Origin of the sequence: Micromonospora sp. NPDC051227 (genome assembly GCF_044455385.1) — a bacterium.
Lineage (GTDB): Bacteria > Actinomycetota > Actinomycetes > Mycobacteriales > Micromonosporaceae > Micromonospora.
Window position 1 is genome coordinate 56,546 of the sequence record NZ_JBITET010000018.1, and the last position, 49,669, is coordinate 106,214.

Annotated in this window: 55 protein-coding genes, 2 pseudogenes and 1 riboswitch (1 of these 58 only partly in view); of the genes and pseudogenes, 35 read left to right on the top strand and 22 right to left on the bottom strand. The window is 71.2% G+C overall.

Annotation, left to right across the window (positions count from 1 at the left end):
* The 8 genes from lepA to ACIA47_RS29855 all read left to right on the top strand — a co-directional run.
* A protein-coding gene (gene lepA / locus ACIA47_RS29820; RefSeq protein WP_112620143.1) for a translation elongation factor 4 crosses the window boundary here: on the top strand, nucleotides 1–620 show its final stretch. It extends 1,258 nt beyond the left edge of the window; 620 of the gene's 1,878 nt are visible here — the last part of the coding sequence; its start codon lies beyond the left edge, outside the window; its stop codon occupies nucleotides 618–620.
* A gap of 488 nt (nucleotides 621–1,108) precedes the next feature.
* Nucleotides 1,109–1,393: a GlsB/YeaQ/YmgE family stress response membrane protein gene (locus tag ACIA47_RS29825; protein ID WP_203122724.1), complete on the top strand. Its 285-nt coding sequence runs from the start codon at nucleotides 1,109–1,111 to the stop codon at nucleotides 1,391–1,393.
* Between the two features lie 395 nt (nucleotides 1,394–1,788).
* Nucleotides 1,789–2,073: a GlsB/YeaQ/YmgE family stress response membrane protein gene (locus tag ACIA47_RS29830; protein ID WP_203122726.1), complete on the top strand. Its 285-nt coding sequence runs from the start codon at nucleotides 1,789–1,791 to the stop codon at nucleotides 2,071–2,073.
* Nucleotides 2,074–2,321: 248 nt separating this feature from the next.
* The gene (locus ACIA47_RS29835) at nucleotides 2,322–3,605 is read left to right on the top strand and encodes a sugar ABC transporter substrate-binding protein (protein ID WP_203122728.1); all 1,284 of its coding nucleotides are present in this window, start codon (nucleotides 2,322–2,324) and stop codon (nucleotides 3,603–3,605) included.
* Nucleotides 3,602–4,588, top strand: coding sequence for a carbohydrate ABC transporter permease (locus ACIA47_RS29840; protein WP_203122730.1), 987 nt, complete (start codon nucleotides 3,602–3,604; stop codon nucleotides 4,586–4,588). Before ACIA47_RS29835 ends, ACIA47_RS29840 begins: the two co-directional genes overlap by 4 nt.
* Nucleotides 4,585–5,415 carry a carbohydrate ABC transporter permease gene (locus ACIA47_RS29845; RefSeq protein WP_396711620.1) on the top strand — a complete coding sequence of 277 codons (831 nt, stop codon included), beginning with the start codon at nucleotides 4,585–4,587 and terminating at the stop codon, nucleotides 5,413–5,415. Before ACIA47_RS29840 ends, ACIA47_RS29845 begins: the two co-directional genes overlap by 4 nt.
* An 84-nt stretch (nucleotides 5,416–5,499) precedes the next feature.
* Nucleotides 5,500–6,141 (top strand): MOSC domain-containing protein, encoded by a 642-nt coding sequence (locus tag ACIA47_RS29850; RefSeq protein ID WP_396711621.1) that lies wholly within the window; start codon nucleotides 5,500–5,502, stop codon nucleotides 6,139–6,141.
* Between the two features lie 150 nt (nucleotides 6,142–6,291).
* Entirely contained in the window at nucleotides 6,292–7,485 is a 1,194-nt protein-coding gene (locus ACIA47_RS29855; RefSeq protein WP_396711622.1) for a low temperature requirement protein A, read from the top strand.
* Between the two features lie 26 nt (nucleotides 7,486–7,511).
* On the opposite strand, the gene ACIA47_RS29860 is transcribed toward ACIA47_RS29855, so the two are convergent.
* The 3 genes from ACIA47_RS29860 to ACIA47_RS29870 all read right to left on the bottom strand — a co-directional run bounded on the left by ACIA47_RS29860 (nucleotide 7,512) and on the right by ACIA47_RS29870 (nucleotide 10,869).
* Nucleotides 7,512–8,699, bottom strand: a complete 1,188-nt coding sequence (locus ACIA47_RS29860) for a low temperature requirement protein A (RefSeq protein WP_396711623.1) — start codon at nucleotides 8,697–8,699, stop codon at nucleotides 7,512–7,514.
* A 185-nt stretch (nucleotides 8,700–8,884) separates the two neighbouring features.
* On the bottom strand, nucleotides 8,885–9,787 hold the full coding sequence (locus ACIA47_RS29865) for a phytanoyl-CoA dioxygenase family protein (protein WP_091409805.1): 903 nt from the start codon (nucleotides 9,785–9,787) through the stop codon (nucleotides 8,885–8,887).
* 221 nt (nucleotides 9,788–10,008) lie between these two features.
* Nucleotides 10,009–10,869, bottom strand: a complete 861-nt coding sequence (locus ACIA47_RS29870; RefSeq protein WP_203122735.1) for a hypothetical protein — start codon at nucleotides 10,867–10,869, stop codon at nucleotides 10,009–10,011.
* Between the two features lie 233 nt (nucleotides 10,870–11,102).
* Here ACIA47_RS29870 and ACIA47_RS29875 point away from each other — a divergent pair.
* Nucleotides 11,103–11,222: pseudogene (locus ACIA47_RS29875) on the top strand (SDR family oxidoreductase); the annotation flags it as partial.
* Nucleotides 11,223–11,264: 42 nt separating this feature from the next.
* Here ACIA47_RS29875 and ACIA47_RS29880 read toward each other — a convergent pair.
* Complete coding sequence (locus tag ACIA47_RS29880; protein ID WP_396711624.1) at nucleotides 11,265–12,053, bottom strand: enoyl-CoA hydratase-related protein; 789 nt, start codon at nucleotides 12,051–12,053, stop codon at nucleotides 11,265–11,267.
* 19 nt (nucleotides 12,054–12,072) lie between these two features.
* Here ACIA47_RS29880 and hemW point away from each other — a divergent pair, with 19 nt between their 5' ends.
* Entirely contained in the window at nucleotides 12,073–13,296 is a 1,224-nt protein-coding gene (hemW, locus tag ACIA47_RS29885) for a radical SAM family heme chaperone HemW (RefSeq protein WP_396711644.1), read from the top strand.
* 65 nt (nucleotides 13,297–13,361) lie between these two features.
* Here hemW and ACIA47_RS29890 read toward each other — a convergent pair whose 3' ends face one another.
* A complete protein-coding gene (locus ACIA47_RS29890; protein WP_112642144.1) occupies nucleotides 13,362–13,988 on the bottom strand; it encodes a DUF4870 domain-containing protein in 627 nt (208 codons plus the stop codon).
* 225 nt (nucleotides 13,989–14,213) lie between these two features.
* On the opposite strand from ACIA47_RS29890, the gene hrcA reads away from it, so the two are divergent.
* The 3 genes from hrcA (at nucleotide 14,214) to ACIA47_RS29905 (ending at nucleotide 17,193) form a co-directional block, all read left to right on the top strand.
* A complete protein-coding gene (gene hrcA / locus ACIA47_RS29895) occupies nucleotides 14,214–15,236 on the top strand; it encodes a heat-inducible transcriptional repressor HrcA (RefSeq protein ID WP_203124700.1) in 1,023 nt (340 codons plus the stop codon).
* 75 nt (nucleotides 15,237–15,311) lie between these two features.
* On the top strand, nucleotides 15,312–16,457 hold the full coding sequence (dnaJ, locus tag ACIA47_RS29900) for a molecular chaperone DnaJ (RefSeq protein ID WP_203124704.1): 1,146 nt from the start codon (nucleotides 15,312–15,314) through the stop codon (nucleotides 16,455–16,457).
* A gap of 1 nt (nucleotide 16,458) precedes the next feature.
* Nucleotides 16,459–17,193 carry a 16S rRNA (uracil(1498)-N(3))-methyltransferase gene (locus ACIA47_RS29905; RefSeq protein ID WP_396711626.1) on the top strand — a complete coding sequence of 245 codons (735 nt, stop codon included), beginning with the start codon at nucleotides 16,459–16,461 and terminating at the stop codon, nucleotides 17,191–17,193.
* Between the two features lie 19 nt (nucleotides 17,194–17,212).
* On the opposite strand, the gene ppk2 is transcribed toward ACIA47_RS29905, so the two are convergent.
* Nucleotides 17,213–18,124 (bottom strand): polyphosphate kinase 2, encoded by a 912-nt coding sequence (ppk2, locus tag ACIA47_RS29910; RefSeq protein WP_203124696.1) that lies wholly within the window; start codon nucleotides 18,122–18,124, stop codon nucleotides 17,213–17,215.
* Between the two features lie 72 nt (nucleotides 18,125–18,196).
* A complete protein-coding gene (locus ACIA47_RS29915) occupies nucleotides 18,197–18,958 on the bottom strand; it encodes an SDR family NAD(P)-dependent oxidoreductase (protein ID WP_396711627.1) in 762 nt (253 codons plus the stop codon).
* A gap of 98 nt (nucleotides 18,959–19,056) precedes the next feature.
* On the opposite strand from ACIA47_RS29915, the gene ACIA47_RS29920 reads away from it, so the two are divergent.
* The 7 genes from ACIA47_RS29920 to era all read left to right on the top strand — a co-directional run bounded on the left by ACIA47_RS29920 (nucleotide 19,057) and on the right by era (nucleotide 25,326).
* The gene (locus ACIA47_RS29920) at nucleotides 19,057–19,416 is read left to right on the top strand and encodes a histidine triad nucleotide-binding protein (protein WP_088988083.1); all 360 of its coding nucleotides are present in this window, start codon (nucleotides 19,057–19,059) and stop codon (nucleotides 19,414–19,416) included.
* A gap of 156 nt (nucleotides 19,417–19,572) precedes the next feature.
* Nucleotides 19,573–20,967, top strand: a complete 1,395-nt coding sequence (locus ACIA47_RS29925; protein WP_396711628.1) for a serine hydrolase domain-containing protein — start codon at nucleotides 19,573–19,575, stop codon at nucleotides 20,965–20,967.
* A 130-nt stretch (nucleotides 20,968–21,097) separates the two neighbouring features.
* Complete coding sequence (locus ACIA47_RS29930) at nucleotides 21,098–22,156, top strand: PhoH family protein (protein WP_203124692.1); 1,059 nt, start codon at nucleotides 21,098–21,100, stop codon at nucleotides 22,154–22,156.
* 15 nt (nucleotides 22,157–22,171) lie between these two features.
* Nucleotides 22,172–22,645, top strand: a complete 474-nt coding sequence (ybeY, locus tag ACIA47_RS29935; RefSeq protein WP_030491788.1) for an rRNA maturation RNase YbeY — start codon at nucleotides 22,172–22,174, stop codon at nucleotides 22,643–22,645.
* A complete protein-coding gene (locus tag ACIA47_RS29940; RefSeq protein ID WP_396711645.1) occupies nucleotides 22,621–24,045 on the top strand; it encodes a hemolysin family protein in 1,425 nt (474 codons plus the stop codon). Before ybeY ends, ACIA47_RS29940 begins: the two co-directional genes overlap by 25 nt.
* Nucleotides 24,038–24,424, top strand: coding sequence for a cytidine deaminase (locus ACIA47_RS29945; RefSeq protein WP_396711629.1), 387 nt, complete (start codon nucleotides 24,038–24,040; stop codon nucleotides 24,422–24,424). The genes ACIA47_RS29940 and ACIA47_RS29945 overlap by 8 nt, the downstream gene beginning before the upstream one ends.
* A 5-nt stretch (nucleotides 24,425–24,429) precedes the next feature.
* On the top strand, nucleotides 24,430–25,326 hold the full coding sequence (gene era / locus ACIA47_RS29950; protein ID WP_091409997.1) for a GTPase Era: 897 nt from the start codon (nucleotides 24,430–24,432) through the stop codon (nucleotides 25,324–25,326).
* A gap of 56 nt (nucleotides 25,327–25,382) precedes the next feature.
* On the opposite strand, the gene ACIA47_RS29955 is transcribed toward era, so the two are convergent.
* Nucleotides 25,383–26,192 carry a DUF4097 family beta strand repeat-containing protein gene (locus ACIA47_RS29955; RefSeq protein ID WP_203124690.1) on the bottom strand — a complete coding sequence of 270 codons (810 nt, stop codon included), beginning with the start codon at nucleotides 26,190–26,192 and terminating at the stop codon, nucleotides 25,383–25,385.
* Nucleotides 26,193–26,294: 102 nt separating this feature from the next.
* On the opposite strand from ACIA47_RS29955, the gene recO reads away from it, so the two are divergent.
* The 5 genes from recO (at nucleotide 26,295) to ACIA47_RS29980 (ending at nucleotide 29,534) form a co-directional block, all read left to right on the top strand.
* A complete protein-coding gene (gene recO, locus ACIA47_RS29960) occupies nucleotides 26,295–27,161 on the top strand; it encodes a DNA repair protein RecO (protein ID WP_396711630.1) in 867 nt (288 codons plus the stop codon).
* Between the two features lie 4 nt (nucleotides 27,162–27,165).
* A complete protein-coding gene (locus ACIA47_RS29965) occupies nucleotides 27,166–27,978 on the top strand; it encodes an isoprenyl transferase (protein WP_091409745.1) in 813 nt (270 codons plus the stop codon).
* A 71-nt stretch (nucleotides 27,979–28,049) separates the two neighbouring features.
* Nucleotides 28,050–28,235, top strand: coding sequence for a hypothetical protein (locus ACIA47_RS29970; RefSeq protein ID WP_030336441.1), 186 nt, complete (start codon nucleotides 28,050–28,052; stop codon nucleotides 28,233–28,235).
* 346 nt (nucleotides 28,236–28,581) lie between these two features.
* Nucleotides 28,582–28,782 carry a thioredoxin reductase gene (locus ACIA47_RS29975; protein ID WP_225855276.1) on the top strand — a complete coding sequence of 67 codons (201 nt, stop codon included), beginning with the start codon at nucleotides 28,582–28,584 and terminating at the stop codon, nucleotides 28,780–28,782.
* Nucleotides 28,779–29,534, top strand: coding sequence for a pirin family protein (locus ACIA47_RS29980; protein ID WP_396711631.1), 756 nt, complete (start codon nucleotides 28,779–28,781; stop codon nucleotides 29,532–29,534). Before ACIA47_RS29975 ends, ACIA47_RS29980 begins: the two co-directional genes overlap by 4 nt.
* Nucleotides 29,535–29,640: 106 nt before the next feature.
* On the opposite strand, the gene gndA is transcribed toward ACIA47_RS29980, so the two are convergent.
* Nucleotides 29,641–31,083, bottom strand: a complete 1,443-nt coding sequence (gene gndA / locus ACIA47_RS29985; RefSeq protein ID WP_396711632.1) for an NADP-dependent phosphogluconate dehydrogenase — start codon at nucleotides 31,081–31,083, stop codon at nucleotides 29,641–29,643.
* Between the two features lie 189 nt (nucleotides 31,084–31,272).
* Nucleotides 31,273–31,569, bottom strand: coding sequence for an MTH1187 family thiamine-binding protein (locus tag ACIA47_RS29990; RefSeq protein WP_396711633.1), 297 nt, complete (start codon nucleotides 31,567–31,569; stop codon nucleotides 31,273–31,275).
* Nucleotides 31,570–31,859: 290 nt separating this feature from the next.
* Between ACIA47_RS29990 and ACIA47_RS29995 the strand changes: the two genes are divergently transcribed.
* Nucleotides 31,860–32,282: a hypothetical protein gene (locus tag ACIA47_RS29995; RefSeq protein WP_396711634.1), complete on the top strand. Its 423-nt coding sequence runs from the start codon at nucleotides 31,860–31,862 to the stop codon at nucleotides 32,280–32,282.
* A 291-nt stretch (nucleotides 32,283–32,573) separates the two neighbouring features.
* Here ACIA47_RS29995 and ACIA47_RS30000 read toward each other — a convergent pair whose 3' ends face one another.
* The 3 genes from ACIA47_RS30000 to ACIA47_RS30010 form a co-directional block, all read right to left on the bottom strand.
* A complete protein-coding gene (locus tag ACIA47_RS30000) occupies nucleotides 32,574–33,374 on the bottom strand; it encodes an energy-coupling factor transporter transmembrane component T family protein (protein ID WP_396711635.1) in 801 nt (266 codons plus the stop codon).
* Nucleotides 33,371–34,801, bottom strand: a complete 1,431-nt coding sequence (locus ACIA47_RS30005) for an ABC transporter ATP-binding protein (RefSeq protein ID WP_396711636.1) — start codon at nucleotides 34,799–34,801, stop codon at nucleotides 33,371–33,373. Before ACIA47_RS30005 ends, ACIA47_RS30000 begins: the two co-directional genes overlap by 4 nt.
* 120 nt (nucleotides 34,802–34,921) lie before the next feature.
* Nucleotides 34,922–35,515: an ECF transporter S component gene (locus ACIA47_RS30010; protein ID WP_355580284.1), complete on the bottom strand. Its 594-nt coding sequence runs from the start codon at nucleotides 35,513–35,515 to the stop codon at nucleotides 34,922–34,924.
* Nucleotides 35,516–35,589: 74 nt separating this feature from the next.
* A riboswitch (TPP riboswitch) is annotated at nucleotides 35,590–35,694 on the bottom strand.
* 107 nt (nucleotides 35,695–35,801) lie between these two features.
* Here ACIA47_RS30010 and ACIA47_RS30015 point away from each other — a divergent pair.
* The 5 genes from ACIA47_RS30015 (at nucleotide 35,802) to ACIA47_RS30035 (ending at nucleotide 40,959) form a co-directional block, all read left to right on the top strand.
* On the top strand, nucleotides 35,802–36,632 hold the full coding sequence (locus ACIA47_RS30015) for an alpha/beta fold hydrolase (protein WP_203124357.1): 831 nt from the start codon (nucleotides 35,802–35,804) through the stop codon (nucleotides 36,630–36,632).
* Nucleotides 36,633–36,661: 29 nt separating this feature from the next.
* Complete coding sequence (locus ACIA47_RS30020) at nucleotides 36,662–37,468, top strand: aminoglycoside N(3)-acetyltransferase (RefSeq protein WP_396711637.1); 807 nt, start codon at nucleotides 36,662–36,664, stop codon at nucleotides 37,466–37,468.
* Nucleotides 37,465–38,214, top strand: coding sequence for a sugar isomerase domain-containing protein (locus ACIA47_RS30025; protein ID WP_112584644.1), 750 nt, complete (start codon nucleotides 37,465–37,467; stop codon nucleotides 38,212–38,214). The genes ACIA47_RS30020 and ACIA47_RS30025 overlap by 4 nt, the downstream gene beginning before the upstream one ends.
* Before the next feature lie 139 nt (nucleotides 38,215–38,353).
* Nucleotides 38,354–38,857, top strand: coding sequence for a DUF6328 family protein (locus tag ACIA47_RS30030; RefSeq protein ID WP_203124341.1), 504 nt, complete (start codon nucleotides 38,354–38,356; stop codon nucleotides 38,855–38,857).
* A gap of 104 nt (nucleotides 38,858–38,961) precedes the next feature.
* Nucleotides 38,962–40,959, top strand: coding sequence for an acyl-CoA dehydrogenase family protein (locus ACIA47_RS30035; RefSeq protein WP_396711638.1), 1,998 nt, complete (start codon nucleotides 38,962–38,964; stop codon nucleotides 40,957–40,959).
* A gap of 44 nt (nucleotides 40,960–41,003) precedes the next feature.
* Here ACIA47_RS30035 and ACIA47_RS30040 read toward each other — a convergent pair whose 3' ends face one another.
* The 8 genes from ACIA47_RS30040 to ACIA47_RS30075 all read right to left on the bottom strand — a co-directional run bounded on the left by ACIA47_RS30040 (nucleotide 41,004) and on the right by ACIA47_RS30075 (nucleotide 45,777).
* Nucleotides 41,004–41,171 (bottom strand): hypothetical protein, encoded by a 168-nt coding sequence (locus ACIA47_RS30040; protein ID WP_167493739.1) that lies wholly within the window; start codon nucleotides 41,169–41,171, stop codon nucleotides 41,004–41,006.
* Nucleotides 41,172–41,466: 295 nt separating this feature from the next.
* Nucleotides 41,467–42,075, bottom strand: coding sequence for a hypothetical protein (locus tag ACIA47_RS30045; protein ID WP_396711639.1), 609 nt, complete (start codon nucleotides 42,073–42,075; stop codon nucleotides 41,467–41,469).
* A gap of 79 nt (nucleotides 42,076–42,154) precedes the next feature.
* Nucleotides 42,155–42,553: a Fur family transcriptional regulator gene (locus ACIA47_RS30050; RefSeq protein ID WP_091409697.1), complete on the bottom strand. Its 399-nt coding sequence runs from the start codon at nucleotides 42,551–42,553 to the stop codon at nucleotides 42,155–42,157.
* A complete protein-coding gene (locus ACIA47_RS30055) occupies nucleotides 42,550–42,849 on the bottom strand; it encodes a metalloregulator ArsR/SmtB family transcription factor (RefSeq protein ID WP_030338189.1) in 300 nt (99 codons plus the stop codon). Before ACIA47_RS30055 ends, ACIA47_RS30050 begins: the two co-directional genes overlap by 4 nt.
* Nucleotides 42,850–42,892: 43 nt before the next feature.
* A complete protein-coding gene (locus tag ACIA47_RS30060) occupies nucleotides 42,893–43,759 on the bottom strand; it encodes a metal ABC transporter permease (protein ID WP_396711640.1) in 867 nt (288 codons plus the stop codon).
* Between the two features lie 3 nt (nucleotides 43,760–43,762).
* On the bottom strand, nucleotides 43,763–44,524 hold the full coding sequence (locus ACIA47_RS30065; protein ID WP_091409689.1) for a metal ABC transporter ATP-binding protein: 762 nt from the start codon (nucleotides 44,522–44,524) through the stop codon (nucleotides 43,763–43,765).
* The gene (locus ACIA47_RS30070; RefSeq protein ID WP_396711641.1) at nucleotides 44,521–45,465 is read right to left on the bottom strand and encodes a metal ABC transporter substrate-binding protein; all 945 of its coding nucleotides are present in this window, start codon (nucleotides 45,463–45,465) and stop codon (nucleotides 44,521–44,523) included. The genes ACIA47_RS30065 and ACIA47_RS30070 overlap by 4 nt, the downstream gene beginning before the upstream one ends.
* Before the next feature lie 54 nt (nucleotides 45,466–45,519).
* Entirely contained in the window at nucleotides 45,520–45,777 is a 258-nt protein-coding gene (locus ACIA47_RS30075) for a hypothetical protein (RefSeq protein ID WP_203124316.1), read from the bottom strand.
* A gap of 29 nt (nucleotides 45,778–45,806) precedes the next feature.
* Between ACIA47_RS30075 and ACIA47_RS30080 the strand changes: the two genes are divergently transcribed.
* The 4 genes from ACIA47_RS30080 (at nucleotide 45,807) to dusB (ending at nucleotide 49,383) form a co-directional block, all read left to right on the top strand.
* Nucleotides 45,807–46,148 carry an antibiotic biosynthesis monooxygenase gene (locus ACIA47_RS30080; protein ID WP_112589142.1) on the top strand — a complete coding sequence of 114 codons (342 nt, stop codon included), beginning with the start codon at nucleotides 45,807–45,809 and terminating at the stop codon, nucleotides 46,146–46,148.
* A 24-nt stretch (nucleotides 46,149–46,172) separates the two neighbouring features.
* Entirely contained in the window at nucleotides 46,173–46,652 is a 480-nt protein-coding gene (locus ACIA47_RS30085) for a hypothetical protein (RefSeq protein ID WP_124823385.1), read from the top strand.
* A gap of 114 nt (nucleotides 46,653–46,766) precedes the next feature.
* Nucleotides 46,767–48,146, top strand: a complete 1,380-nt coding sequence (locus ACIA47_RS30090; RefSeq protein ID WP_203124314.1) for a glycine--tRNA ligase — start codon at nucleotides 46,767–46,769, stop codon at nucleotides 48,144–48,146.
* A gap of 64 nt (nucleotides 48,147–48,210) precedes the next feature.
* Nucleotides 48,211–49,383, top strand: a complete 1,173-nt coding sequence (gene dusB / locus ACIA47_RS30095) for a tRNA dihydrouridine synthase DusB (RefSeq protein ID WP_203124312.1) — start codon at nucleotides 48,211–48,213, stop codon at nucleotides 49,381–49,383.
* 199 nt (nucleotides 49,384–49,582) lie between these two features.
* Here dusB and ACIA47_RS30100 read toward each other — a convergent pair.
* A pseudogene (locus ACIA47_RS30100) lies at nucleotides 49,583–49,669 on the bottom strand (phytochelatin synthase); the annotation flags it as partial.

Below are 49,669 nucleotides of genomic sequence, written 5' to 3' on the forward strand. Positions count from 1 at the left end.
AGCCGGTGGTCCGGGCCACCGTGCTGACGCCCAACGACTACGTGGGCGCCGTCATGGAGCTCTGCCAGGGCCGGCGCGGCACCCTGCTCGGCATGGACTACCTCTCCGCCGACCGGGTGGAGCTGCGCTACACGCTGCCCCTCGCGGAGATCATCTACGACTTTTTCGACCAGTTGAAGAGCCGTACCAAGGGCTACGCCTCACTCGACTACGAGCCCTCCGGCGAGCAGGCGTCCGATCTGGTGAAGGTCGACATCCTGCTGCACGGCGAGCCGGTGGACGCGTTCAGCGCCATCGTGCACAAGGACAAGGCGTACAACTACGGCGTCACCATCGCCGCCAAGCTGCGCACCCTGATCCCGCGCCAGCAGTTCGAGGTGCCGATCCAGGCGGCCATCGGCAGCCGGGTCATCGCCCGGGAGACCATCCGGGCGATCCGCAAGGACGTGCTCGCCAAGTGCTACGGCGGCGACATCAGCCGTAAGCGCAAGCTGCTGGAGAAGCAGAAGGAAGGCAAGAAGCGGATGAAGATGGTCGGCCGGGTCGAGGTGCCGCAGGAGGCCTTCATCGCCGCCCTCTCCTCCGACTCCGGCGACGGCAAGGCCGCCGGCAAGAAGTAGTTCAGCCGCCGTACGCGCCCGGGTGCCACCCGCACCCGGGCGCGTCGCGTTTCCGGACGCCTCGCGTGCCTCGCTCGTCCGGGTGCCTCGCTCGTCCGGGTGCCTCCGGTCACCAGCGTGCCCGATCGTCTTGTGCGGCGAAGATGGGCGCGGGCTCGTCTGGCGTGGGATCGGCCCGCTCTGCCTCGCGCACCCTGCCCCCGCCGGATCTGTCGGGCCGCCGAATTGCCGGCTGAGCTCGTCCTCGCGGCGAGTGTCACCGCCGGGTACCGAAAATTTTTTGTCGCTGTTGTGGGACCGGCGGATCGACGAAGTGGGCTCCTACCTGTGTGGACGTACTCACGCGTCAACCGACGCACCTCCGAAACATTGATGGCTGACGTTGCCGATGGTGGTGAGTCGGTTTGGGCTTTCGGTGGGTCGGGCACTTAGCCGTCACGACAGGAAGCACACAACTCGTGTCAGACATTCTTTGAAGGAGGGTGGCCGTGGAGTTCACCGTGTGGGGCATCATCACTGCGATCGTTGTCGGTCTCATCGTCGGCGCGCTCGGCCGTCTGGTCGTCCCGGGCCGGCAGAACATGCCGATCTGGCTGCACATGCTGATCGGTGTCGGCGCGGCCCTGCTGGGCACCGTCCTGGCGCGGGCCATCGGCATCGCGACCGAGACGAGCGGTATCGACTGGGGCGAGCTGCTGGTGCAGGTCGTGGTGGCCGCGATCGCTGTCGCGCTGGTGGCCGGTGTGGGTGGCCGCCGCCGGGTGACCCGGTAACACCACAGCACCAACCCTTACTCCTGCGACACCTCCGATGGGCGCCCGGCCGACAGGTCGGGCGCCCATCGGCGTTCTGCCTGCCGCGAAGGCCGTCGCCGCCTCCTGCTCGACGTCTCCGGCGGGCTGGATCGCGGTGATCGACTCGGTTTTGGTGATGTCGCGGTGTCCCGGTGGGTCCAATGCCGCGGATTCAATGACCTCGTGTTGATCATGCTCGGCGGCCCGATGGGCCGGCGAGCTGGTGGGACCCCGCGGCGGAACGTGTCCCTGTCGGCCAAGTCGTGATCGTTTGGTGAGTGAGGTCGGTTTGGATTTTCGGTGGGTAGGGCAATTAACGGTCACGACAGGAAGCACACGCACCGTGTGTCAGACATTCTTGAAGGAGGGTGGCCGTGGAGCTCACCGTGTGGGGCATCATCACTGCGATCGTTGTTGGTCTCATCGTCGGCGCGCTCGGCCGCCTGGTCGTCCCGGGCCGGCAGAACATGCCGATCTGGCTGCACCTGCTGATCGGTGTCGGCGCCGCGCTGCTGGGCACCGTCCTGGCGCGGGCCATCGGCATCGCGACCGAGACGAGCGGGATCGACTGGGGCGAGCTGCTGGTGCAGGTCGTGGTGGCCGCGATCGCTGTCGCGCTGGTGGCCGGCGTGGGTCGCCGCCGCAGCGTCACCCGATAACGACCCGGCATCATCTGGCGCCACAGCACCACTGGTAAGGCAGCACGACACGAAAGAGCGCCCGGCCGAGAGCCGGGCGCTCTTTCGTGAAAGGCCCAACTTTGGCCAGATGTTGGAGTGCCGGTTGTCGGGCCGCTGCGGTACGGTCGCCACGCTTCGGCCAGTCCTGCCCACTGTCGTAAAGGAATTCTCCGTACTAGGGTGCGGCGGAGAAGGTTAGTTCCAGGCGGCGCGAGGGGAGAAGTGGCGTGAACAGGTGGAAGCGGCTGGCCCCGGTCACCGCCATGGTGGCCTCGGCCGCGATGGTGCTGACCGGCTGTGGAGGCTCCGACGATGCGGCTGACGACAGCAAGCTCACGGTCTGGATGATGGGCGAGGGCGGGGACGCGCAGAACTCCTTCCTCGACGGGGTCGAGGCCGAGTTCCGCCAGAAGCACCCCGACACCGACGTGGTCGTGCAGTACATTCCCTGGCTGGAGGCGCCCAAGAAGTTCCAGGCGGCGCTCGCCGGCGGTGCGGGGCCGGACATCACCGAGCTGGGCAACACCGAGACTCAGGGTTGGGCCGCCCAGGAGGCGCTCGCCGACGTGAGTGGTCGGATGGGCGGTTGGGCCGACGGCAAGGATCTGCTGCCCGACCTGGTGCGCAACGCGCAGCTCGACGGCAAGCAGTACGGCGTGCCCTGGTACGCGGGTGTGCGAGCGATCTACTACCGCACCGACTGGTTCGCCGAGGCTGGCGTGCAGCCCCCGAAGACCTGGGACGACCTGGTCACGGTGGCCAAGGCCGTGCAGGCGAAGAAGAAGGACACCTACGGCATCGCCCTGCCCGGCAACTCCGAGCTGCCCTTCTACTCCTTCCTCTGGGGCGCCGGCGGCGAGATCGCCAGCAACCAGGGCGGCACCTGGAAGTCCGGCTACACCACGCCCGAGGCGCAGCGGGCCGTCAAGTTCTGGACCGATCTGGTGACAGTGCACAAGGTCGCCCCGCCGGCGGCAGCGGGTTGGAACGAGATCGACGCGCGTACCCAGTTCGCCACCGGCAAGGCCGCGATGGCCTTCGCCGGTAGCTGGCAGCAGGGCGCCATCAAGAAGGACAACCCCGAGATCGAGAAGGTCTGGGGTACGTTCCCGATCCCCGGCCCGGACGGCAAGGCGGCGCCCGGTTTCGCGGGCGGCTCGGACGTGGCGATCTGGAAGGACAGCGAGCGGCAGGACCTGGCCTGGGACTACCTGACCGTGCTGCTCAACAAGAAGAACGCGCAGAGCTTCGCGAGCAGCCTCGGCTTCTTCCCGGTCTACCAGGACCTGGTCTCCGGTGACGCGTACGCGAACGACAAGGTGATGGCGGCGTTCGCCACCACCATGCAGAACACCAAGCTCACGCCGCTCACCCCGAAGTGGGTGGAGGTCAGCCGGACGAAGACGGTGACCCAGGCGATGAACAGCTCGGTCATGAAGGGCCAGAAGACGGTCGAGAAGGCTACCGCCGATGCGGCCGGTGAGATGGAAGGCATTTTGAACAGCAAGTGAGCTCACAGACAAAAAGCCCGGAGACGGCCGCCGCGCGGGAGAACCCCGCGCGGCGGCGTCGCCGGGTGGACCGCCTGCCCTACCTGCTGCTCCTGCCCGCCCTGCTGATCATCGGGGTGCTGCTGCTCTGGCCGCTCGGCCAGGTGGTGGTGATGTCCTTCTACCGACTGAACAGCGTCCGGCAGCTGCGCGGCGATCGGGAGTGGCCGTGGGTGGGGTTCGGCAACTACGCCGACATCCTCTCCGACCCGTTCTTCCTGACCGTGCTGCGCAACACGGTTCTGTTCGCCGCGGCCAACGTGCTGCTCACCATGGTGCTCGGCACGCTGGTGGGGCTGCTGCTCAACCGGCTCGGTCGCAAGATGGCGACGTTCGTGGCCAGCTGCGTGATGCTCGCCTGGGCCACGCCGGCGCTGACCGGCACCATCGTCTGGAAGTGGATCTTCGACGACACGAGTGGCCTAGTCACGTGGCTGTTCAACGCGTTGCCGGACGGGCTCTCGAACAGCCTGTTCGGACGCAGCGACTGGACTGGTTACGGCTGGTTCAACTCGCCGCTGCTCTTCTTCGCCATCCTCACCCTGGTGGTGGTCTGGCACTCGTTCCCGTTCATCGCGGTGAGCGTGCTGGCCGGTCTCAAGAGCGTGCCGAGTGAGCTGCACGAGGCGGCCCGGGTGGACGGCGCCAGCCCGTGGCGGGTCTTCTGGAAGATCACCTTTCCGTTGCTGCGCCCGGTCTTCGGGATCCTGATCGTGCTCTCCACGATCTGGGACTTCAAGGTCTTCACTCAGCAGTTCGTACTGGCCGGCGGCACCCAGGACCGGCCGACGTTCATGCTCGCCATCTACTCGTACGCCGAAGCCTTCTCTCCGCCGCCCAAGTACGGGCTCGGCGCGGCCATCGCGGTGATCCTCACGCTGATCCTGCTCGTGGTCACCGGCTTCTACGTACGGATGGTGCTCAGGCAGGAGGACGAGTCGTGAAGAAGATCGCCCTCAACGGCGCCGGGCTGCTGGTCGCGCTCTTCGCGGCGTTCCCGGTCTACTGGATGATCTCCACCTCGCTGAAGCCGAGCAAGGAGATCTTCTCGTCCACTCCGCAGCCGGTGCCGGCGCACCCGACACTGGAGCACTACCGGGAGATCCTGACCGGCAACCTGATCCCCGGCGTCAGCTTCCTCGACTTCTTCCTCAACAGCGCGCTGGTAGCCGTCTCCACGGTGGTGCTCAGCGGTCTGGTGGCGTTGCTCGCCGCGACCGCGGTCGCCCGATTCCGCTTCAAGCTGCGGACCAGCTTCCTGATCATGCTGCTGGTGGTGCAGATGATCCCGCTGGAAGCGTTGGTCATCCCGCTGTTCCTGATGATCCAGCGGCTCGGTCTGTACAACACCCTGCCCAGCCTGATCCTCACGTACCTCGGTTTCTCGCTGCCGTTCGCGGTCTGGATGCTGCGCGGCTTCGTCGCCGCGGTGCCGAAGGAACTGGAGGAGGCGGCGGCGATCGATGGGGCCAGCCGGGCCCAGATCTTCCGCCGGGTGCTCTTCCCGCTGGTCGCACCTGGCCTGGTGGCCACCAGCATCTTCTCCTTCATCACGGCGTGGAACGAGCTGATCTTCGCGTTGACGTTCATCAACGACCAGGGCAGCTACACGCTGCCGGTGGCGATGACCTTCTTCTTCGGTCGGGACGACACCAACTGGGGGCCGGTGATGGCCGCGTCCACCCTGTTCACCCTGCCGGTCATCATTTTCTTCCTGCTGGTGCAGCGTCGGATGGTCTCCGGCCTGGTGGCCGGCGCCGTCAAGGGCTGACCCCGCGCCGCGAGGGCCGCCGCCGGTGCTGACGCCCGGCCGGCAGGGCTGGCCGGTGTTGGAACGCCAACTAGGCTGGCGGTCATGACGGGCAGGGTGGCAGCGGTGAATCTCGGCATCGTGACCGAGGCCGGGTGGGCCGGCGACGCGAGCGGTCGCAGCGGCATCGACAAGCGGCCGGTCGACGGCCCGGTTTCGCTGCTCACCGGCGGCCTGGCGGGCGACTTCATCGGCGAGCGGGCCCATCACGGCGGCCCGGACCAGGCGGTCTACGCCTACGCGGAGGAGGACGCCGCCTGGTGGGTGGCCGAACTGGCCCGCGCCATACCGCCCGGCGGCTTCGGCGAGAACCTGACCACCTACGCGGTCGACGTGACGGGTGCGGTGATCGGCGAGCAGTGGCAGGTCGGCTCCGCCCTGCTCCAGGTCACCAAGCCGCGCACCCCCTGCACCACCTTCGCCGGGTTCTGGGGCGTACCGGATCTGATCAAGCGGTTCACCGTCCGGGCATCGCCCGGGGCCTACCTGCGGGTGCTGCGCGAGGGGGAGGTCGGCGCTGGCGACCCGGTCGAGGTGGTGGACCGGCCGGCGCACGGTGTCACCATCGGCGAGGTGTTCCGGGCGACCAGCCTGGAGCCGGAGCTGTTGCCGCGGCTGCTCGACGCCGAGGACCTGCCGGAGCCGATCCGGGAGAAGGCCCGCCGACGCCTCGCCGCCCGGGGCTGACCGGCCGCGACGGCATCCGCCGCGAGGTCGCGGCGAGCTCCGACGGGCTCGGCGGTTCCGGCCCGGAAGAACCCCGATGGCGGGCTCAGCGACGGACTTGCCCGTATTGTCCCCACGGAGGGCGTGCGGCGGGGGACCGGGTGGAGCGCGATGTCGATGACGACGGACGGCGGTGTCGCGGCGGCGTCACCCCCCGATCCGAGCCTGGAGCGTCCGGCGTTCCTGGAGCTCTTCTTCGACCTCGTCTACGTCTTCGCGCTGGTCACCTTGGCGACGGTGCTGGCCGACGACCTGACCTGGACGGGCGTCGCCGGGACGCTGGTGCTACTGCTCGGGTTCACGATGATCTGGGCGCTGACCGTGTGGACGGCGGACAGCGTCGACCTGACCCGCCCGGCCGGGCAGGGGCAGTTCATCTGGGTGGCGGCGGCCAGCCTGCTGTTGGCCGCGCTCGCGGCCGACGCGTACGGCGATCGCCGGCTGCTCTTCGCGACCACGTACGTGGTCATCCACCTCAGTACCGCGGCCTACTACATCCTGGTCGTCTCGCACAGGAGGCCGCCGCGGCGCAGCATCCGGATCCTGATCTGGGAGGCCGTCGCCGGCATCGGCTGGATCGGTGGGGCGCTCGTCGGCGGTTCTGGGCAGTTGGCGATCTGGGTGCTCGCTGCCGTCGTCGAGTATGGCGCGGCGGCGTTGGGCTGGCCGGTACCCGGGATCGGCCGCTCACGATCGCGCGACTGGCGGCTGGTCGGCGCACGGGTGGCCGAGCGTTACCGGCAGTTCGTCATCGTCGCGCTCGGTGTCTCGATCTTCGTCACCGGAACGACCTTCAGCATGAGCGAGTACACGCTGGAGCGAGCCTGGGCGCTACTCGTGGTGTTCACCACCATCGTGTTGATGTGGCGGATCTACATCTACCGCGCCGGTGAGCTGCTGACCGACGCGATCTCCCGGTCTTCCAACCCGGCGCTGCTCACCCAGTCCGCCGCGGTCACCCATTTGATCATGGTGGCCGGAATCGTCGGCGCGGCGGTCACCAGCCGGCTCGTGGTGAGCCGCCCGTTGGGCGAGACCCCGCCCTCGTGGGCTGCGGTGATCCTCGGCGGACCCGCGTTGTACCTGGTCGGCCGGGGCGTCCTCGACTTCACCGTGTTCGGGCGGATCTCGCGGTCCCGGTTGGCCGGGCTGGTGCTGCTGGCGGGCGTGGCACCGGCCACGCCCCTGCTGCCGCCGGTGCTGGTCGCCCTGCTCGCCATGGCGGTGCTGCTCCTGATCGCCGTGGCGAACCTGGTGAGCACCCGGCGACACGCGCGTACGCCGGCACCACCGATGCTGCGGTGACTATCCACGGCGGCGTCGACGGCCCTTCATCGCGATGGCACGACGGCCCCGACCAGGCGTCTGCGCGCGACCAGCCCTTCCCCGACCAGGGTGCCCAGCAGGACCAGGTTCGCCAGCATCAGGGCGGCCAGGGGCGGAAACAGGAGGGTGGCGGGTGCCACCAGGGCACACAACACCGCGATCGCCAGCACCCGGGACCAGAGCGTCCGGCCGGTCACCACGGCATCGAACAGGACGCTGCCGAGCAGGAACAGGACCGGTCCGCCGAGGGTGGCGACCATCAGCTCGACCGGAGCGCGGCCGAACGGCCGGTCGATGACCAGCGAGGTGCTGGTCGAGACCAGCACCACCCCGGCCACCATGACCAGATGGCTGTACGAGGTGGAGGTGCCGGAACGGACCCGTTCCACAGTCGCGACGCTCGGTGGCGCCAGGATCCGCTGGACCCGCTGGAAGTAGAGCTGGAACAGCAGTACCGCACTGACGAACGCGACAGCGCTGGTGGCCACCGCGCCGGCCGTGAATCCGCTGCCGGCCAGCCCCATGCCGGTACTCAGGATCAACTCGCCGAGCGCGACGATGAAGATCGCCCGGTGCCGCTCGGAGAGGTGTACCCCGGTGAAGATCTGGCTGGCAAGCTCGGTACGTCCCAGCCTCGGCGTCGGCCAGCCGACCCGGGCCGAGCCGAGGTCGACCGCCACCGCGAGAGACCAGAGCACCAGTCGGGCGGTTTCGTCCGCGAACACCCCGGCCACCCAGGGCGTCACTGTGACGCCGAACCAGAAGAACACCCGGATGCTCCTGGCCTGGATCGGCCGGTTCACGCGGGTGCCGGGGATCAGGACGGCGTCGCGGACCAGGTGGATGGCGAAGTAGGCCGCGACGAAGAGCCCCCCGTACCGACCGAAGGCGTACGGAGTCGCGATCGCCATCAGCAGGGTGCCGAGCATGACCAGCAGGGTGGTCGCCTGGATGATCGGCAGTCGGGGGTTGAACAGGTCGGTGAGCCACGCGGTCAGCACCCAGACCCACCAGGCGGCCAGCAGCAGGACGGCGGTCTGCGCCGCGCCCCGGACGGTGAGGTTCTCGGCCAGGCTGGCAGCGAGCCGGGAGAACATGAAGATGTAGACGAGATCGAAGAAGAGTTCCAGGAAGGTCGGGTATTCCGGCTCGCCGCGGCGGCGGAGGATCCGGGGGAGCGGAGCGGATGTCACTGCGCTGCCTCCTGTGCCACCCCACGCCCTGGGCGCCGCGCCCCGACTGCGCACCCGCCACGCTACCGACAGCGCGGTCTCCGGTGGTCGGGAACGGGCTGGGCGGGAGCGGTCGGGTCCGCAGACGTGCAACGGCCCCCTGCCGACGCTGAGCGTCGGCAGGGGGCCGTCCTACGAGCAGTAAATCAGCGCAGCCAGGGGATGTTGCGGTCGAGCAGACCGCGTTCCTTGAGCTCCTTGCGCAGCGGGATCTCGTCGTCGACGTACCCGTCCCAGTTGATGCCCCAGTAGTTGGCGGTGTGGGTGCCCTCACCGATCAGCTGGCGCTGCACGGGGGTGCGGTTGCGGTACCACTCGCCGTTGACGTCGGGGTGCAGCTCGTCCAGCGGACGGATCCACCGGTAGGTGTAGCCGACGAAGAGCATCTTGCGGGTGATGGTCGACAGGTTCGTCGACCGCGAGTGCCACTGCCGGCGGTCGAAGATGAAGGCGTCGCCCGGGTTGGCCGTGATCTCCACCGTGCCCTCCGGGTCGGGGTTCTGCACGGTGAGGTCCGCCGGCCGGGGCAGCGAGTTCTTCAGGTGGCTGCCCGGGATGACCTTGGTGGCGCCGCGGCCGGTCTCGGAGAGGTCCGACAGCACGTACGCGACCTTCAGCGAGAACATCGGCCGAGGCAGGTTCGGGTCCATCGTCTCCGGGTCGGAGTTCTGCCGGTACCCGTCCTGGTGCCAACCCCAGTACGGCTTCTCCGGCTCGGCGGCCGGCGGGGTGACGTCCAGGTGGTTGTGGTGGGTGTAGATGTTCCAGCCGGCCAGCCCCCACATGTACGGGAAGGCGATCGGGTGGGTCAGCAGCTCACCGAAGAGCTCGTCGCGCTCCAGGAAGCCCAGCAGGTGCAGGGTGCCGTCCTTCTTGGTGGTGCCCTTGGCCTGCTCCTCCGCATAGACGCGGTCGACCGCCGCCTCCAGCGCCGCCCGGTGGTCCTCCGTCAGGACGTTGCGCAGCAGGAGGAAGCCCTGCTCGTGGAACTCCTTGCGGTCAGTGTCGCTGATCGGTTCGTAACCGGTCCGGTCGCCGTAATCGAACACCGCGTCGTACCCCTCCCCATGAGGTGAAACCTTTTCTGGCACAGGCCGCCGATCGTAACGCGGCGGCCCAGGCATCGGGGAGGGTGTGGCGCGGGATTGGGCCAGGGCGGGACCGGCCGCAGCGGGAGAAACGCAGAGAGTGAGATCTGGGTGATCAATAGTGCGATTCGGTCTGGATTGCCCGATTGTGCGGTGACTGCCGGTTAAGAGATCCGGGTCGGTCAACCCTCGTTGAACACTTCGGCCACCACCTGGCCGGCGGGGTTCTGCCGGGCGTCCACCCGGCCCCACGAGCCGTCGCGGGCGGTCCACTCCAGGTCGCCGAAGCGGACCCGCTTCACCCCGTGGTCCTGGGCGTGCGAGACCAGCCAGTGCGCGTACCGCCAGCCGTCGCGCTGGTCGCCCGGAGTCACCGCCAACCCGGTCGGGTCGGTCGGGTCGGTGCCCTTGAGCCCCCAGTCCAGCACCAGGTTGCGGGTCAGTTGCGCGGCCGCCGCTGCGCCGTGCATCGCCGGGGTGCGCCCCACCGAGCAGCTGACCGCGCCGCTGGCGTCGCCGAGCAGGGCCCGGCTGAGCACCTCGGAGTCGTCGGCCCACTTCTGGTACGCCTCGGGGAACGCCGAGCGCTGCACCCGCTGGGCGGCGTCGGTGACCCGCATCTCCTCCCAGCCGCGCACCTTCTTGAGGGCCGCGTAGAACCGGTTGGCCGCGTAACGCGGGTCGCGGATCTGCGCCGGAGTGCCCCAGCCCTGGCTTGGCCGTTGCTGGAACAGGCCGACCGAGTCGCGGTCGCCGTCGGCGAGGTTGCGCAGCCCGGACTCCTGGTACGCGGTGGCGAGCGCTACCACGACCGCCCGCTCGGGCATTCCACGCTTCGCGCCGATCGCGGCGATGGTCGCCGCGTTGGCCATCTGGTCGGCGTCCAGGGCGACCCGACCGTCGGCCTGCACTGTGCACTTCCGTGCCACCAGCGGCAACGTGAGCTTGTCGCCCACCTGCCGTACGACGAGCCAGATCGCGATCACGGCGACGAGGATGAGCACCACTCCACCCGCCACGGTTGCCCGAGTTCGCACCCACACCCCCAGATCGACAGTCTGACAAGCGTACGTCCCCGCTGGCCCTCTGCGGGTCGTCCGAGTGGTTCGGGCCCAGCCTGGCCGACTCCGACCGGTTCGGGGCGGCTCCGCTGTCGCGTACCGGTTGGCCACGTTCCCGCTCCGGTGGCGATCTCACCTGCCACGTCGTTCTGTCGCCCGCCCCGGTGCAGGGGTGTCGGGAGCGTCACCGGGTGACCGACAACGGGAAGCGATTCCTCAAGCGCTTCGCGCGCCCCGAGGAGGTCGTCGAGCTGGTGGTCTTCCTCGCGTCCGACCGGGCGTCGTACATCACCGGGGCGAACTACCCGGTCGACGGCGGCGCGACCGCCTGGTGACCCGACCTTGGGGCGCCGCCGCTCCCGGTGGCGCCCCGACCGTCAGGCGTCGAGAGCGGGCACCCAGCGCGCCGGTCGTTTTTCCCGGAACGCAGTGACCCCCTCGCGCCCCTCGTCGGAGAGGAAGTAGCCGGTCGAGACGGCGGAGAGTCGCGCCAGGTCGGCGCGCAACTCGGCGGTACCCGGTCGACGCAGCAACTCCTTCGCGCCGGCCAGCGCCCCGGGCGCGCCGCGCACCAGCGAGTCGCAGTAGCCCCGTACTGCGTCGTCCAACCCGTCCGCCGGGACCGAGGCCGTCACCAGGCCGATCTCGGCGGCCCGGCGACCGTCGAAGGTGTCGCCGGTCAGGTACAGCTCGGCGGCGGCGCGGGGGTGCAGCCGGGGCAGCACGGTCGCCGAGATCACCGCCGGGATCACCCCGATGCGTACCTCGGTGAACGCGAACGTCGCCTCGTCGGCGCAGAGCGCAAGGTCGGCGGCGGCGATCAGGCCCAGCCCACCGGCCCGCGCCGGCCCGCCGACCCGGGCCAGCACCGGCTTCGGGCACTCCCAGAGCGCCGCGAGCACGTCACCCAGCATCCCGGCCGGCACCGTCCCGCTGGCGTACGCCGCGGCGGTCTCCTTCAGGTCCGCGCCGGAGCAGAAGACCGGGCCGGTGTGGTCGAGCACGATCACTCGGACCGCCTCGTCGGCGACCGCGTCCGCCAGCCCGGCCAGCAGTTGGGTCATGAGGCCGGTGGAGAGCGCGTTGCGGTTGTGCGGGCTGTCCAGGGTGAGGGTGGTCACCCCACGGGCCGTGGCGACCCGCACGAGGACGTCGGGAGAGGTCATGCCGGGCACACTAGTGGCCATGCCCGGCGTCCTTCCAGATGGTGAGACCGTCCCCGTCGACGGATCGTTGCCCGCCACCGCCACCGCGGCGGTCGGCGCGCGCGGCTTCGGCGTGTACGTGCACGTGCCGTTCTGCGCCAGCCGCTGCGGATACTGCGACTTCAACACCTACACCGCTGCCGAACTGGGTGGCGGCGCCAGCCGCGAGGGGTACGCCGACACCGTCCTGGCCGAGCTGACGCTCGCCGCCCGGGTGCTCGGCGACACCCCGCCGCCCCGGGTCGACACCGTCTTCGTCGGCGGAGGCACACCCACCCTGCTCTCCGCCGACGACCTGGCCCGCATCCTCGACGGCATCGACCGCACCTGGGGGCTGGCCGCCGACGCCGAGGTGACCACCGAGGCCAACCCCGAGTCGGTCACCCCGGAATCGTTGAAGCTGCTGCGGGCCGCCGGCTACACCCGGATCTCGCTGGGCATGCAGTCCGCCTCCCCGGGGGTGCTGGCGATCCTGGACCGCAAACACAGCGCCGGCCGGGCCACCGCCGCCGCCCTGGAGGCGCGCGACGCCGGGTTCGAGCACGTCAACCTGGACCTGATCTACGGCACCCCGGGGGAGCGGGCCGAGGACTTCGCCGCCTCGCTGGAGCAGGTCGTCGCCGCCGGGGTGGACCACGTCAGCGCATACGCCCTGATCGTCGAGGACGGCACCCGGCTCGCCGCCCGGATGCGGCGCGGCGAACTGGCGTACCCCAGTGACGATGTGGCCGCGGACCGCTACCTGGCCGCGGAGGCCGCGCTCGACGCGGCCGGACTCTCCTGGTACGAGGTCTCCAACTGGGCCCGCACCGAGGAGGCCCGCTGCCGGCACAACCTGCTCTACTGGACCGGCGCGGACTGGTGGGGGCTGGGGCCGGGGGCGCACAGCCACGTCGGTGGGGTGCGCTGGTGGAACGTGAAGCACCCCTCGGCGTACGCCCAGCGGTTGGCCGCCGGCGCGTCTCCCGGCCTGGCCCGGGAGGTGCTCACTGTCGACGAGGCGCACATGGAGGACGTGATGCTCCGGCTGCGGCTGGCCAGCGGCCTCCCGCTGGCGGTGCTCGACTCCACCGGCCGGGCCGGCGCCGAGCGGGCGCTGGCCGGCGGCCTGCTGGCCGGCGACGAGTACGCCGCCGGCCGGGCGGTGCTCACCCTGCGCGGGCGGCTGCTCGCCGACGCGGTCGTCCGCGACCTGCTGCCCTGAGTGGCCCACCGTCCCGCACCGGGACAGCGGTGTTCCGAACCGGCCGGGGGAGCGGCCGGCCCGGTTCACTTGATGAAGTTGGCCGTCATCGGGTAGCGGTACGGGGTGCCCTCGTTGGCCTTCATGCCGGCGATGATCCCGAACAGGATCTGGATCACCACGACGGCGATGCTGGGCAGGAAGAGCAGGCACCAGCTCACGAAGAGCAGCACGAACGCGATGATCGACCAGAGGATCTGGAAGTTCAGGGCGGCGAGGGCGTGCGCCCGGACGGTCGGCGACTGCTGGCCGCGGGCCAGGTAGGCGATCAGCGGGGCGACGAAGCCCAGCGGACCAAAACTGACCAGCGCGCCGAGCGCGCCGCCGAAGTGCGCGACCAGCGCCCAGGTCTTGTCCTCGTTGTTGGCGTAGCCGCCGCCGGGGCCGCCGTAGGCCCCACCAGCCGGGTACCCGCCGGGCGGGGGATAGCCCCCGGGCGGGGGGTAACCGCCTGCCGGAGGGTAGCCGCCTGACGGCGGTTGGTCACCGGTGGGCGGCGGATAGCCACCGGGCGGGGGATAGCCGGCCGGCCCGGGCGCCCCGGACAGTGGTGCGGTGGGCGGCTCGGCCGACGGGGACGGGCCCGGGGAGGTGGGCTCCGGCGGGTAGTTGCCGGGGTCGCCCGACCCGGGAGGGCGAGGAGGTTCAGTCATGGATGTCACGGTAGGGGCCTGTGGCAACGCCGCACCAGAGCGACACCGCCTGGCAGTGCGGGCCGATCGGCCCAACGCCGGTGGCGTGGGCCGCACCGACGGGTGGCCGTTGATCATCGCGTCGGCCGGCCCGCCGACGTAGACTGGCACTCGTTACAGTCGAGTGCCAGACGGCCCGGCCGGCCCAGAGCGCCGGCGGCCGACGTGCGACAGGAGGTGCGGAGGATGGGTCTCGACGACCGGAAACTCGCAGTGCTCCGCGCCATCGTCGAAGACTACGTCTCCACCCAGGAGCCGGTCGGCAGCAAGGCGCTGGTCGAGCGGCACCAGCTCGGGGTCTCCCCGGCCACGGTCCGCAACGACATGGCCGTGCTGGAGGAGGAGGGCTACATCCGGCAGCCGCACACCAGTGCCGGCCGGGTGCCCACCGACCGCGGCTACCGCCTCTTCGTCGACCGGTTGTCCCGCGTCAAGCCGCTCAGCCCGGCCGAGCGCCGGGCCATCGAGCGCTTCCTGGTCGGCGCGGTCGACCTCGACGACGTGGTGCACCGCACGGTGCGGTTGCTCGCCCAGCTGACCCGGCAGGTCGCCGTAGTGCAGTACCCGAGCCTGGCCCGCTCCTCGGTGCGTCACCTGGAGCTGGTGCCGATCTCCACCACCCGGCTGATGCTCGTCATGATCGCGGACACCGGGCGGGTGGAGCAGCGACTCGTGGAGTTGCCCGGGCCGGTGCCCGCCGCCGACGTCACCGACCTGCGCCGACTGATCAACGAGAAGCTCGCCAACGCCCGGCTGTCCGAGACGCCACCGCTGGTGCAGGCCTTGGTCGAGGAAGCGCCCACCGGGCTGCGCCCGACCATGACGACGCTCGCCACCGTGCTGCTGGAGACCCTGGTCGAGCGGCACGAGGAGCGGATCGCGCTCGCCGGCACCGCGAACCTCACCCGGGGCGGCCTGCTCGACTTCCAGGGCTCCCTGCGGCCGATCCTCGAGGCTCTGGAGGAGGAGGTCGTGCTGCTCAAGCTCATCGGTGAGACCGAGCCGAGCACGACCCGGGTGCTGATCGGCGACGAGAACGAGTTCGACAACCTGCGCGCCGCCTCGGTGGTCAGCACCGGGTACGGCCCGGGCACCACCATCGTGGGCGGCCTGGGGGTGCTGGGGCCCACCCGGATGGACTACCCCGGCAACATCGCCACGGTGCGCGCCGTGGCACGCTACGTGGGCGAGTTGCTGGCCCAGAACTGATTGGTCAGGGCCGATGCGGCCGGCTGCGGCCGCCGACCGGCGCAACGCGAGACGAACATGAGGACACGGAACGCAGTGGCCAGGGACTACTACGGCATTCTCGGTGTGAGCCGGGAAGCCTCCGATGACGAGATCAAGCGCGCCTACCGCAAGCTGGCCCGCCAGTTCCACCCGGACGTCAATCCGGACCCGGAGGCTCAGGAGAAGTTCAAGGACATCAACGCCGCGTACGAGGTCCTCTCGGACGATCGGAAGCGGCAGATCGTCGACCTGGGTGGCGACCCGCTCGCCCCGGGTGGCGGCGGTGCCGGGGGCCCGGGTGGCCCCGGAGGCGCCGGCCCGTTCGTCGGCTTCCAGGACATCATGGACGCGTTCTTCGGCGGTGCCGGAGGTGGCGCCCGTGGCCCACGGCCGCGTACCCGCCCGGGCGCCGACGCGATCCTGCGGCTCGAACTCGACCTGCACGAGACGGCCTTCGGCGTGGAGGCCCCGATCACCGTCGACACCGCCGTGCTCTGCACCACCTGCTCCGGCGCCGGCACGGCCGCCGGCACGCACCTGGCGACCTGCGAGGCGTGCGGCGGTCGGGGCGAGGTGCAGTCGGTGCAGCGCACCTTCCTCGGCCAGGTGGTCTCCGCCCGGCCGTGCACCGTGTGCCAGGGCTACGGCACCACCATCCCGCACCCCTGCCCCACCTGCGCAGGCGACGGCCGGGTGCGGACCCGCCGTTCGCTGACCGTCAAGATCCCGGCCGGTGTCGAGGACGGCATGCGGATCCGGCTGGCCCAGCAGGGCGAGGTGGGCCCCGGCGGCGGCACCGCCGGTGACCTCTACGTGGAGATCCACGAGCGCCCGCACGACGTGTACTCCCGCAAGGGCGACGACCTGCACTGCCGAGTCACAGTGCCGATGACGGCGGCGGCGCTGGGCACCCGGCTGACCATCAAGACGCTGGACAGCGAGGAGACCCTCGACGTCAAGGCCGGCACCCAGCCGGCCAGCACGCTGCGACTGCGCGCCCGCGGCGTGCCGCACCTGCGCGGCACCGGCCGTGGCGACCTCTACGTCCACCTCGACGTGCGGACGCCCACCAAGCTCGACCCGGACCAGGAGAAGATGCTGCGCGACTTCGCCAAGACCCGTGGTGAGGAGGTCGCCGAGCTGTCCAAGCAGGGCGGCTTCTTCTCCCGGATGCGCGACGCGTTCAACGGGCACGCCTGAGGTGTCCGCACCGCTGTTCCTGGTCGAGGCGCTGCCCACCGGCGACGCGCTGACCCTGGACGGCCCGGAGGGGCATCACGCCGCCACCGTGCAGCGGCTGCGCGTCGGCGAGGAGCTGCTGCTCGCCGACGGTCGGGGTGGCACGGCCGCCGCCGTGGTCACGGCCGTCGGCCGGGGCAGCCTGGAGGTCACCATCACCTCCCGGGGGTACGCGGACGCGCCGGTCCCCCGTCTGGTGACCGTGCAGGGCATCGCCAAGGGCGACCGGGGTGAGCTCGCCGTGCAGGCGATGACCGAGGTCGGGGTGGACGAGATCGTGCCCTGGGCGGCCTCGCGTTCGGTGACCCAGTGGCGCGGCGACCGGGGCGTACGCGCCCGGGAGAAGTGGGTGGCCACCGCCCGGGAGGCGGCCAAGCAGGCCCGCCGACCGTGGCTGCCGGTGGTGGCCGGTGCGCCGGACGAGTCCACCGCCACGGTGGCCCGTCGGATCGCCGGTGCCGCCGCCGGGTTCGTGCTGCACGAGGAGGCCGAAGAGCGGCTCACCACCGCCGAGCTGCCCTCCACCGGCGAGATCGTGCTGGTGGTCGGCCCAGAGGGTGGCATCGCCCCGGCCGAGCTGGCCGCCTTCGCCGAGGCCGGCGGGCGACCCGTACGCCTCGGACCGGCCGTGCTGCGCACCTCCACCGCCGGGGTGGCGGCCCTCAGCGTGCTCGCCACCCGCCTCGGCCGCTGGTGACCCTCGGCGACGGGCTCGGTCAGGGGCGGGGAAACACCGGCACCACCTCTTCCTCCGGCCCCAGATCCAGCCCGGCCGGCCCGATGATCTGCGGGTCCGGTGTGCCGACCACCTCGGGGTCCTTGCCGGTGTAGTCGAAGCGGTGCAGCACGTGCCGCATCGCCTCGAGCCGCGCCCGCTTCTTGTCGTTGCTCTTCACCACCGTCCACGGCGCGTCGGCCGTGTCGGTCCAGAAGAACATCGCCTCCTTGGCCTCGGTGTACTCGTCCCACCGGTCGAGTGACGCGATGTCCATCGGGGACAGCTTCCACTGCCGGACCGGGTCGACCTGGCGGATCGCGAACCGGGTGCGCTGCTCGTTCTGGGAGACGGAGAACCAGAACTTCACCAGCCGGATGCCGGAGCGCACCAGCATCCGTTCCAGCTCCGGGGCCTGCCGTAGGAACTCCAGGTACTCCTTGCGGCTACAGAAGCCCATCACCCGCTCCACGCCGGCCCGGTTGTACCAGGAACGGTCGAACAGCACGATCTCGCCGGCCGCCGGCAGGTGCGCCAGCCAACGCTGGAAGTACCACTGGGCGGCTTCCCGCTCGTCCGGCTTGGCGAGCGCCACCACCGATGCGCCACGCGGGTTGAGGTGCTCCATGAAGCGTTTGATGGTGCCGCCCTTGCCGGCCGCGTCCCGGCCCTCGAAGAGAATCACCAAACGTTCGCCGGACTCCTTGATCCAGTCCTGGAGTTTCAGCAGCTCGATCTGGAGCAGTCGCTTGTCGCGGTCGTACTCGTCGCGGTCCAGTCGCTCGTCGTACGGGTAGTCCTCGCGCCAGGTGTCGACGGGGGTGCCGTCGGGGCGGAGCAGGACAGGGTCGTCGTCGTGGCCATCGGCCACCCGGTAGTCGGCGGTGAGGTCCAGCAGCGCGGAGTCGGCCATGTCGGTGGGACTTACCCTCCCGCGAACCGCCAACCACCTCCCCGGCCGGGTGATCTGCCGGCGGCGTCGACCTCAGCTGCGCAGGTAGGAGGCGCCGTTGAGGTCGACGATCGTGCCGGAGGCCCACTCGGCGTGCGGCGAGGCCAGCCAGTGCACGGCGGCGGCGATCTCCTCCGGTTGGCCCACCCGGTCGAACGGGCTCTGCGCCCGGATGGCCGCGCCCCGCTCGCCGCGCAGGTGCTCGGTGGTCATGTCGGTCGCCACGAAGCCCGGCGCGACGGTGGCGACAGTGATGCCGTACGGCGCGAGCGCCACGGCGAGGGACTGGCCCAGTGCGTTCAGCCCCGCCTTGCTGGCCCCGTACGCCGGCTGGTGCGGCTCGCCGCGGAACGCGCCCCGGGACGAGACGTTGACGATCCGCCCGCCGCGTTCGCGCATGTGCTGGGCGGCGCACCAGGTGACGTTGCCGGCGCCGGTCAGGTTGGTCTCCAACACCTGCCGCCAGCGCTGCTGCCACTCCTCGTACGAGGCGCCGAAGATCGGGTGCGGGTCGTCGCGGTCGCCGTACGTCCCGGCGTTGTTGACCAGCACGTCCAACCCATTGAGCAGGTCGGCGGCCCGGTCGACCATGACCCGGACCGCGTCCGGATCGGTGAGGTCGGCGCGGACCACCACGTGCCCGGTGCCCGGCAGTTGCGCGCGTAGTTCCTCGGCCGCGTCGGCGGAGTCGCGGTGGTGGATGGCAACCCGGTCGCCGCTGGCCGCGAACGCCTTCGCCACCGCGCGGCCGATTCCGCGCGAGGCCCCGGTCACGAGTACCGCCCGATCCGTCATGCCGGCCATCCTGCCTCAGCCGCACCTTCCCGGCGAACAGGCCGGTGGCGCATGCTGCGCCGGAGCGCCCCCGGCCCGTTAGTCCTTACACTGCCCCGATGGGATCCGACTGCCTGTTCTGCCGCATCGTCGCCGGGGAGATCCCGGCCACAGTGGTCCGGGAGACCGACACCACGCTCGCCTTCCGCGACATCGACCCGAAGGCGCCGGTGCACGTCCTGGTCATTCCGAAGGAGCACTACGCCGACGTCGCCACGCTCGCCCAGGGTGACCCGGCGCTGGCCGCCGACGTGCTGGCGACGTCCGCCGCCGTGGCCGAGGACGAGGGGCTGCTCGGCGACGGTTTCCGGCTGATGTTCAACACCGGCGCGTACGGCGGGCAGGAGGTCTTCCACGTGCACGCGCACCTGCTCGGTGGTGCGCCGCTCGGCCCGATGCTCGCCCGGGACCTGGCGTGAGCGAGCGCAGCGAGCGAACCAGCTGGCTCAGTAGCGTGGCGCCTCGCGCCGTCGCGCAGCGAAGCGGAGCGACGGCGTGAGCAAGCGCAGCGAGCGAACCAGCTGGCTCAGTAGCGTGGCGCCTCGCGCCGTCGCGCAGCGGAGCGGAGCGACGGCGTGAGCGAGCGCGGTCCCGACGGTCGCGGTGCTGAGCATCTGGACCGGTTGGTGCGGCGGGTGCAGGCCGAGGCCCGGGTGCCCGCGGTGTCGGCGGCGCTGCACCGGGTCGACCGACCGCTCTGGAGCTGCACCGTCGGCGAGACCGGCACCGACAGCCCTCTGGACGCGGGCACCCAGTTCCGGATCGGCTCGATCACCAAGACGTTCACCGCGGTGCTGGTCCTGCAGTGCCGCGACGACGGGCTGCTGGACCTGGACGACCCGGTGGGCCGGCACCTGGACCTCCCGGCGCACGGCGAGCTGACCGTACGCCGGTTGCTGTCGCACACCGGTGGCCTGCAACGCGAGCCGTTCGGCGATGTGTGGGACAGCCTGCGCGCACCGGACGACGACCAACTGGTCGCCGAACTCGACCGGGCCGAGCGGGTGCTGCCGACCGGCCGGCGGTTCCACTACTCCAACCTGGGCGTGGCCGTACTCGGCCAACTCGTCGCCCGGCTCCGGGGCGGCAGCTGGGCGCGGGCGCTCACCGAGCGGATCCTGACGCCGCTGGGGCTGACCGACACCACTGTGACCCCGCGGCCGACGGCGGCCACCGGGTTCCTGGTCGACGCGTACTCGGACGAGGCGCACCCGGAACCGCCGACCGACTTCGGCGCGGTCGGCCCGGCCGCCCAGCTCTGGAGCACCGCGACCGACATGGCCCGCTGGGCGGCGTTCCTGGCCGACCCGGCGGCGCTGGACCCGGCCGGCGCGGTCCTCGCCCCGGCCACCCTGGACGAGATGCGTTGGCCAGTGACCACCACCGACGAGACGCTCTGGGGCGCGGGTTTCGGGCTCGGGCTGATCCTCATCCCGCAGGGGGAGCGGGTGATGCACGTGGGGCACGACGGGGCGATGCCCGGGTTCCTCGCCGGGGCGTACGGCCGCCGCGGCAATGACGGCACGCCCGGCGCGATGGGAGCCGCGGTGCTCGGCTCGTCCGGCACAGCGACCGAACTGTTCGACCTGTCGCACCGGCTGCTCGCCGCGGCGGTCGAGCACGACCCGGCCGAGATCGAGCCCTGGCGACCCGGCGCACCCGCGCCGGCGGCCCTGCGGGGTGCGCTCGGCCGCTGGTGGGGCGAGGGCTCCGAGTACGTCTTCTTCTGGCACGACGGCACCCTGCGAGCGCGCGGGGTCGGTGACCCGACCGGACGTCCGCCGGCGGTCTTCACCCCGCTGCCGGACCAGCCGGACGTGTTCCGGGTGGTCTCCGGTCGGGAGGTCGGTGAGTTGCTGCGGCTGACCCGGGACGAGGCCGGCGCGGTGGTCCGGATGCACTGGGCGACGTACCGGTTCACCCGCCACCAGGAGACCTTCGACCGGTACGACTTCCGGGCCGGGAGTTGATCGCGGCCAGCGGAAATGGGCGCGATGCGCCCCGCGTTGAACCGATACGATGGGTGTAACGTCCGCACGCCAGGCCAGCAGGCCGGCGCCGAGATCGAGAGCAGGTGCGCAGGGCCCTTCGGCCCAACCTATGACCGGCACCCCACCTCCCGGCCCGCCCCGGGTGCAGACCAGGATCACCGTGCCCGACCCGAAGATCATGGTCAATCTGCTCGGCGCAGGCGACGAGATCCTCAGACTCGTCGAACGCTCGGTCAACAGTGACGTGCACGTTCGCGGCAACGAGATCACCATCACCGGTGACCCCGCGGACAACGCCCTCGCCGAGCGGGTCTTCAGCGAGCTCCTCGAACTCATCGAGAAAGGCGAGACCCTGACCAGTGACGCCGTCCGGCGTACCGTCGGCATGCTCGAGCAGGGCAGCGCCGAGCGGCCCGCCGAGGTCCTGACACTCAACATCCTCTCCCGGCGCGGGCGCACCATCCGCCCCAAGACGCTCGGGCAGAAGAAGTACGTCGACGCTATCGACACCCACACCATCGTCTTCGGCATCGGCCCGGCCGGCACCGGAAAGACCTACCTGGCGATGGCGAAGGCCGTCCAGGCGTTGCAGGCCAAGCAGGTCAACCGGATCATCCTCACCCGGCCGGCGGTCGAGGCGGGCGAGCGTCTGGGCTTCCTGCCCGGCACGCTCAACGAGAAGATCGACCCCTACCTGCGCCCGCTCTACGACGCGCTGCACGACATGCTCGACCCGGAGACCATCCCGAAGCTGATGGCCGCCGGCACGATCGAGGTCGCCCCGCTGGCCTACATGCGCGGTCGGACGCTCAACGACGCGTTCATCATCCTGGACGAGGCGCAGAACACGACGCCCGAGCAGATGAAGATGTTCCTCACCCGACTCGGCTTCAACTCCAAGATCGTCGTAACCGGTGACATCACCCAGGTGGACCTTCCCGGCGGGACGAGCAGCGGCCTGCGGGTGGTTCGGGAGATCCTGGAAAACGTCGATGACGTGCACTTCTCCCAGTTGTCCAGCTCTGACGTGGTCCGCCACCAGCTGGTCGGGGAGATCGTCGACGCGTACGCCCGCTGGGACGCCGAGCGGGAGAACCAGCAGGCGCAGGGCGTTCACGCCGTGCCTGGGCGACCCGCCCAGGGCGGCCGGGCCGCCCGCCGCCGCTAAAGCAGAGGAAAGCAATTGTCCATCGAGATCGCCAACGAGTCCGGTGTCGACGTCGACACCGACGCCGTGCTCGCCGTCGCCCGGCACGCCCTCGACGAGATGGGGGTCAACCCCCTCGCCGAGCTGTCCGTGCTGCTGGTCGACATCGACTACATGACCGAGCTGAACCACCGCTGGATGGGTGGCGACGGCCCGACCGACGTGCTCGCCTTCCCCATGGACGAGGGCAGCGTCGACCACGGCCCGGGTGAGTCCGCACCGGCCGGCGGCGAGCCGGCCCTGCTCGGCGACATCGTGCTCTGCCCGGAGGTGGCGGCCAAGCAGGCGGCGACCGCCGGGCACGCGCCGGCCGACGAGCTGCACCTGCTCACCGTGCACGGGGTGCTGCACCTGCTCGGCTACGACCACGCCGAGCCGGAGGAGGAGCGGGAGATGTTCGCACTCCAGGCTCGGCTGCTGGCGAGCTGGCGGTCGACCCGCACCCAGTGATGTCCACTCCTCCGTTACTCGCGGCCGGCGCGACCGCCGGCCTTCCCGACTTTCAGCTGATCGTCTTCGCCGCCGGTCTGGTGGTGCTGGCTGGCCTGATCGCGATGACCGAGGCGGCACTCGCTGCGGTCTCACCGGCCCGAGCCGCCGAGCTGGCCCGCGACGGCGTGCGCGGCGCCCGTACCCTCCAGGTCGTCGCCGGCGACGTCGTCCGGCACCTCAACCTGCTCCTGCTGTTGCGGCTGCTCGCCGAACTGACCGCCACCACACTGGTGGCGCTCGTGGCGGTGGACAGCTTCGGCGCCGGCTGGCGGGCCGCGCTGGTGACCGCCGGCGCGATGACAGTGGTCAGTTTCGTGGTGGTGGGCGTGGCCCCGCGCACCATCGGCCGGCAGCACGCCTACGCCGTGGGTCGTGCGGTGGCGCCGCTGGTCCGCTGGCTGGGCCGGGCGCTCAACCCGCTCGCGTCGCTGCTGATCCTGATCGGCAACGCGGTAACCCCGGGGCGCGGCTTCCGGGAAGGTCCGTTCGCCACCCAGGTGGAGCTGCGGGAGCTGGTCGACCTGGCCGAGCAGCGCGGCGTTGTCGAGCACGGCGAACGCCAGATGATCCACTCCGTCTTCGCGCTCGGCGACACCATCGCCCGTGAGGTGATGGTGCCGCGTACCGAGATGGTGTGGATCGAGGAGGGCAAGACGCTCGCGCAGGCGCTGGCGCTCTTCCTGCGCTCAGGTTTCTCCCGCATCCCGGTGATCGGCGAGAGCGTCGACGACGTGCTGGGGGTGCTCTACCTCAAGGACCTGATCCGGCGCTCCCGTGGCGGGGACCCGAGGGCCGAGCAGTTGCCGGTGGCCGAGCTGATGCGCCCGGCGACCTTCGTCCCGGAGTCCAAGCCGGTCGACGACCTGCTGTCCGAGATGCAGGCGGCCCGCAACCACCTGGTCATCGTGGTCGACGAGTACGGCGGCACCGGCGGTCTGGTCACCATCGAGGACATCCTCGAGGAGATCGTCGGTGAGATCACCGACGAGTATGATGTCGAGCGCCCGCCCGTCGAACGTCTGGCGGACTCCTCGGTGCGGGTGACCGCTCGCCTGCCGGTGGAGAATCTCGGCGAGATGTTCGACACCGACCTGCCCACCGACGAGGTGGAGACGGTCGGCGGTCTGCTCGCCCAGTCGCTGGGGCGGGTGCCGATCCCGGGTGCCGAGGCCGAGGTCGCCGGTCTCCGCCTGGTCGCCGAGGGCACCACCGGCCGGCGCAACCGGATCGACACCGTCCTGGTCAGCCGGGTGGAGCCGGGCGATGAGCAGGACATTGCGGGGCGCGGCGAGCACGCCGGCCCCGGGGACGACACGGACAACTATCGAGACGACGAGAGGCAACCCGCCGATGCCTGACACACCCGCCGCGCCTGTCGCCCGGCCCACCCCCACCGCGTCGGGCGCGCTGAGCGCCGAGGACGGCAAGCTCGTCGTCCTGGCCCGGGGAGCCCGCGCGCGGGTCAGCGCCGTGGAGGGCGCCGCGGTCCGCGACCAGGACGGCCGGACGTACGCGGCGGCCAGTGTCGCGCTGCCGTCGCTGACGCTCACCGCGTTGCAGTTGGCGGTCGCTTCGGCCGTGGCGGCCGGGGCGAGTCGGCTGGAGGCGGCGGTGGTGGTGACCGAGGCGTCGACGCTGGATGGTGCCGGGCACGCGGCGGTACGGGACCTCGCGGCGGACGCACCGGTTCACGTGGCTGCTCCGGACGGCACGGTCCTCGGCACGGTGACCCAGTGAGCCCGGTGCAGGATCCGGAGGCACGTCCGTACCGGGCCGGGTTCGGCTGCTTCGTCGGTCGCCCCAACGCCGGCAAGTCGACGCTGACCAACGCCATCGTCGGCACCAAGATCGCCATCACCTCGAACAAGCCGCAGACCACCCGGCACGTCATCCGGGCGGTGCTGCACCGACCGGAGTCGCAGCTGGTCCTCGTCGACACGCCAGGCCTGCACCGCCCCCGTACGCTGCTCGGCGAGCGTCTCAACGACCTGGTCCGGTCCACCTGGACCGAGGTCGACGTGATCGGCCTGTGCATCCCGGCGGACGAGCCGGTCGGGCGCGGCGACCGGTTCATCACCGGCGAGTTGGCCGAGTTGAAGGCGACAGTGCTGGCGGTGGTCACCAAGACCGACCTGGTGGACAAGCGTCGCCTGGCGGAGCAGCTGCTGGCGGTCAGCAAGATGGGGGAGTTCGCCGAGATCGTGCCGGTGAGCGCGGTGTCCGGGCACCAGGTGGACACCCTCGTCGACGTGATGACCAAGTACCTGCCGCCGTCGCCGCAGCTCTACCCGGACGACATGCTCACCGACGACCCCGAGCAGGTGCTGGTCGCCGAGCTGATCCGGGAGGCCGCCCTGGAGGGGGTCCGCGACGAGCTGCCGCACTCCATCGCCGTGGTGGTGGAGGAGATGATCCCCGAGGGTCAGGTCATGAAAATCTACGCCGACCTGTATGTGGAGCGGCCCAGCCAGAAGGCCATCGTGCTCGGGCACAAGGCGAGTCGGCTCAAGGAGGTCGGCACCAACGCCCGCAAGCAGATCGAGGAGCTGCTCGGCGGGCGGGTCTACCTCGACCTGCACGTGCGGGTCGCGAAGGATTGGCAGCGCGACCCGAGGCAACTGCGCAAGCTGGGCTTCTGACCCACCTCGTCGGCGGTGCCCGAAGCGGACGGCCGGGGAGGCAGCCAGCGTCGAGATCAACGCTCGCTGATCGTGAGGTTGCCGCTGTTGGCCGAACCGTCGAGCACCAGGGACGCCGCCGGGTTGTCGGCGACGGTGACGGTCTCGTCGCCGGAGTCGGCGTTGGACCGGACCCGGTAACTGCCCTGCGGCACCAGCAGCGTGACGTCACCACTGGAGGCGTGGACCCGGGCCGAGGCGGGCTTGTCCAGCTCCACGTTGACATTGCCCGAGCTGGCCTCGGCGTCGACCGTGCCGCCCAGCCGGCGTGCGCTGATGTCTCCCGACGAGGCGCGCAGCCGTACCGCCGCGGCGGCCTCGTTCACCTCGATGTTGCCCGAGCGGGCCTCCACCCCGACCGCGCCCGACGCACCGGAGATCCGCACGTCGCCCGAGCGCACCTGTAGGTCCACGGTGCCGACCCGGCTCAGCTCGACGTTGCCGGAGCTGGTCTCGCCCTGCACCGCCACACCCTCCGGCACCGTCACCTCGTAGGAGATGCTGCACCGCGAGCCACAGTCGGTGTCCAGCACCAGCTCGCTGCCCTTGATCTCGTAGCGGGTGTTGTCCGGTTCACCGCCCTGGTAGCGAACCACTCGCTTGATCCGCACCTCGGACGCCGGGCCGGTGCCGCGGACCACCACGTCGCCCGAGCCCCCGGAGACCCGGACCGTGGTGATCCGGACCGCCTCGGTGTTGTCGTAGTCGAGCCGACGGAACGACAGGTTGTCGCACCCGGCGAGCACGATGAGGGTGGTGGCGAGCCCTAGCGCGACGGGAGCGGCGACGCGACGACGGCGGGGGGTGGTGGTCAGGTGCAGTGCCATGACCAGCACGCTACGACCGAGCACGAGGCGTCCGCATCGGGGTTCATCCGCGCTTGCACCCCGAACCAACCCTGATTTCACACCCCGAGGGAGAATGGCCCGATGGCCGGGTATCGCCGACAGCTCTACCGCGACGACGCGGTGGTGCTGCGTGTGCAGAAGCTCGGCGAGTCCGACCGGATCATCACCCTGCTCACCCGTCGGCACGGCCGGCTGCGCGCGGTGGCTCGAGGGATCCGCCGCACCACCAGCAAGTTCGGTGCCCGGCTGGAGCCGTTCGGCCACGTCGACCTCCAGCTCGCCGGTGACCCGAAGGGCAACCACGGCAATTCTCTGCACACCGTGAGTCAGGTCGAGGGCATCGACCTGTACGGCAAACGGTTCCTGGGCGACTACCCGCGTTACACGGCGGCCAGCGCGATCGCCGAGACCGCCGAGCGGCTGACCCCGGTGGAACGGGAGCCGTCGTTGCGGCTGTTCCAGCTCACCATCGGCGCGCTGAAGGCGCTGTCCCGGGGCGAGCACGCCACCACCCTGGTGCTCGACGCGTACCTGCTGCGCGGGATGTCCCTGGCCGGCTGGGCGCCGGCGCTGGTCGCCTGCGCGGTCTGCGGCACGCCCGGGCGGCACCGGGCGTTCTCGGTGCCGGCCGGCGGCGCGGTCTGTCCGGATTGTCGGCCCCCCGGGGCGGCTCATCCCGCACCGGCCACCATCGATCTGATGTCCGCGCTGACCTCCGGCGACTGGGTGATCGCCGACGCCACCGACGCCGCCGTCCGTCGGGAGTGCAGTGGGCTGGTCGCAGCTCACCTGCAGTGGCACCTGGAGCGCGCGCTACGCTCGCTGCCGCTGGTCGACCGGGGTTCCTCGGCGGCCGGCACGGCTCCGCCGCCGGAGGGTACCGGGGCCGCGGTGCTCCGGCCACGTGGCGACGTCGAGGCCGGGGCGGACAGCACGAACAGGGAGTGACCGAGTGATCCGATCGAAGAAGGCCGGCCGGCGCGAGCCGACGCCGCCGGTGCCGCACCCGTCCGGGGCCCGCCCTCCGGCGCTGCCCACCGAGGCGGTGCCGAAGCACGTGGCGGTGGTGATGGACGGCAACGGCCGCTGGGCCAAGGACCGCGGGCTGCCCCGCACCAAGGGGCACGAGGCGGGGGAGCACAGCCTCTTCGACACCATCGAGGGCGCCATCGAGATGGGCATCCCGTACCTGTCGGCGTACGCGTTCTCCACCGAGAACTGGCGGCGCTCGCCCGACGAGGTCCGGTTCCTGATGGGGTTCAACCGGGACGTGATCCGTCGCCGCCGTGACCAGCTGGTCGACCTGGGCGTACGGGTGGTGTGGTCGGGCCGGCCCGGTCGGCTGTGGAAGAGCGTCATCTCCGAGTTGCAGACCGCCGAGGAGATGTCCCGCGACAACTCGACGCTGACCCTGCAGTTCTGCGTCAACTACGGCGGGCAGGCCGAGATCGGTGACGCCGCCGCCGCGATCGCGCGGGACGTGGCGGCCGGCCGGCTGGATCCGGCGAAGGTCACCGAGAAGACCGTGGCGAAGTACCTCTACCACCCGGAGATCCCGGAGGTGGACCTGTTCCTGCGCCCCTCCGGGGAGGAGCGGATCTCCAACTTCCTGCTCTGGCAGACCGCGTACGCCGAGTTGGTCTTCCTGGACACGCTCTGGCCCGACTTCGACCGCCGCCACCTCTGGTACGCGTGCGAGTTGTACGCCCAGCGGGACCGACGCTTCGGCGGCGCGCTGCCCAACCCGGTCGCCCCGGTTATCTGAGCCGACGTGCTTACCCGCACGTCACTCTGGGTATCAGAGACGTCAGAAGCCACTGACGGAGGTGAACCCACATGATCCAGAAGCGCATTGCCCAGTGGGCGGTGATGGCTATCGCGGTGCCGCTGGCCGCGGCCGGTGCCCGCCGGCTCAGCCACACCCTGGAGGCCCGGCGTGGTCCCTCCGGGGCGACCCGGTTGCTGACCAAGGGTGCGGACCTGATCCGTCCGCAGAAGGCCAAGCGCCGCCGCTTCTTCTGATCAACCCACAACTGTCCCCGGCGCCCCCGCACCCCTCGTGCGGGGGCGCCGCCGCATCCCCGCCCCCGCCCGCCCCGCCAGCCCCGCCCCGCCCCGCCCCGCCCCCGCCCGCCCGCCCCGGCGGTCGATCATGGAGTTGTGGTGGCCGGGTTAGGCGCCTTTGTGACTTATGTTCACCACCACACTCCATGATCGACGCGACCCGGGGGCCTGCACGCGGCCGGTGAGCGGGTTGGGGTGAGTGCGCTCGTTTCGGGGTCCTGCGCAAGGGCGGCGGGTAGGGTCCGGAGGTGGTGGGACGACGGCGGTTGGGGGGCAGATGCGTGATCTCCGCTTTAAGATGATCATGGCGTTGAACGCCGCCGACCTGGGCGACCCGATCTGCGAGCAGGTGGCCGAGATCTGTGCCGAGATCGCCGAGCAGCACTGCGCCGAGTTCGGCCACACACCGCAGCTGCGCACCGGTGAGATCGCCGAACTGGCCACCGGCGAGCCGGCCCTGACCTGGGCGCCGTCGACCCCCGACGCCGGGCAGCGTGCCTGGTGACCGCGCCCGCTGTCGACATCCGTCGTGCCGATGACCGCTTCGCCACCCGGATCTCCTGGCTGGACTCCAAGCACTCCTTCTCGTTCTCCCGGCACTACGACCCGGCCAACACCCACCACGGCCTGCTGCTGGTCAACAACGACGACGTGGTCCGACCGGGAGCCGGCTTCGAGACCCACCCGCATCAGGACATGGAGATCGTGACCTGGGTGCTGCGCGGTTCCCTGGTGCACCAGGACTCCACCGGGCACTCCGGGGTGATCTACCCGGGTCTGGCCCAGCGGATGAGCGCCGGCACCGGCATCCTGCACTCGGAGAAGAACGACGCCTGGAGGCTCAACAATCAGGAGCCGCACACCGACCCGGTGCACTTCGTGCAGATGTGGGTGCTCCCCGACGAGCAGGGCGTCGACCCCGGCTACGAGCAGCTGGAGATCGAGGACGAGTTGCTCCGCGGGGGCCTGGTGCCGATCGCCTCCGGGATGGACCGCTACGACGGCGCGTCCGCGATCCGGATCCGCAACCGGTACGCGACCCTGCACGCCGCCCGTCTCGCCCCCGGCGCCGAGGTCACCATCCCGGACGCGCCCTACGTGCACCTCTACGTGCCCGACGGCACGGTGACCCTGGAGGGCAGCGGTCCGCTCGGCAGTGGCGACGCCGCCCGGCTCACCATGACCGGTGGCCGGCGGGTGACCGCCGACGAACCGGCCGAGATCCTGGTCTGGGAGATGCACGCCACGGTCGGCTGACCCGCCCCACCCCGTCGATCTTGCACTTTCTGTCCCGGAATAGCGGCACAGAAGCCGCATTTCACAGCCCGAAAGTGCAAGATCGACGGGGAAAGAGGCGGGGTGGTCAGGCCGGTGACTCGGTGCGGTCGGCGGCCCAGGTGGTGTGGAACGAGCCCTCGCGGTCCACCCGCTGGTAGGTGTGCGCGCCGAAGTTGTCCCGCAGACCCTGGATCAGCGCGGCGGGCAGCCGCTCCGCGCGCAACGCGTCGAAGTACGCCAGCGACGACGAGAACGCGGGCGTCGGCACACCGGCCCGGGTCGCGTCGGCCACCACCCGCCGCCAACTCGGCACGCCAGCGCTGACCGCCTCGGCGAAGTACGGCGCCACCAGCAGCGTCGGCAGGTCCGGCTGCTCGTCGTACGCCTCACGGATCCGGTTGAGGAAGCGGGCCCGGATGATGCAGCCGCCCCGCCAGATCGTCGCGGTGCCGCCCAGGTCGATGTCCCAGTTGTATTCCTGGCTGCCCGCGCGGATGTGGTCGAAGCCCTGCGCGTACGCGACGATCTTGGAGGCGAGCAGCGCCCGGCGGACGTCCTCGACGAAGGTCTCCCGGTCGCTCACCTGCCACTTCTCACCCGCGTCGGGGAACGCCCGGCGGGCCGCCTCGCGCTGGTCGACGTGCCCGGAGAGCGAACGGGCGAAGGTCGCCTCGGCGATCCCGGTGATCGGGATGCCCAGGTCCAGGGCGCTCTGAACGGTCCACCGACCGGTGCCCTTCTGCTCGGCCCGGTCCTGCACGATGTCCACGAACGACCGGCCGGTCGCCGCATCGGTGTGCGCGAGCACGTCGGCGGTGATTTCGATGAGGAACGATTCCAGCTCGCCGTTGTTCCACTCCCGGAAGATCTCCGCGATCTCGGCCGGCGTCGCGTCCAGGCCGGCCCGGAGCAGGTCGTACGCCTCGGCGATGAGCTGCATGTCGGCGTACTCGATGCCGTTGTGCACCATCTTGACGAAGTGCCCGGCGCCGTCCGGCCCGACGTGCGTGCAGCACGGCACGCCGTCCACCTGGGCGGCGATCTTCTCGAACATCGGCCCGAGCTTCGCGTACGACTCGGCGGAGCCGCCCGGCATGATGCTCGGCCCGCGCAGCGCGCCCTCCTCGCCACCGGAGACGCCGGTGCCGCTGAAGTGCAGCCCCTGCGCCCGCAGCGCCTCCTCGCGGCGACGGGTGTCGGCGAAGTGGGCGTTGCCACAGTCGACGATGATGTCGCCCTCGTCGAGCAGCGGCACCAACTCGTCGATCACCGCGTCGGTGGGCGCGCCGGCCTTCACCATGACGATGACCGCGCGGGGTCGTTCCAGTGACGCCACGAAATCGGCCATCGTCTCGCCCGGCAGGAACGTGCCCTCGTCGCCGTGCTCGGCGACCAGGCTGCGGGTGCGCTCCGGCGAGCGGTTGTGCACTGCCACCGTGAAGCCGTTGCGGGCCAGGTTGCGGGCCACGTTGCGACCCATCACCGCCAGCCCGGTCACACCGATTTGTGCCCTCGCCTGATCAGCCATTCGTGCCGCCACCTCTCGTCACACCACTATCAGCGCTTGGAAACTTACCGTGATGCGAGCCGATACGGACCAGTGATGGACGTCCCGTTACTGCACGTAATGTGGACGTTGCCGATGGCGGCTCGGGCTCATTTCAGTGGTCGGTATGCCCCGCGCAGGGAAAGTTGTCGTCATCCCGCGCTGCGCGCGTCAGCCTTCGGCGAGACGCGCTTCGATACGGGCGATCTTCCCGGTCAGCGCGTCGCTGACCCCGGGGCGGACGTCGGCCTTGAGCACCACACTCACCCGGGGAGCCTGCGCGGCGACCACGTCGACCGCCCGCTTCACCACCGCCATCACCTCGTCCCACTCGCCCTCGATGGTGGTGAACATGGCATCGGTCCGGTTGGGCAGGCCGGACGCACGGACCACCCGCACCGCCTCGGCGACCAGGTCACCCACGGAGTCGTCACCGCCGAGCGGGGTGATCGAGAACGCGATCAGCATGTGCCGATCGTGCCAGTAAAAACGGATGCGCGTCGGTCCGGCGGTGGCTACGGTACGAACATGCGTAACTGACGCCCCACTTCCGAGCCGGCCCGCCGTCCCGCGTCGCGGTCCGTGCGCTCCCGGGCGTCCCGCATTCCCTCCCCGCCGTTCGGTGGCGGTGGCCCTGCCTGGCCCCGGTGAGCAGTCCCTTCCCCACTCGACCGTCGCGCAACGGCGGTCACCAGCCGATCCGACCGACCGCCGCAGCGCGGGACCGGCCGTGCCGGTCGGCATTGAAGGAGGCCCGGATGCCTGCCAGGCGTAACCCGAAGAAGACCCGTACCCCGAGAGCGACGCCGCTCGGCGTCGACCCGGCGGCCGGCCACGGCCCGCGCCCCACCACCCTCCCCGCCCTCGACCTCGCGGTCGAACCGGCCCTGCCGGCGGTGCTGGTGGAACCGGCGATGGCCGAGCCTGCGCTGCTGGCGGTGCTGGCCGAGCCGGCGCTGCCGCCGGCGGTCCTGGACGAGGTGGCGCCGCCGGTCGACGTGCCGACAGCTGTCGATGTGCCGGCGGTCGTCGATGCGCCGACGATGCGAGATCTGCCGAAGCCGACCGGGCGACCGAAGGCACCGACGGCCGGCCCGCCGCCGGGTGGCGGCAACCGCTCCGGCGGCGGCCGCAGCCAGCAAGCCGGCCAGGCCCGCCGCTACGCCTTCCGCCGCAGCTGACCAACCCACCCCACCCCACCCCACCCCACCCCACCCCCGCCCCGCCCGCCCTACCCTCCGCCGCCCGACCCGACCCGACCCAGCCCAGCCCAGCCCGGCCCGGCTCCGCCCCGCGATCTTGCACTTTCTGTCCTCGCATTCACCGGCATACCGGGATGAATCAACGACAGAAACCGCAAGATCGGCGCCGGGCGGCGCGGGGCGGGGCGGCGCGGGGCGGCGCGGGGCGGCGCCGGGCGGCGTGGGGCGGCGTGGGGCGGCGGGCGGCGGCAGGCAGCCGGCGGGGCGGACTTAGCTGATCAGGGGGCGGAAGGTGCCCAGGAGGACGCTCGTGGTCAGGGCGGCCGCGGCGAGGACGACGGCCGCGGCGATGAGGAGGACGTCGGCGCGGGTGAAGTGCTGCTGGCGGGCGACGGTACGGGGTGTGCCGGCGTCGAAGCCGCGCGCGTCCATGGCCACCGCCAGTCGGGTGCCTCGGCGGATCGCCCCCACCAGCAGCGCGAAGGCGGTGGAGGCGAAGAGCCGCAGCTTCGCCACCGGGTTGCGTCCCGCGTCGACGCCCCGCGCGCGTCGAGCCATGCTGATCATCTGCCACTCCTGACCGAGCAGCGGCACCAGCCGGAACGCGGCCAGCGCCCCGATGGCGAACCGGGCCGGCGCCTTCGCGTTCTGGATCAACGCGTCGGCCAGGTCGGTGGGGTCGGTGGTCGCAAAGACGATCACACCGGGCAGGGCCACCGCGAACACCCGCAGCACCAGGCCGAGCGCGGTGAGCAGGACGCCGGTGCTCACCAGCACCGGTCCCGCGTCCAGTAGGACCCGGCCGGACCGGTCGGCCGCGAACAGCACCAGGGTGACCAGGATGCCGGCGGCACTGAGCAGCAGCGGCCAGGCCCGTCGGGCCAGCACCCGGTAGCGGATACCGAACAGCGGCAGGACGGCCAGTTCGAGGGCGATGGCGATCGCCGGGGCCACCGGGTCCAGGGTCGCCAGCAGGGTGAACGAGAAGACGAGTGCGGCGGCGACCTTCGCCACCGGGTTGCGGCGGGCCAACGGCGCGTCCGGCGCGGCGACCGGCTCGATGCTGATCATCGGTGGTCGTCCGGGGCGCGGTGCAGGGTGACGGTGCGGTCGGCGAGCGCGGCGACGAAGTCCGCGTCGTGGGTGATCGTGACCACGCCGTGCCCGGCGTCGCGCAGGTCGGCGAAGAGGTCGACCAGCTCCCGCCAGGTCCGCCGGTCCTGGCCGAAGGTGGGTTCGTCGCAGATCAGCAGGCGTGGCGCGGTGGCCAGGGCGGTCGCCACGCTCAGCCGCCGCGCCTCGCCACCCGAGAGGGTGTACGGGTTGGCGGCGGCGAGCCGGGCCAGCCGCAGCCGGTCCAGCAGCCCGGCCACGGTCTCCTTGACGGCCGCCTCGGGTTGACCGGTGCGGCGCGGGCCCAGCGCCAGCTCGTCGAAGACCGTGCTGGTGACGAACTGGTGCTCCGGATCCTGGAAGACCGACCCGATCCGTCGGGCCAGCGAGGGCGCCCGCCACCGGTGCGGGGGAGTGCGGTGGTCCGCGCCGGCCAACTCGGCGGACGCGGTGACCCGACCGTCGCCCGGCCGGAGCAGACCGCCGAGCAGCAACGCGAGGGTGGACTTGCCGGCACCGTTGGGTCCGCGTACGGCGAGTGCTTCACCGGCGCGTACCGCCAGGTCGGTGCGGCCCAGCCGGGGCGGCAGGCCGAGCCGGTCGGCGGTGAGCAACAACTCCCCGGGGCCGGCGGTGGCCGGTCGGGGCGCGATCGGGTGACCGGGCACCCAGACCCCCTCGGCGGCCAGGGCGGCACCGTGGGCGGCGAAGACCGCCTCGGGTGTGCCGTCCGCGCGGACGCCGCCGCCCGGTTCCAGGACGACCACCCGGTCGACCAGCGGCAGTGCCTCGGAGACCCGGTGCTCGACCAGGATCAGCGTGGTGTCGGCGTCCAGCGCGCCGGCCACCGCGTGCCGGACCAGCTCGGCTCCGGCCGGGTCGAGGTTGGCGGTCGGCTCGTCGAGCAGCAGCAGGGCGGGGCGCAGGGCCAGCGCGCCGGCCAGGGCGAGGCGTTGCTGTTCGCCGCCGGAGAGCGCCGCGGTGTGGCGGTCCCGGGAGTACGGGAAGCCGACCCGGTGCAGCGCCTCGTCCACCCGGGGCCAGATCTCGTCGGCCGGCACGCCCCGGTTCTCCAGCCCGAACGCGACGTCGTCGCCACAGCGCGCCATCACCAGTTGGGTCTCCGGGTCCTGGAAGACGATGCCGACCCGTTCCCGTCCCTTGCGCGGGTCGAGCCCGTCGATCTCGACGGTGCCCTCCTGCTCGCCGGAGTCCTCGGGAAGCAGCCCTGCCAACGCGCTGAGCACTGTGCTCTTACCGGCCCCGGAGGGCCCAAGAAGCAAGACCCGCTCCCCAGCCTCAACCCGCAGATCAACACCCCGAACGGCCCAGGCGCGCCGCCCAGCGTGCCGCCACCCGAACCCCCGCAGCAGTACCCCGCCCACCAGACCCACCCCCTCCCACCCAACCGCCGGCCCCGCCTACCCGGTTGATCAAGAGGTTTGCGTCAGGAAATCGCCTTCCGTTGACGCAAACATCTTGATCGACGCGAGTTGGTGGGGGGGTCAGATCAGGGCGCGGTTTCGGCCTGCGGGGAAGCGGTCCAGGACGCCGGTGTTGGCCAGGGCCTTCGTCAGCAGCCAGCCCCCCAGGCCGGCGATCACGGTGGCGCTGACGATGGTGAGCAGCGCGTACGGGATGCGGTAGTCGGTCAGCGCGTAGTCGACGTTCCAGACGAAGAAGTCGAACAGCGCGGCGCTGAGGCCGGTCAGCGCGCCCGCGAACACCGCGGTCGGCAGCCGGAACGACCGGTACCGGAAGGCGGCGAAGGCCAGCTCGGCGCCGATGCCCTGCACGATGCCCTGTGGGATCACCGTGCCGGCCCACTGGCTGCCCAGCAGCGCGGACAGGACCGCGGCCACGGTCTCGCAGTAGAGCGCGGCGCCGGGCTTGCGGATGACCAGCCCACCGATCACCGCCGGCATCAGCCAGACGCCGTAGAGCAGCGTCTGCGCCGGCGGGAAAAAGGCGAACGCGCCCTCGGTGGCGCTCCAGACCAGGCCCCAGGCCCAGAAGATGACGCCGAAGGCGACCGCGATCACCGAGGCGACCACGATGTCGATGGTGCGCCAACGGTGTGTGTCGGTGGTGGATTTCATGTGTTGCTCCCAGTTCGTGAGTGCGAACCAGGAGAAGACGCACGCCGCGTCCGGTGGCACCGGACTGCGGCGCGGCTGGAGGTCGACCGAACTCCCTGCGCTGGCATTACCCAGATCAGGTTCGAGGGTCTGCGGGCGTGCCCGCACTCTCAGCGCTGTGCGCTCCCCTGTCGGATATGAAGTTGTCTCGCTGACGCTAACACCGACCACTGTCGCGGGCCCAGCAGGGCATCCTTTTGACCTGCGGGAGCGACCGGTCGACCGCCGGCTGGGTACGCTTCCGATCATGCGGGTTGACGCGCGAGGCTTCACGTTCGAGGTGACCGTCGGCGGTCCGACGGACGGCGTACCCGTCCTGCTGCTGCACGGTTTCCCTCAGCACAGCGGCGAGTGGGACGACGTGGTGCCGGCGCTGCACGCGGGTGGGCTGCGCACGTACGCGCTGGACCAGCGCGGCTACTCACCCGGCGCCCGGCCCACGGCGGTGGCCGACTACCGGATCCCCGAACTCGTCACCGACGTGGTGGCGGTGCTCGACGCGCTCGGGCTGGACGCCGTGCACCTGGTCGGCCACGACTGGGGCGCGATCGTGGCCTGGGCGGTTGCCGCCCGGCACCCCGAGCGGGTGCACACGCTGACCGCGGTGTCCGTACCGCATCCGGCGGCCATGGCGCACGCCCTGAGCACCGACGCCCAACAGAAGGCCCGCTCGTCGTACATCGCGCTGTTCCGCAAGCCCGACAAGGCGGAGAAGGTGCTGCTGGCGTGGCACGCCACCGCGCTGCGCAAGCTGCTCGGCGGGGTGGGCGACACGTCCCGGGTGACCCGGTACGCCGACCCGATGCGCGAGCCGGGGGCGCTCACCGCCGCGCTGAACTGGTACCGGGCGATGTCCCGCGCCGACCTGGCCGGCGTCGGCCCGGTCGCGGTGCCCACCACGTACGTCTGGAGTGACCGGGACGTCGCCATCGGCCGGACCGCCGCCGAGGCGTGCGCGCGGAACGTCAGCGGGGACTACCGTTTCGTGCAGCTGCCCGGGGTGAGTCACTGGATCCCGGACGCGGCGCCGGCCCCGCTCGCCGAGGCGATCCTGGCCCGAGCCGGCGGAACGGCCTGAGCCGTGCGGGTCCGCGGGGGAAAGCAATCGTGACGCCGGACGCCAGCGGGCCGGGCAGCCGTCGCTCGATCGCCGCGCAGCTGCGCGTGCTGGGCGTACGCCCCGGCGCGACGATGCTGGTGCACGCCTCGCTGCGTCCGCTGGGCTTCGTCAGCGGCGGTCCGCACGCGGTGGTGCTCGCCCTGCGCGACGCGCTCGGCCCGGACGGCACGATCGTCGTGCCCACCCACACGCCCGACAACAGCGACCCCGCGCGGTGGCGCAACCCGCCGGTGCCGGCGGGCTGGTGGCCGCTGATCCGCTCGGAGATGCCGGGCTTCGACCCGGCGGTCACGCCGAGCCGGTTCATGGGTGCGCTCGCCGAGACGGTCCGCGGCTGGCCCGGCGCGCTGCGCAGCTCCCATCCGCACGTGTCGTTCGCCGCCCTCGGTCCGGCCGCCGAGCAGGTGGTGGCCGGGCACACCCTGGCCGACATGCTCGGCGAGGGCTCCCCACTGGCTCGCCTCTACGACCTCGACGCCGACGTGTTGCTGCTCGGCGTGGACCACTCGGTGAGCACCTCGTTGCACCTGGCCGAGTACCGCCGCCCCGGCTCGCCCCGGGAGCGGATCGGTGCTGCCGTGCGTACCGCCGACGGTGGTCGGGAATGGGTGTGGTGGCCTGACGTACGACTCGACGCGGACGACTTCGCCGCGTTGGGCGGGGACCTGGAGGCCACCGGAGCGGTACGCACCGCACCGGTCGGCACCGGGACCGGCAGGTTGATGCGCCAGCGGGCGGCGGTCGACTTCGCGGTTCGCTGGCTGGCTCGTAATCGAACGACGGAGGACGTATGACGGTGAGTGCCGAGGACTACCTGGCCGTGGTGACCGAGACGATCGGCCGGGTGGCAGCCAGTCAGCGGGAGGCGGTGGGGCGGGCCGCCGACCTGATCGCCGAGGCCGTCCGAGCCGACGGCGTGGTGCACGCGTTCGGCACCGGGCACTCGGAGGCCCTCGCCATGGAGATCGCCGGCCGGGCGGGCGGTCTGGTACCGACCAACCGGATCGCGCTACGCGACCTGGTGCTGCTCGGCGGCGAACCGGCCGACCGGCTCGGCCCGCTGCTGGAACGGGACCCGGCCGTCGCGCACCGCCTCTACGAGCTGGCTCCGGTGCGCCCCACCGACGTCTTCGTGCTCGCCTCGAACTCCGGGGTCAACGGCGCGATGGTGGAGTTCGCCACGCTGGTGAAGGAGCACGGTCACGGGTTGGTGGCGATCACCTCGGCGCAGCACTCCGGCCGGATGACCTCCCGGCACCCGTCCGGGCGCAAGCTGAGCGACCTCGCCGACGTGGTGCTCGACAACGGCGCGCCGTACGGCGACGCGACGCTGCCCCTGCCCGGCGGCGGCGCGGTCGGCGCGGTCTCCTCGATCACCGCGGCGCTGCTGGCGCAGCAGGTGACAGTGGAGGTGGTGGCGCGGTTGCTGGCGGCGGGGGAGCGGCCCCCGGTCTACCTGTCGGCGAACATCCCGGACGGCGACGCGCACAACAACGAGCTGGAAGCGCGGTACGCGGGCCGGATCCGACGCGGGTCCTGACACGGCGCTGGCGGCCGACTTGCGTCGCCGAGATGAACGGCCGATGTCGTGAATCTGTTTCGTGCTCGGCCGGGTGGGGCATTGGCGTTGCTGCCGGCGGCCGGGACCGCCGGCAGTACCGTCTCACCGGAGGTAGCGCGTGTCCAAGGAGACCGACAAGCAGCGCTGGCAGCGCAACTTCGCCGACCTGCTGCAGGAGCTGCGGGTCGCCCAGACCGGCGTGCAGATCCTCTTCGCCTTCCTGCTCACCCTGCCGTTCAGTAACGGGTTCACCGAGACCACGGAGTTCCAGCGCGACGTCTACATCGTGGCGTTGCTCGCGGCGGCCGCCGCCACCGCACTGATCATCTCGCCGGTGGCGTTCCACCGGGCGCTGTTCCGGCAGGGGCGCAAACCGGAGCTGGTCCGCTTCGCGCACCGGATGGCCACCGGCGGCCTCGCCTTCATGCTGATCGCGATGGTCAGCGCGGTACTGCTGATCACCGACTTCGTGTTGGACCGGCCGATCGCCTTCGTGCTCAGCGCCCTGGCCGGAATCTGGTTCCTCACGTTCTGGGTGGCCCTGCCGTTCGCCCGACGCAACTGGGGTGAGGACGACATCGACGACGATGACGACGACCCGGACACCATCAGCGGTCGCTGACCGCGCCGATCTTCACGCAGCGCTACCCCTGGGTAACAACCAGGGGTAGCGTGGCGGTAGTCGCGCACGTCGACGCAGCCGCACCGAGCTTCGAGGGGGCAGCCGTGACCACGACGCAGGATGGCCGACCGGCACCGGACGGCCCCGACTCCGAAACCACCGCCGGTGCCGCCGCGCCACTGCCAGCGGAAGCCGGGCAGGTCACCGAGAAGGAGGCCCGGCAGGTCGCCGAGGCCGCCCGGGAGTCCACCTGGGACCGACCCAGCTTCGGCAAGGAGCTGTTCCTCGGCCGGTTCCGGCTCGACCTGATCGACCCGTGGCCCCGATCCGATCCGGACGACGTGGCTCGCGCGGAGGAGTTCCTTGGTCGGTTCCGCGCCTTCCTGACCGCCGAGGTGGACGGTGAGGCCATCGAGCGGGACGCGTCGATACCCGACTCGGTGTTCCACGGCCTGGCCGACCTCGGCGCGTTCGGCATGAAGATCGACCGCAAGTACGGCGGGCTCGGGCTGAGCAACCTGCACTACTGCCGGGCGCTCATGCTGGCCGGCTCGGTCAGCCCGGCCATCGGCGCGCTGCTCTCGGCGCACCAGTCGATCGGGGTGCCGCAGCCACTGAAGATGTTCGGCACCGCCGAGCAGAAGCAACGCTTCCTGCCCCGGCTCGCCGCCGGCGAGGTGTCCGCGTTCCTGCTCACCGAGCCGGACGTCGGTTCCGACCCGGCCCGGCTGGCCACCATCGCGGAGCCGACCGAGGACGGCACCGGTTACCGGCTCAACGGGGTGAAGCTCTGGGCCACCAACGGCATCGTGGCCACCCTGCTGGTGGTGATGGCCCGGGTGCCGGCCACCGAGGGCCGTCGGGGCGGCATCACCGCGTTCGTGGTGGACGGCGACAGCCCCGGCATCACCGTCGAACGGCGCAACGAGTTCATCGGCCTGCGCGGCCTGGAGAACAGCCTGACCCGGTTCCACGACGTGATCGTCCCCGCCGAGAACGTCATCGGTGGCGAGGGCAAGGGGCTGAAGATCGCCCTGACCACTCTGAACACCGGCCGGCTCTCACTGCCGGCCATGTGCGTGGGCGCCGGCAAGTGGGCGTTGAACGTGACCAGGGGGTGGGCCGCCGACCGGGTCCAGTGGGGACGGCCGGTGGGCGAGCACGAGGCGGTCGCGCAGAAGCTCTCCTTCATCGCCGCCACCACGTACGGCATGGAGACGATGCTCGACCTCTGCTGCCTGCTCGCCGACGACGACCGCAACGACATCCGGATCGAGGCGGCACTGGTCAAGCTGTACGCCAGCGAGATGGCCTGGAAGATCGCCGACGAGCTGATCCAGATCCGGGGTGGGCGCGGCTACGAGACAGCCGACTCACTGGCCGCCCGCGGCGAACGCCCGGCCGCCGTCGAGCAGATGCTGCGCGACCTGCGGATCAACCGGATCTTCGAGGGCTCCACCGAGATCATGCACCTGCTGATCGCGCGGGAGGCGGTCGACGCCCACCTGTCGGTGGCCGGCGACATCATCGACCCGGAAGCGGGGCTGGGCCGCAAGGCCCGAGCCGGCGCGCGAGCCGGGGCCTTCTACGCGAAGTGGCTGCCCACCCTCGCCGTCGGTCGGGGGCAGACCCCTTCGGCGTACGCCGAGTTCGGCCCGCTCGCCGCGCACCTGCGCCAGGTGGAGCGCTCGTCACGCAAGCTGGCCCGGTCGACCTTCTACGCGATGTCCCGCTGGCAGGGAAAGATGGAGCGCAAGCAGGCGTTCCTCGGCCGGGTGGTGGACATCGGCGCCGAGTTGTTCGCGATGTCCGCGGTCTGCGTCCGGGCCTCCGCCGAACGGGGCAGCCGCCCGGAGAACGTCGAGCTGGCCGACCTGTTCTGCCGGCAGGCGCGGGTGCGGGTGGACGCCCTGTTCGCCGCACTCTGGGACAACACCGACTCGGTCGACACCGCCGCCGCGAAGCGCATCCTCGCCGGCCGCTACGCCGGCCTGGAGGAGGGCGTGCTCACCCCGTCCGACGAGCTGCCCTGGGTGGCCCGCTGGTCGCCCGGCCCGTCCACCGCCGAGGACGTCCGCCGGCGCATCCCCCCGAAGCCGTAAACCGCGCCGCGCGGGCTGACGGTCGCGCTCGTCGGCGGTGTCGGTCAGCGGGAGACCGCCCAGGCCAACACTCCCGCCAGGATCAGACCGTTGAGCCCGGCCAGGGCCAGGTACGCCGCGGGTGGGATCTTCTTGCCCCGGCGGAGGAAGGAAACCAGGACGGCGGCGTAGCCGAGCAGCAGGACGGCGATGACGACGAGGAAGTAGAACACCCGACGACTTTAACGACACCCTCGTCGGGCTGGACCTGCGCCCGGCGGAGCGACTGTCCGTCAATTCACCCTGCGACGTCGATCACGGAGTTGTGGTGGATGACAAAGCCCTCGTTGAACGTCAAACCAGGCACCACAACTTCTTGATCGACGGGGCTGAATGGTCCTGCTCCGCGATCTTGCTCTTACTGTCCCGACATAAGGGGGATCCCACTCATACCGGCAACCGAAACTGCAAGATCGGCGCTGAGGGGGGGCGGGGTGCGGGGGTGAGTAGAGCCCACACTGGGCGACCTCAGCGGCCCCCGCCGCGTAGGCCGAGTTGGCGCAGCTCCAAGGCGGCCAGGGCGTCGACCGTCGCGTCGTCGCCGCGCCGCCACGCCTCTGCGACGTCCGGACCGATCCGGGTCAGTTTGCCCAGTGGCTGGGTGGCCAGCGCGCGCAGGGCGAGCAGGTCCCGGCCGGCTGGCCCGGCGGCCAGCTTCGTCGCCGATCCGGCCCGGCGCATCCAACGGACCCGCAGCGGCAGCCAGCCGAACAGCACGATGCCGAGCGGGAAGATCAGCACCGCGATGGCGAGGGCCAGGGCGAGCTGGTCGACCAGGTGCTGCTGATCGCGGCCCGCGTCGGCGAGCGATCGGGCGGCCTCGGCGGCGCGCTGGAACGGTGCGGTGAGTTCGTCGCCGACCAGTGGCACCCGGCCGGCCTTGCTGCCGGCGTCGCCCAGGTTGTCGGCCAGCCCACTGCCGGCGTCCTCCAACTTCTGCCCCGGCACGGCGAGCTTCTGCACCAGGTCGTGCAGCCACAGCGCGCCGCGGATCGCCACGTACACCCAGGCGACGACGAGCAGATCGGTGAGCAACTGACGGGCGGCGGTCGGAAACCGATCGGCATAGATTTTCACGTCGGCCAGCGTGCCACGAACGCGTCGCCCGGTGTAGCCGTGAAGTGGGCCCGGATCGCGAGCGACCGTGCGCAGGTCGTCAGCGCGGGCAGGTCGGGCAGGTGCCGAAGATCTCCAGGGTGTGGCTGACGTCGGCGTAGCCGTGCTGCGCGGCGACCCGGTCGGCCCAGCTCTCCACGGCCGGGCCGGCCACCTCGACAGTACGCCCGCACACCCGGCAGACCAGGTGGTGGTGGTGCCCCTCGCTGCACCGGCGGTAGAGGTGCTCGCCGCCCGGCGGACGCATCACGTCGATCTCACCGGCGTCGGCGAGCCCCTGGAGGGTGCGGTAGACGGTGGTCAGGCCGACCCGCTCGCCTCGCTGCCGCAGCATCGCGTGCAGGTCCTGGGCGCTGTGGAAGCCCTCCATCTCGCCCAGCAGCGCGCTCACCGCCGAACGCTGCCGGGTGTTGCGCACCGCGGCGCTGCTCTCGCTCATGATCCCTCCCCGGCGTGGCTGACCGCGTCCGCCACGATGTGCGCGACGTGCTCGTCGACCAGGCTGTAGGCGATCTCCCGGCCTCGGCGGGAGCCGCGCACCACGCCCGCTCCGCGCAACACCCGCAGGTGCTGGGAGACCAGTGGTTGCGCCGCGCCGAGCTTCTCCACCAACTCGTGCACGCACCGCTCGCCGCCGGCCAGCTCGCTGACGATGGCCAGCCGAATGGGAGCGGACAGGGCACGGAGCAGCTCGCTGGCCCCGTCGAACCCGTCGTAGCCCGTTGCGCTGGTCATCCTGCAACGGTAACCAATACCACCGACGTCGCGCTGACCAGGCTCAGCTCAGCACGACCTCGTGAGGTTCAGGTGTCGGCGCGGCGGTCGGCGTCGTCCGACGGCGCACGACCCGCCAGACAGCGCCGGCCACGGCCACCACCAGGAAGGACGCGATCGCCACCAGCACCACCGAGGCGCCCGGTGCGGTGTCCGCCGTGGCCGCCACCCAGACACCCGAGCCGGCGGCGAAGAGACCGAGAGCCATCGCGGCGGCCATCGTGCTGCGGAAGCCCCGGGTGACCTGCTGGGCGGTGGCGACCGGCACCACCATCAACGCGCTGATCAGCAGCACGCCGACGGCCCGCATGGCGATGGTCACGGTGACCGCGGTGGCGACGGCGATCAGCAGGTTCAGCGTGCGGACGGGCAGGCCGGAGACCCGGGCGTACTCCTCGTCGTGACTGACCGCGAAGAGCGCCGGCCGCAACGCGATCATCGTGACCAGGATCGCCGCGCCGAGCAGCGCGATGGTGGTCAGGTCGGCGGGCGAGATGGTGGTCAGCGACCCGAACAGGTAGGCGTTGAGGTTCGCGCTGGTCGCGTCGGAGAGGCCCACCAGGAGTACGCCGCCCGCGATGCCGCCGTAGAAGAGCAGGGCCAGAGCCAGGTCGCCGGAGGTACGCCCACGGGCCCGGACGATCTCGATGGCGATCGCGCCGATGGTGGCGGCGATCACCGCGACCAGCACCGGTGAGCGGTTGAGCAGCAGCCCCGCCCCGACGCCGGTCAGCGCCACGTGCCCCACACCATCGCCGATCAGCGCCAGCCGGCGCTGCACCAGGTAGATGCCGAGCGCCGGCGCGGCCAAGCCGATCACCAGCGCGCCGATCAGGGCGCGCTGCATGTAGGGGTACTGGAAGAGTTCCATGGGTCAGTTGCTCCACAGCCCGGCGGGCTCGTCGTAGCAGTGCGGGTGCACGTGGTCGTGGTCGGGCTCCGCGTGATGGCCGGCCGGGTCCGGCACCGCGCCGTCGTGGGCGATGCGACCCTCGTGGACGACGACGGCCCGGCTGATCACCGGTCGCAGCGGGCCCAGCTCGTGGGCGACGAGCAGCACCGTTCCGCCGTCGCCGACGAAGTCGCGCAGCGCGCCGGCGAACGCCTCCTGGCTGGCCGCGTCCACCCCGGCGGTGGGCTCGTCGAGAACCAGCAGCTCCGGCTGGCCGGCCAGGGCGCGGGCGATCAGGGTGCGCTGCTGCTGGCCGCCGGAGAGCGTGGACACCGGGTCACCGGCCCGGTCGGCGAGCCCGACTGCGCCCAGCGCGGCGTCGACGGCGGATCGGTCGGCTCGGCCCGGCGGACGCAGGACCCCCCGACGGGCCAGCCGGCCGGAGGCCACCACCTCCCGGACGGTCGCCGGTACGCCGCCGCCGGCGCCCAGGCGTTGCGGGACGTACCCGATGCGTGCCCACTGCCGAAACCGGCGCAACGGCCGGTCGAAGAGGGTGACCGAGCCGGCGCTGATGGGCACCAGCCCGAGCACGGCGCGGATCAGGGTGGACTTGCCCGAGCCGTTGGCGCCGAGGATCGCGACCACCTCGCCGGCGGTCACGGTGAGCGAGATGTCCCGGAGCACGGGGCGGCCGTCGTAGCCGACCACCCCGTGCTCGACGGTGATGACAGGTGAGGTCACGAGCAGCTCAAGGCCGTCTGCAGGGTCCGCAGGTTGGTGCGCATGACCGAAAGGTAGTCCCCGTTGCTGCCGGCGGCGAGCCCTTCGATCGGATCGAGCACGGCGGTCTTCGCGCCGACCTGACCGGCGATGGTCTCGGCCACCTTCGGGCTGACCAGGGTCTCGAAGAAGATCGTGGTGGCCTGGTGCTCCTTGGCCTCCTCGATCACGTGCGCGAGGCGCTGCGGCGAGGGCTCGACGTCCGGGCTCAGCCCGGTGATGCCAACCTGGTCCAGCTGGTAGCGGTCGGCGAGGTAGCCGAACGCGGCGTGGCTGGTCACGATCTCCCGCCGCTGGCAGGTCGCCAGACCGTGCTTGAACTCGCCGTCCAGTGTCGTCAGGTCGGCGCGCAGGGCGGCCGACCGGGTGGTGTAGTCGGCGGCGTGGTCCGGGTCGGCCTTGCCGAGGCGCTGGGCGAGCTGGTCGCCGATGCCGGCCAGCCGGTTCGGGTCGAGCCAGACGTGCGGGTCCTTGCCGCCGCTCTTCTCGGTGTGCCCCTCCTCGCCCTCGTGGTCGTGCCCGCTGGCGGACGCGTCCAACAGCGGCTGCACGCTGGTCACGTCGAACGCCCGGTCGCCGCCGTTCTGGGCCACGGCGTCGTCCACCGCCGGCTGGAACCCCTTGAGGTAGACGATCAGCTCCGCGTCGCTGACCTCACCAACCTGGCTCGGGTTGAGTTCCAGGTCGTGCGGCTCGGCGCCCGGCTTGGCCAGGTTGGTGACCCGGACCGCGTCGCCGCCGATCCGTTCGGCCAGGAACTGGAGGGGATAGAACGCGGCCACCACGTCGACTCGCTGGGGGTCGGCGCCAGCGGCGCCGCCGGTGGAGCAGCCGGCCCCGGCGCCCAGGGCGAGGAGGGCGGTCGCGGCGGCCAGGACACGGTACGTGGCGCGGTTGGTCATGTCGTCAACTGTCCGTGGCAACGATAATGATTGTCAAAAACGCATGATTGCATGTCAGAGGAGCTTCGCGAGGCCCACCGACACCAGCAGGGTGAGCATCACCAGTCGGATCAGCCGGGTCTGCGGCGCCTGAACCGCCCAGGTCGTCGCCAACAGGGCGATCAGGACCCCGGCGAGCGCGAGCGTGAGTAGCCCGCCGATCACCCCGGGCGTGAAGAACGCCACCAGCACCACCACCAGGGTGAGCAGGAACACCGACGTCGGGTTCGCCCCGGCCAACCGGGCGAGCAGAGGGCGCTGCGTACGCTGCATCCCACAGACTCTACGAGGAGGAACCCCCGGTGCTGGTGACCAACCGGTTCGTGGTCGACGTCGATGCCGCCGACGGCTTCACCGAACGGGCGCACGCCGCCCTCACCGCGCTGGCCGCCCGGCCCGGCTACCTGCGCGGCCAACTGGTCCGGGCGCTGGACGACCCCCGGCACTGGTCACTGGTCACCGAGTGGGAGTCGGTCGGCACGTACCGGCGGGCGCTGGGCGCCTTCGAGGTCAAGGTCAGCGCCGTGCCACTGCTCGCCGAGTCCGTCGACGAGCCCTCCGCCTACGAGGCGCTGGCCACCGCCGCCCCGGGCGGGGCCGTGGTCGTCGCCGAGAGTGATCGGGCTGCGGGTCCTTACCGCTGAGCCGCCGGACACTACGCTGCTCCTATGACCGCACCCGCCCCGCCACCCGGTCCCGGGGTGGCTCCGCCGTTCGCCGCGCCGCCCACCGAGGGCCGCCGGACCCGGCTCTGGATCGGCCTCGGCGTCGGCGCGCTCGCCGTGGTGCTCTGCTGTGGCGGGGGTGGCACCGCCGTCGTCGGCCTCGCCGTCAGCGGAGTCCAGGCGATCCGGGAACAGGCCCGCACCGTGACCGGCGACTACTACCAGGCGCTGGTCGAGCGAAACTACGGGCGGGCGTACGACCAGCTCTGCGACGACGCGCAGCGGCGGGAGTCCCGGCCGGAGTTCGAGCGGCGCGCTGCCGCCGAACCGCAGGTGACCGCGTTCCGGGTGGGCGAGGTGGACACCACCTACCTGACCGTGCCGGTCGACGTGACCCTCGACGGCGGCGACCGGGATCGGCAACAGGTCAGCCTCGGCCAGGACGGGCAGACCGGCGGCGTGGAGGTCTGCGAGGTCAGCTGACCCGTCCCCGGTATTCTGCTGGGCTCGGGGGGACGGTGGTCGTACCGTTGTCCCGAACCGACCGTTCCATCCACATCTCGCCCCCGCCGACCGCCAGCCGGCGTAGGAGGAAACATGCCAGCCGACCGTATCGATGCCGTCGTCAGCCTCGCCAAGCGCCGAGGCTTCGTCTTCCCCTCCAGTGAGATCTACGGAGGCACCCGATCGGCGTGGGACTACGGTCCGCTCGGCGTGGAGCTCAAGGAGAACGTCCGCCGGCAGTGGTGGAAGACCATGGTCCAGCAGCGCGACGATGTCGTCGGCCTGGACTCCGCGGTGATCCTGTCCCGCAAGGTGTGGGAGGCGTCCGGCCACATCGCCGAGTTCGTCGACCCGCTCACCGAGTGCCAGTTCTGTCACAAGCGGTTCCGAGCTGACCACCTGGAAGAGGCGTACGCCGAGAAGCACGGTAAGCCGCTGACCTCGCTGGCCGAGCTGAACTGCCCCAACTGCGGCAACAAGGGCACCTTCACCGAGCCGAAGATGTTCAACGGCCTGATGAAGACCTACCTGGGCCCGGTGGAGAGTGACGAAGGGCTGCACTACCTGCGCCCGGAGACCGCGCAGGGCATCTTCGTCAACTACAAGAACGTCGAGACGGTCGCCCGCAAGAAGCCCCCGTTCGGCATCGCGCAGACCGGCAAGTCGTTCCGCAACGAGATCACCCCGGGCAACTTCATCTTCCGGACCCGCGAGTTCGAGCAGATGGAGATGGAGTTCTTCGTCGAGCCGGGCACCGACGAGCAGTGGCACGAGTACTGGCTCCAGGAGCGCTGGAACTGGTACCTCGACCTCGGCCTCTCGGCGGACAATCTGCGCCTGTTCGAGCACCCCAAGGAGAAGCTGTCGCACTACTCGAAGCGGACGGTGGACATTGAGTACCGCTTCCAGTTCGGTGGCACCGAGTTCGCCGAGCTGGAGGGTGTCGCCAACCGCACCGACTTCGACCTCTCCACGCACAGCAAGCACTCCGGCGTCGACCTGTCGTACTTCGACCAGGGCAAGAGTGAGCGCTGGATGCCGTACGTCATCGAGCCGGCCGCCGGTCTGACCCGCGCGGTGCTCGCCTTCCTGCTGGAGGCGTACGACGAGGACGAGGCGCCGAACACCAAGGGCGGCGTGGACAAGCGCACCGTGATGCGGTTCGACCCGAGGCTCGCCCCGGTCAAGGTGGCGGTGCTGCCGCTGTCCCGCAACGAGGCGCTGTCGCCCAAGGCCAAGGACCTCGCGACCCTGCTGCGCAAGCGCTGGGTGGTGGAGTTCGACGACTCGCAGGCGATCGGGCGTCGCTACCGCCGGCAGGACGAGATCGGCACCCCGTTCTGTGTGACTGTCGACTTCGACACCCTGGACGACAACGCGGTGACGGTGCGCAACCGGGACACCATGGCCCAGGAGCGCGTCTCCCTGGACCAGGTCGAGCGCTACCTGATCGAGCGTCTACCCGGCTGCTGAGACTCTGCGCACGGGGCCTCGGCCGACGCGATAAGCGCCGGTCGGGGCCCCGTACACTTGTCCGGTGACCGCCTCGATCGTGCCCGCGCTGCGCCCGCTGACTCTCGGCCAGCACCAGGTGTGGCCGCCGGTCGTGCTCGCGCCGATGGCCGGGATCACCAACATCGGGTTCCGTCGGCTCTGCCGCGAGCAGGGCGGCGGCATCTACGTCTGCGAGATGATCACCACTCGGGCGTTGGTCGAGCGTAACCCGAAGACGCTGCGCATGATCGCGTTCGGCGACGACGAGAAGCCCCGCAGTCTCCAGCTCTACGGCACCGATCCGGAGATCACCGCCGCGGCCGTGCGGATCGTCGTCGAGCGCAACCTGGCCGATCACATCGACCTCAACTTCGGCTGTCCGGTCCCCAAGGTCACCCGGCGTGGCGGCGGCGCGGCCCTACCGTGGCGGCGCCGGCTCTTCGCGCGACTCGTGCGGGCCGCGGTGGCCGCCGCGTCACCGGCCGGGGTGCCGGTCACGGTGAAAATGCGCAAGGGCATCGACGACGACCACCTGACGTACGTCGAAGCCGGGCTCGCCGCCCAGGAGGCCGGCGTGGCCGCGGTCGCCCTGCACGGGCGCACGGCGTCGCAGCGTTACTCGGGCACCGCCGACTGGGACGCGATCGCCACGCTGAAGCAGGCCCTCGACGTGCCCGTGCTCGGCAACGGCGACATCTGGGAGGCCGACGACGCGCTGCGCATGGTGGCCCACACCGGCGTGGACGGCGTGGTCATCGGGCGCGGCTGCCTGGGCCGACCGTGGCTCTTCGCCGACCTGGAGGCCGCCTTCAACGGTCGGCCGGAGCGGCGGCTGCCCACCCTCGGCGAGGTGGCGGTGACCATGCGCCGGCACGCCGAGCTGCTGGTCGACCAGTTCACGGCCGGCGCCCGCAACCCGGCCCGAGGTGAACGGGACGGTTGCACCGACTTTCGTAAGCACGTCGCCTGGTACCTCAAGGGTTTCCCGGTCGGCGGCGAGCTGCGGCGCTCGCTGGCGATGATCGAAAGCCTGGCTCAGCTCGACGACCTGCTCGGCAAACTCGACCCGGCGGAGCCGTTCCCGGTGACCGCCCTGGGGCAGCCGCGCGGGCGTACCAACTCACCCGGCAAGGTCTTCCTGCCGGAGGGTTGGCTGGCCAGCCGGGACGACGACACGGTCCCCGAGGGCGCCGAGATGGACGACTCCGGCGGCTGACTCCCCGGGCTGGCTGAGCTTCCTGGGCGTGGGGGTTGGCTGAGCCCCTGGCCGGTGACCCTGGTCAGCTCGGTTGACCCCTCGACTTCGTTCGAGCCTGCTGAGGGCGCGTGGACAGTGACCCGGTGACGCCGAAGGGCCGGGCCCCGTGGTGGGGTCCGGCCCTTCGGCGTGTGCTGGTGTGCGGGTGTGTGTGGGGTCAGCTGGTGGCGTAGCCGCGGGTGGCGATCCAGTCGGCGAGGTGCTCGGTGCTGATCCAGTAGGAGGCGGTGTTCGGGTCGGCGGA

Coding starts and splice junctions, on each gene's coding strand:
- recO (WP_396711630.1), top strand. CDS start 26,295: ATGGCCGGGTATCGCCGACAGCTCTACCGCGACGACGCGGTGGTGCTG.
- ACIA47_RS30055 (WP_030338189.1), bottom strand. CDS start 42,849: ATGACCAGCGCAACGGGCTACGACGGGTTCGACGGGGCCAGCGAGCTG.
- gndA (WP_396711632.1), bottom strand. CDS start 31,083: ATGGCTGATCAGGCGAGGGCACAAATCGGTGTGACCGGGCTGGCGGTG.
- ACIA47_RS29850 (WP_396711621.1), top strand. CDS start 5,500: ATGACGGGCAGGGTGGCAGCGGTGAATCTCGGCATCGTGACCGAGGCC.
- ACIA47_RS30060 (WP_396711640.1), bottom strand. CDS start 43,759: ATGGAACTCTTCCAGTACCCCTACATGCAGCGCGCCCTGATCGGCGCG.
- ACIA47_RS29955 (WP_203124690.1), bottom strand. CDS start 26,192: ATGGCACTGCACCTGACCACCACCCCCCGCCGTCGTCGCGTCGCCGCT.
- ppk2 (WP_203124696.1), bottom strand. CDS start 18,124: ATGGCCGACTCCGCGCTGCTGGACCTCACCGCCGACTACCGGGTGGCC.
- ACIA47_RS30025 (WP_112584644.1), top strand. CDS start 37,465: ATGACGGTGAGTGCCGAGGACTACCTGGCCGTGGTGACCGAGACGATC.
- hemW (WP_396711644.1), top strand. CDS start 12,073: ATGCCCGGCGTCCTTCCAGATGGTGAGACCGTCCCCGTCGACGGATCG.
- ACIA47_RS30015 (WP_203124357.1), top strand. CDS start 35,802: ATGCGGGTTGACGCGCGAGGCTTCACGTTCGAGGTGACCGTCGGCGGT.
- ACIA47_RS29930 (WP_203124692.1), top strand. CDS start 21,098: ATGACCGGCACCCCACCTCCCGGCCCGCCCCGGGTGCAGACCAGGATC.
- ACIA47_RS29995 (WP_396711634.1), top strand. CDS start 31,860: ATGCCTGCCAGGCGTAACCCGAAGAAGACCCGTACCCCGAGAGCGACG.
- ACIA47_RS30075 (WP_203124316.1), bottom strand. CDS start 45,777: ATGCAGCGTACGCAGCGCCCTCTGCTCGCCCGGTTGGCCGGGGCGAAC.
- ACIA47_RS29945 (WP_396711629.1), top strand. CDS start 24,038: ATGCCTGACACACCCGCCGCGCCTGTCGCCCGGCCCACCCCCACCGCG.
- ACIA47_RS29975 (WP_225855276.1), top strand. CDS start 28,582: ATGGCGTTGAACGCCGCCGACCTGGGCGACCCGATCTGCGAGCAGGTG.
- ACIA47_RS30000 (WP_396711635.1), bottom strand. CDS start 33,374: ATGATCAGCATCGAGCCGGTCGCCGCGCCGGACGCGCCGTTGGCCCGC.
- ACIA47_RS30070 (WP_396711641.1), bottom strand. CDS start 45,465: ATGACCAACCGCGCCACGTACCGTGTCCTGGCCGCCGCGACCGCCCTC.
- ACIA47_RS30085 (WP_124823385.1), top strand. CDS start 46,173: ATGACCGCACCCGCCCCGCCACCCGGTCCCGGGGTGGCTCCGCCGTTC.
- ACIA47_RS29970 (WP_030336441.1), top strand. CDS start 28,050: ATGATCCAGAAGCGCATTGCCCAGTGGGCGGTGATGGCTATCGCGGTG.
- ACIA47_RS30090 (WP_203124314.1), top strand. CDS start 46,767: ATGCCAGCCGACCGTATCGATGCCGTCGTCAGCCTCGCCAAGCGCCGA.
- ACIA47_RS29920 (WP_088988083.1), top strand. CDS start 19,057: ATGGGATCCGACTGCCTGTTCTGCCGCATCGTCGCCGGGGAGATCCCG.
- ACIA47_RS29890 (WP_112642144.1), bottom strand. CDS start 13,988: ATGACTGAACCTCCTCGCCCTCCCGGGTCGGGCGACCCCGGCAACTAC.
- ACIA47_RS30010 (WP_355580284.1), bottom strand. CDS start 35,515: ATGAAATCCACCACCGACACACACCGTTGGCGCACCATCGACATCGTG.
- ACIA47_RS29855 (WP_396711622.1), top strand. CDS start 6,292: ATGTCGATGACGACGGACGGCGGTGTCGCGGCGGCGTCACCCCCCGAT.
- hrcA (WP_203124700.1), top strand. CDS start 14,214: ATGGGTCTCGACGACCGGAAACTCGCAGTGCTCCGCGCCATCGTCGAA.
- ACIA47_RS29990 (WP_396711633.1), bottom strand. CDS start 31,569: ATGCTGATCGCGTTCTCGATCACCCCGCTCGGCGGTGACGACTCCGTG.
- ACIA47_RS30050 (WP_091409697.1), bottom strand. CDS start 42,553: ATGAGCGAGAGCAGCGCCGCGGTGCGCAACACCCGGCAGCGTTCGGCG.
- ACIA47_RS29880 (WP_396711624.1), bottom strand. CDS start 12,053: ATGACCTCTCCCGACGTCCTCGTGCGGGTCGCCACGGCCCGTGGGGTG.
- ACIA47_RS29915 (WP_396711627.1), bottom strand. CDS start 18,958: ATGACGGATCGGGCGGTACTCGTGACCGGGGCCTCGCGCGGAATCGGC.